Source organism: Paenibacillus flagellatus, assembly GCF_003217775.1.
Lineage (GTDB): Bacteria > Bacillota > Bacilli > Paenibacillales > NBRC-103111 > Paenibacillus_AB > Paenibacillus_AB flagellatus.
The window spans coordinates 173015-230685 of the sequence record NZ_QJVJ01000012.1 but is presented as its reverse complement, the minus strand read 5'-3'; the positions used below and the strand labels follow the sequence as shown (position 1 = coordinate 230685).

Sequence of the window (57671 nt, the reverse complement as noted above, 5' to 3'; positions counted from 1 at the left end):
CATCGACGCGAGCGTCCGGTGAGCGTCCGGATCGTGCTTCATGAATCGGGCCGCCGCCTTCCGCGAGAAAGGCTGCGGATACCGCCACGTCCGGGCTGCATAGTCGTAGCGGACGATATCCCTCACCTTCACCTCCCCGTCGTCGTACGCGTACTCGCCGATCCGCAGCAGCTTCCGCCGCCCGTCGACGATCCCCATCTCGAAGCCGATTTGCGTCACGTATTCGGTAATCCGCTTCGCCAATCGGGCCGGATTCATCCCCCGACCGTCCAGCATGCACATGTCGGCGATCGCGTCGGGCGCATCCTCCAGCTCGTTGACGTGCACCGACGTCACGCTTCCTTCATGTCCCCTCGTACAAGCGCGGACGTAAATGTTCGCGTCGTCGTCGCGAATTTCGGCGTGGCATATCCGCTTGGGCGATTGCCGAAGCGCCAGCTTGAACGCCTGGTTGCCGGAATGGTGCGGATCGTCGTCGCTCACCTCGTATTCGATCACATTTTTGTTCGGAAAATCGCGCTTCAGCATCAGCTCGAACCGGGTCTCGATCGTCACGATCCGCTCGTGGTCCGGCAGCTCGGCGATGAGCGCCTTGATCAGGTTCGTCTTGCCCGAGTTGGTCGGTCCGATGACGATCATATTGAAGCAGGCGCGTAATATCGCCTGCACGATCGTCTTGATCGTATCGTTCATCGTGCCGTAGTCGGGATGGCAGAGCGTATGCAGGCCGAAGTACCGCATCGTGTAAAACCGGATTGTCATCGTCGGCTCGGCCGTAAAGCCGAACCCGGTCAGCGTCACCCGCGACCCGTCCATGAGCGACACTTCGGCCCAGCGCTTGCGCGGGTTGATGACTTCGTTGTTGAACAGGACGAGATTTTGCTGGATGCGCTCCACATCCTTGACGTGCTGGAACTTGTACGGCGACGGAGCGGCCCGGCCTCCCCGCACCTCGTAAATATCCCTCCCGACGACCTGGATTTCTTCAAGACCTTCGCGGTCCCGGAGCAGCAGCTCCAGGACGTTCATGCCGATGACTTCGGCGAACACCGCCTCGGCGAGCGTCGCGTACCGATGATTCGGCGGCGCGATATGGTTCAGCCTTCGCTTCGCCAGCTGATCGCCGATAATCGCGACGAAGCGCGACCGCTCCTCCTCGAAGCCGAGCACCGCCCGGTTCAGCGACTCGCTGTACTGCCGGCGCTCCTCCTCCGTCCTTCCGCGGGAAGCGACCAAGTACGTGCGGATTTCCTCGACGCATCGCCGAAACGCCGGATTATCCTCCTCCTTCGTCCCCAAGCCGCCCTCCGCAGCCGCGGAGGACGTTTCTTCCCCTTGCGCGCCCCGCCGCACCATGGAGTAGGCCAGCAGCGAAAACTTCCGTTCCGTCAGTTGTCCCATAGCGCCCTCCCCGCTTTGCCCGGCTTCGCCGCGAACAGGCGGCCGAACCGCCTCCTCCAGACGGAGCCAGGGATCTCGAGCGCGGATTCGATGCCGCATACGGCGGAAAGAAGCCGGACGACGCCTTCCAAATCCCGGCTCAGCGGATGCGAGCCGAGCAGAAAATCGAGCAGCTTCCCTTGGTTGACCGCATCCGTCAAATCCGGATACTTGCCGACCCGGCCGATCAGCGGCAGGCCGGTCTCCTTCCGAATATCCCGCTGGCGGATGCCCGCCGACGTCCCGGCGCGGTCCGCCTGCGTCAGCACGAGATCGAACGAGTCGGCGTCGAGGCCGATGACCGGACATAACCCGCGGAGCCAGCGGTCCGCATCCTCTTGAAAGTGCGTCAGCTCCGGCGTCGTGACGAGCACGCGCGAGTCGGCCGCCAGCAGCGCGCCGATTGTCGCCGCGTTGTCCCAATAGGCGTTCACTTCGACGATGCAGACGTCGAACGTGGCTTTCGCCGTTTGCAGCAAATGCTCGATATCGTCCAGCGTAAAAAACTCCGCCTGCTCGCGCAGTTGGTTGCCGAACAGGACGCTCAAGTTCGGCCTCGCCTTAATCGGCTCGCAGTACGAGCGGAGCCGCTCCGGACGCAAGCTTTGCGAGCGGATTTCCGCGCGCAGATGGTCGAGACTCCCGTCGGGCTGGTCGATGCCCATATACCGGTGCAGCTTCGAGCTTTTCAGATTGAGGCACAAGTAGGCGACCGATCCGCTCGCGCGACCGGCCAAGCCGACGGCCGTCCCGAACGACACGAACGTCGTGCCGATGTTCGGCGTCGACCCGACGAAGACGATCAGCTTGCCTCCCGGTCCTGCCGAACGTGCTTCCCCGAAAAACCGCTTCGCCAAAGACGCGTTGATGGCCGCTCTCGTGCGATGCGGGGGAATGTAGTCAATCCCTTCGGATAAGCATCGTTTGATCCATTTGCCGTTCTCGACCGGATCGTGACGATCCGAGAGCAAGACGGCGACCGCGGCATCCGGACACCCTTCCTTCAATCGGCCGACGTACTCGCAAAACGTTTCCCAATCGAAGTAACGGTCGGATAGGACGATATGGTCGAACCGAAGCGACTCCGCCGCGCCCAGCAGCGCTTCCGGCTGCTGGAACAAATGGACGCGCACGTTCCCCTTCCCTTTCCCCGATATCCAATCTTGGGCGAGCGCCTCGTCCTGCGTGACGAATGCGATATTCATCCGGCGATTACCTCCTTTCCCCGGCTTCGTCCGGTTGTACCGCCAGCGACGCGGCGGACAGCGCGATGACGAGCTTCGTCTTCTTCGTCCGGCACGCCCGGTCGATCGCCAGCCATTCCTCTTCGGTCAAATTGAGGTTGATCTGGTCGATCGCCCCGTTCGCCTCCCGCCGGGACGCGTACATTTTCTCTGCGTCGCCGCTCACACGGGAGTAAAGGTTGGGCGATTTCGGATTGTCGACCTCGACGTTCGCGGACGACTTGACCGACGCGACCGTCACCTCGTGGTCGAACAGGCGTCCGGAGTCGCTTTCGGCCCCGGACAAGTACAGCTTCACCCGATCCCCGGCCCGGATGCCGTTCGATACCGACAAGATGTAATCCTTCGGTATTTGGAACGTCGATTCGAGCTGCGACGGCAGCAGGTGGAGCTTGTCCACCTTCCAGTGGAGCACCGGCTCGTTCGTCCCGAGCGGCACGACCGATTCGAGTCCGGTTACGAGCGAGACGTCCGTAAACATGTTGTCCTCGAACGAGCCGAGCAGTACCGGCTTGTAGGTCAGCATGTCCGCCTCGATCATCGTCCCCGCCCGGATAAAATCTTTCGGTACGACGACGTTGACCGTCTGCTGCAGCTCCACCTGCTTCAGCTGCAGCTTGTAGACGCCGTAGACGAGCAGTGCCGCCAATAGAGCCGCCGAGAGGCCGATCAGCAGATTTCGTTTTTTGTTCACCGCCCCATCCCCTTCGCGACAAACGAAAAGGACGCAGCACGGCCGGTTGCCCGATCGCCTGCGTCCTTCGCAAACGTAATATGGTAATAACTATATATTACTATAAATGTTTTATTTTGTAAACCAATGTCGAACAAATGGCGTTAACCGATCGATTATTGCCGTCGATGGACTTGAACCGCCTCGTTGGCGTTGCCGATAATCCGGACCGGCACTTCCTCCGTCTTCGTAACCCCGTTCGCGTACCGGATCGTGAACACGATCGGCAGAACGCCTTCCGGTATCCCTTCGGTCGCCGATAAAAACCGTTCGTCGAACAGCGTCCCCTCGAACCTTGCCCCGTCACCGGTCGGATCGAGCCCCGCTTCCGCCTCCAGCGGCCGGCCGTCGATGCCGGTCGTTTCGATGCGGGCAGTCGCCTCCGCTACCGGCGCGGGAGATGCGATCGTAGAGACGACGAACACCTCCCCGGAATAAAAATCTTTCGGTACGACCGTCGTATTGTGCCCCTTGTCCTCGTGGATCGCCAGCCATTGCGGCGTATGGTCGACCTCCGAGCGGATCGTAAGCGGGGCCGCCTCCAACGTCTTCGTCACACTCCGTTCGGCGAACCCGTCGGAAACGGTCAACGTCACCGTATACGTTCCGGGGATCGGGAAAATCCGATCGACCCCGGCCGTTTCGTGAACTAACCGTTGACCGTCCGGCGAACGGATGTCCCAGACCGAAGCAAGCGCGTCTCCGTCCGGATCGGTCGATAGGTTGACGATATGGACCGTGTCGCCTTCCCAAATCGGCTTCGGCGTCCAGTCGAAGTCCGGCATCGGCGGCCGGTTCGTCAACATCCATTTGTCGTCCGACCAGGCGGACCATCCGTAGCCGTCGTTCACGCGTACGCGGACTCTCAGCTTCTTCCCGGGGGGCAGCGAGGTCCGGACCGCGTGGCTGTACGTATTCGACGACGTATTCTGGAACGTTTCGCCGGAATCGTACACGATCGCATTCGCTTCGTCCGCCACTACGATCTGGTATTTCACGAAGACCGTGCCTGGGTCCGGATCGGCCTGATTCCAGACGAGCGTCGGCAGCGGCCCGTCGATCGTCGGATTCGCCTGCGTGCCGGACGGATGCGTCACGACGGCCGTCGGCGACATGTTGATCTTCATCCAGCCGACGTTGGACCAGTTGGACCAAGCCGCACCGTCGCTGACGCGGACGATTGCCTTCAGCGGTATGCCCGTCGGCAAATCGGCGGTGACGGTCATGCTCTGGCTCGCCGCCTGCGTCCACTGCGCCGCGACTGTGTCGTAAACCACGGTCCCGGACTCGTTCCGGATTTGCACGTGATACCCTTGGAATACCGCGCCGTAGGCGAGCTCGATATCGTATTGGTTCCACGAAATCGTCGGTCGCCGATTATCCTGAATCAGATTCGGCGAATAGGCGTCCGCCCCGTTCGGGAACGTCAGCACCGCCGACGGCGGGCTGTTGACGATCATCCACCCGACGTTCGACCAGGCGGACCATTCCTCCCCGTCGCTGACGCGGACTTGCACCTGCAGCTTCGTCCCGATCGGCAAATCGACCGGCACGTTCCACGATGCGCCGTTCACCGTCGTCCATTGCGGCCTCTCGCCGCTCTCCGCTACGATTTGGCCGCTTTCCAAGGAAATTTTGACGTGATAGCCTTGGAATATCGTTCCCGGCGTATCGTGCTGGTCCCACGCGATCGTCGGCTTCGTCGCGTACGTCAACGTCGGGTTCGGCTGCGTACCGGCCGGATAGGTGAGCGTCGCCGTCGGCCGCGTATTCGGCGCCGGAATGACGCCGACCGTCACCGTTTGCGAGACCGGGTAGCTCCACGCGCCGTATTCGTCGCGGACGATCAGGCCGACTTCGTACGCGCCGAGCTGCGTCGGCCGGGTCAGCTTGCTCTCGACATACTCGCCCTTCGGCGTCACGTAATAGTACCGCCGCTCCATCACGCCGCGAGTCGCTCCGTAATCGATGCCGGTCGTATCCGGCGGCGAGTAATGCGAAGCGCTCGCCCAGCGGTCCGGGTCGTAGCTGGCGTCCGTCCACGCCACCGTCCCGTCCGGATTCATCGCGGCCGTAAACGCGGCCACCGGACGCCGGTGCACGATCAGCCGCTGCGCGTAGGCGTTCGACTGTTTCCGGTACGCGTCGAACGTCATGCTCGGCGTCAAATAGTTCGGGTTCGGATCGTCGCGCGCCTGCAGCGTCACCCCGTACTCCCCGACTTTGTCGAAGGCGAGCTGTTCGGACGTAAACGTCGCTCCGGCCAGGGCCGATACGCCCTGGTTGTTGATAAATTTCGGCGTATGCGTGTACGTCCATCGGTTCGTACCGGCGCGCGGGTCGTTTTCCGGATCGGCGAACGTGATGCTGTCGTATTTCACTTCGGCCATGGCCGTCCCTTCCTCCCAAATCGCATAGTTCGTCAGCCACTCGATCGATTGCGTCGGAACCGCCTTGATGATAACACCCGAGAAGTTGACGAACGCCTTGTCCGAGAACGGCCCGATTTTGCCGCTCGCGAACGTGCCGTCCGTTACGTCGAAATACGGAACGCCGTTTACCGTCAGCTCCAGCTTGTTCCCGGTCGCCTTGAGTTTGAACGTATACTCCGTTCCGCCCTGTGCCGGGAAGTTGATGTTCGCCAGCACCGCTCGGTTCCCGTCGATGTATCGTGAGAGGAACAAGCCGGCGCCGTCCGTCTCTACGGCGTACCGGTTTTTGGCGTCCTGCATCCGGAACGAAAACCCGGCCAGCTCCGGATCGACGTGCGGTTGATCCATCGACAGCGTAAACGTCAGCTCCAGGTTGTCGTGGGACGTATCGGAGACGAACTGTCCGAGCTGGAATCCTTTCCGGATGTCCGGATTCGTCGTAGGCGGACCTTTGTCCAGCCACAGGTAACGGTGAGGACGGGTGCCGCCGTCGGAGAGCCCTCCGCCGCCCCACGCCCATTTGACATCGTAAATGGACACGTAAATCCCGTCGCCCAAATACGCGCCGTACTGCTTGGCGTTCAGCTTCTCCTCGTTGGAGTGCATCACGCCGCCATCCCGGAATATGTACTGGTCATATCCGTAGTTCAAGCTTGCGCAGCTTCCGTCCGTGACCGGCGTACACGATCCGTAGGCGTAGCTGCCGTCCGGCTCGATATGAAACGGCGAATTGTACACCTTGTACTCCGGTGCGGTCCATGCCCGGATCGCTCCGGAATCCATATCGATCGCGTTTTGCACGACGACGTAATGGTCCCAATAATAATTTTGCGGCCTCCAATTAATAATCGCCCGGGTCAGCACTTCGCGGCTGTACGGGTTGATCGCCATCGTCGGCTTCGTATCGATGAAATCCATCCCGCCGGCCCCGTCGTACGAAAATCCTTTCGCATTCAAGTACGTTCGCCACGCCACCGTAAAGTCCGGGTTAAGCTTCTGCAAGTAAGCGCCGGGCTGCAGCTCCGGATGCGCTTCGTACATGGACACCTTGTAATCCGGATCGGCGGGGGACGAGCAATATTTCATGACGTATTGGTACATGCTGTTGTCGTACGGGTTTTGGTAAATCTCGTAATAATCCGATGCGTAGTAGTAGCAAGCAAGCTGCTTGTACTTGGCCGGTTCGGATTCTTTGTACGATTGCGTATACCAATCCAAATATTTGGCACGGACGGTATGATATTCGTACGCACTCTGACCCGTTACCGGGTAGGCGCCGATGAGGTTCGCCTGCGCATCGTACTCGGCCGCGAAGCTGATCACTCCCCCGTATCCATCCGTGTATTGCAGGACAATATGGTCGCCGCGCGCGATTTTCATGCTTTTCACTTTGTTGTACGGATCGACGATCGTTCCGACTTTGCGCGTGATGTCTTTGCATGTGATCAGGCTGCCGTCCTCGGCCTTGAACGTGCACAAGTTATAGGCCATTTCGTAATGGTAGTAGGAGTCGCCGTCGTACGGGCTGTAGTACGCTTTCGGGACATTTTTGGACGCGAACATGTAGATCGTCTTCCCGGCGAAGCCGTACATGACGTTGCCGGTCGCAACCGCCGATTGGGACGTGCCGATCTGCCCCCAATCGCCGCTGTCGTTTTGATAGAAATTCGGGATCGGGACGGTTTGTCCGTACCACGGCAGCTGCTTGGGGGTGAGGATATAATCGTACGGGCTCGCGTCCTTCCAACGATGCTTGTAGACGAAGCCGTTCCACGTGCCCCAATCGTTTCGCCCCAAATCCACATTCACCAGCTCGTATCGCGGGATACGCGATTTGTTCAGCGCGTAGAGCGAATTGCCGTTTTCATCGACGTCGAAATAAATGCGCGCTTTATCCGAAACGAGAAGTGATTTGTACTGGACCGGCTTCAAGTTGTCCTTCGCGGGGTCTCCGATCAGGATCGGCTGCGAGTAGCCGGCCGTGCGGCTTTGCATCGGCTTGTACGGGGAAATGCCGTTCGCGCCGAAGCCGTTGTCGCTGAAATCCCGGAACAGCGCCGTCTGCGTCGAATACTGTCCGTTAAACGTCGAATAGTAGTTGATTTCCGGGTACCGTGTCTCCGTCCCTTTCCCTAGACCGGCGGTCAATATGCCGTTTTTTGCGCTCCACTTGAAAGGGGCATTCTTCGCGAGCTTCGTCGTATTCGTTTCATACAACGACCATGCCATCATCGTCTGGGCGCTAATCGGGATCGGCGGATTCAAGTCCGGCTGCGGGTTTTTCCCGGACATTTGAAATTCGACCCAAGGAGCCAAGTTCACGACGTTCATCGTAAGCGTGTTCAGAGGTTGTGTGTCGCTCGCCGTTCCGCAACGGCCGTAGTCTTCGCAGACCGTCACGTCGAATAAATAGCTGCCGACGATCGTCGGGGAGAACGACGTTTTGACGAGCGTGCCGGTCAACGGCTGCCAAGCGTCATCGCCGAAGCCGTTATTGTTCGCGTCGTACTTGTAGCGATAGGCGGCGCTGACGATGTGATCGCCGTCCGGGCTGTACGATTTGTTGAAAAAGTCATAGCTTTGCCCGCGGATCGCGAGCGGCGGCACGTCGAGCTTGCCGATCGGCGGCTTGTCCGGCTGCACCGTTATCGTACACGTATCCGCGTACAGCGACTTGAGCGGCGGGCTTCCGTTATCCCATACCCATAACTGTACCTGGACCGAAATATCGTCGTTCGTACCGTTGACGTACGACGTCTTCCGGTTGATCCACTCGTCCCGGCTGTGGTCGATGCTGCGGCCGGACGGGCTGTAGCTTTTGCTCGCGTCGAATTTCGCTTGGTCGACCGCCCGGTTTTCTTTTATCGTGGGCGGGCAGCTCGCCTGCGGAACCGGGTTCGGCGGCACGATGGTGATCGAAGCGCCGGCCGTATAAGAGGCGCCGAACGGGTCGACCATCGTGGCGTAAATCGTATGGGAGTTCGATTGATCCGCTTGGATGCCCCGCAAGTAATCGGCGTCCGGCGCCCATCCGTACTTGTCCGGCAGCTTGGCTACCCAGTCGTTGCTGCGGGTAAAATCCCATCCGGAAATCCAAAAGCTGTCCCCGTTCGGATCGCTCGGCGTCGGGGGCGTCGCCTTCGGGTCTTTTACGACGCGAACCATAAGTCGGGCTCCCTCTACCGCTTGCGTCAGCGGCACGGTGCTGGAGAAATCTCCGTCGTAAAACCAGCCGAGCTTGAAGTACGGCGGATCGTTCGTACTGGGTCCGTTGACGGTCAACGTCTTGTCGATCCATGGCGTAGATACGGCGGTAGTGCCGCATAATCCGCTTATCCGCATACTGACTTGCACCGATCCGACCGCGATCGGCGAAGGGTAGTGGGAAGGGTGGCTGAAAGCCAGCTCTTTCGTTTTATCCGTTTGCTTGGGCGACGTCCACGAAAGGCCGTTGCGCAGACGGAAGACGTGGTCCGTATACGTACAGCCCGGTGCCGTCGTGATGGCTTTCGGCACGAGCTTGAACGGATCGCGGTAGTGGATCGTCGACGGTACGATATCGAAGTCTCCGGCGATGCCGCCGCTTACGGGAAAGACGAACGATTTTTTATTGTTCGTTTCGTCGCTCTCGTCGATTTTTCGTTGCGAATCGGCAAACAGGGTGAGCGTTTTGCTGCCGATGGACGTGAACGTATGTGTAAAGACGCCCGTTTGTTCGCCCCCGCCTCCCAGCGGGGGATAACTGTCCGTATGGACAATTTTTTTGCTGCCCGTTTCGTCCGCGATCTCGATCGAGTAGCCGCTCGGATGCGTGGACGTTCCGTTGTTTTTGATTTTGTAGAAGAAGGAGACCGGGGTGTTGATCATCAACGGAGACGTCGCCACGATCTCGATCGCCTCGAGATCGGGCTGCTGCGAGTAGACGAGGACGTAGCCGTCGTAGTAGTAGGTTTTGGCTTTCCAGAAAGCTTCAACTTCCATATAATAGTTCCTACCCTGCGTGTAACCCGACATTCCACTCCCAGTTATATCAATATAATCTCCATCGGGACCGGACTCATTGGCGGTGCTATCAAGTTTTTTTGCTACTTTTAGGTATCCGAAAAATGGTACAGCGTCGCCGGGGGAAGCATCATGAGATATTACAAACACTCCTGCTGTTCTATCCTCGGCTTTATAAATATCTATTGATGTACCGACTATTTGCTCTTTGGCCAAATTAATTCTATGGGGCGGAGATCCAATGTTATCTTCTTCATCGAACCAACTGGTAGGTGGTGGAACCTCGTAAGCTGTAGTTGCAGCCTGCCCGTCAGCATAGATAAGATCTGTATGCACAACAGCTTCATTGACTCCATCCGTCATATCATAGGCTGTGTACGGCAAGGCACCGGGGCATGCGGAAGGCGCAGAGTCTGGACCATCACCTTCGCAATCCCCCCAAAACTGGTATTTATGAGTTTTCTCCCCTTGTGTTTGCCAGTGTGTTCCTGCCGTGTTACGCCAGATTATATGTCCTGGATTTGTAGTGGATGAACCATAGACCCACGTCTCTTGTCCACTAATTAGCGGGAAACTTAAGTATCCATTTGAATTATAAAATCCATAGTTACTACTTTTCTTGACGTATGTCCCGCTTTCTTTGATATAAATCTCGTATTTCGATACATTAGTTCCAATGTGGACCGCCCAGTTCGAAACTGAACTTAAATTATGATATTGGTTGACCCCAGTAAAAATCTCTTTTTTCTCTGCGTACGCAGAATTGTTGAATCTGAACAAGAAGACCAATACTGAAAGGACAACAATTAATAATATTGCTAGAATTCTCACATACTTTCGTGTCTGAATCGCTATCACCTGTCCTGCGGTTCATTTGATGCTTATTCTTCGGTTAAGCGCATTTCGCCACTTCGATTCACAGGAGCGAGAAGAACACCTAAAAAATCCCCCCTGTTTAACCTTGTCAGCACGTATTCTTTCTGAATAGCCATAAAAAACCACCCATCATAACTTATTAATTCAGATAAAGAAAACCCACCCGAAATTGGTTTATACGAATCACTACTCGTATAGACTCTTCTGTAGGGGGTAAATGGCCCGATACTTTGCCTAAGTACATAGAAACCCTCACTTTCAGAAGTTACTACTAGCTTCATATGCAGCCCCACAACATAATGATTTTCATCAATTTCAGGACCATTGTCTGTTTTCTTCAGTTGTGCAAAATCCCCCCTCCCCGGATACCCCTCATCGCTCTTATCCACGATCAAAATCTGGTCCACCACCGCCTTCACGTTGCCGTACCCCGTATCGATCTCCTGCGGCAAAGGCTTCGCCTTGATGCCCCACATCGTCTGGATGTTCGTGCCGCTCATCTCCATCTCCGCGTTCGACAAAGCGTATTTGTCGACGTCGAGCTTGCCGCCGGCGTTGACGGTCAAGATGCGCTCGATGACGGTGACGGACTGGGCCCGCGTCGTCGCGCCGTCCTTGGCGAGCTCGCCGCCGGCCAGCCCTTGGATGAGTCCGGCTTTCGCCGCCAAATACATCAGCTCGGCGTCGGACTTGTCGACGTCCGGCTGTTGCAGCTCCTTGTCGGTCGCGCGGACGACCATCCGAGCCATCTCCTGCCGCGTAATCGGGGTATTCCAGTCCCCGCTGCCGAAATCGCTCCAGCGATGGATGCCGGCATTGACCGCCGCGTTCGCGTAAGGCACGTACCATTCCGCGCCGTCCGTCTTCCCGCTTACCTGGAGGCCGAGCGCGGTTACGGCCATCTTCACGAATTCCCCACGGGTGACGGACGCCTCCGGGCGAAACGAGCGATCCTCGTACCCGTCCACGTAGCCTCGGGATACAGCCTTTTCGATCGATTCCTTCGCCCAATGACCGGATAGGTCCGTTAGCGAAGCGGCGGCACTCTCGAATACGGCCGGAACGGCCATCGCCGTCCTCCCCTCGCACGCCGCAGTCAGCGCCGCCACGCTAACGGTCAGCGCCAAAAGCTTGCAGGCTTTCCCCCTTTGGGTCCTTTTGCAAAAGGACGTAAACTCTTTCCCGAATAAGCGCTTCATGACGGCGATTCCCCTTTTTCTCCGAATTCGAATGCGGTTCAGCAGTAGTATGGCACAGAAGATGTACGACGGTCCACAATTTTCCATATGCGCATACAAAAAAACGCCACCACCTGCGTTCGTCTCCGACGCAGCGTAATGGCGGTGCTTCCGCATTTCGTATATTCGTGTTCGTGTTCGCTGTACTTCATAAATACCATATGTTGGAACGACAGTCAAGACGTTTCATGCCGCCAACGGTTTACATCGTTAACGCTTAACATGGAAAATGACTTCGCTCGCCGAAATCCGTCCGGTCCACCTTCTCACCGGTCGAACCGGAAGCCCTGCTCCTCCAAGTAGTCGCGCAAGTAATCGCGGACCGGACGGGCGAATTTATCGGCCATTTCCTTCGACCACGTCGTGTCGCGCTTCCCGCCCGTCCGCTCGATATAATAGTCGCGCATCGTCCGGTCGTACTCGTCGATCGCCTCCGCCTGACCGTCGTCCGCGTACGTCTCGCGATGAAGGACCGCGCGTACGGGCAGTCTCGGTCGGACGGACGAGTCGCGGTCCGGAAACCCGAGACACATGCCGAACACCGGAAATACCAGCTCCGGCACCTTCAGCAGCCGGGTCACCTCCCGCAAATCGTTGCGGATGCCGCCGATGTAGACGATGCCGAGGCCGAGCGACTCCGCCGCAACGGCGGCGTTCTGGGCGGCAAGCGCGACGTCCACGGTCGCGACGACGAAGTTTTCCATCGTATCGGACACCATGTCCGTCCCTTCCTTCGCGCAGGCGAGCCGATCGCGGCGCAAATCGGCGCACCAGACGAGCAGCACCGGACACTGCTCGACGTGCCGCTGCCCGCCCGTCACGGCGGCCAGCGCCCGCTTCGTATCCGGGTTCATCACGGCGATGACGCTGTACGCCTGCACGTTGCTCGAGGTGGACGCCATTTGCGCGGAGCGAACGATCGCCTCCAGCATGTCGTCCGTCACCGGCTCGGACGTGTACGAACGAATCGACCGGTGCCGCCGGAGCAGCTCGATAACCGGGTTCATAAATAATCCTCCGCCTTTCCCGGGACGTCCAGTCCCCTCAAAATATACACGGCCGCGTCCCGGTACATGTCTTCGAACGTTTGGCTGCCTTCGGTTAGCAGCGGTTGAAAATAATCCGTATTTTTATGAAACAGCAGCGTGCCCATCACGAAAAACATCGTATTGTCGAGCGAGCGGAACCGGAACACGCCCCGCTGCCTGCCCAGCTCCAGCAGCTCGCGCAGCTTTTGCCAGACGGGCAGGACGTTGGCCTGGATCACCCGCACCCGGGCCGAATGCTTGAATATTTCCTGCTGGATAATCATGACGAGCTCCGGATCCCCGAGCCGGAAGCGGGTCACTTCCTCGACCAGCTTCTTGATGCCGACGATCGGGTCGTCGAAGTACGCCTCGTAGTCCTCCAGGCGCCCCCCCGGAAAAAAGTTGGCGAACAGCGCCGCGAACACGTTGTCCTTGCCTCCGAAATGATAAGAGACGAGCGCCACGTTGGCCCCCGCCTCCTCGCATATTTGCCTGACCGACGTGCCCTCGAACCCTTGCTTGGCGAACAGCTTTTTGGCCGCCTGCAATATTTTCATTTTGATATCGAGCTCCGAAGCGGACATGCGTATCTCCTCGTCGTCTTTCGTCTGGCGCGGTGAAGCGCTTCTTTCCGATACGACTCTATTATGGCGTTTTGCCGGTCAGCGCGCAAGCGTCGGCTCGGCGGCATGGACGGGGCCGGCGGCGGCGGGCGCCTTGTCCTGGCGTAGTGCCGTAATCGCGATGCCGGCGACGATCGACGCCGCCATGACGATCACGAGTCCAATGGCCGGACCCGATGCGCTCGGACCGCCGAACAGCAAGTTCATGTTGCCCTCGACCGCATAGGTCGCCGGAAGCGCGCTGCCGAGACGGTGATAAAAGTCGGACAGCAGCTCGCGCGGGACCAGCGCCCCCGAAGAGACGAGCTGGGCCGACAGCGCGATGATGTTGAACAGCATCCCCGCATTGCCGAACAGAAGCAGGAACGTCTGCGAAAAGAACATGAAGCTGAGCAGGCACAGCGTCTGGAAGCCCCATAACGCCATAAATCCGTGCACCGACTGTCCTCCGAGCATCAGGACGAATGACGAGCCGATCAAGGACGTGACGACCGCCCCGAACACGTTAAGAATCGCCCTCGCCCCGAACTTGCGCCAACGGGATAACTGGGAGCCGATCATGAGCGAAGACTGGTGCAGGTTCATCCCCATGATCATCGAGCCGACGTAAGAGGCGAGCACGAGCATCATCGGCACCATCTGGTTGTTCATGCCGGACACCGGGTTGGTCGACTGGACGTTCGACGTCACCTTCTCGGCAAGCTGTTGCGCCATAGACTGCGCTTGCGCCGCCGGCGCGTTCATCTGCGTCAGCACCGTCTGCGCGCCCGCCGCGACCGCCTGCTTGTTGACGGCGGCCGTAACGCTGCCGGCCACGCCCGTCATGATGCTTTTGATCAAGGCCGGGTTGGACTCGTTGATCCAATACTGCAGCTCGGCCTTTTGGCCCGGGGTTTGCAGCTGCTTCGAGAAATCGGCGGGGATGCGGACCACCATCTGGACGTCCCGCTCGTTCAGCCGCTTCTGCGCTTCCTCCAAGCCGTTCTCCCTGGATACTTGGAACGGCAGGCTGCTTTGCAGCTGCTCCGCGATCGGTCCGCCGAGTCCCGCGTCTTCGTTGACGATCGCAATTTTCAGCCGGGACGTATGGTCCGTCACGCCGTTGTATCCCGTCATCCAGACGACGCTGAAAATGAGCTGGAACAAGATGGCGGTGGCGATGCCGAGCTTCGTCGGCGTTTTTTGCAGGAACGTTTGCAATGCCTTTAACATGGTGAGACCCTCCGTTCGAAAGCTTGTGTTAAACACTTGTTTAAATTAAACGTTTGTTTAATACAATACCAACTTTCTCCACCACCGTCAATAAAAAAATCGCCGCCCTCGGGGCGACGAAGTCGAACGTGCCGGCGGCACGCGAACGGCGGCGACGCGAACGGCGGCGACGCGATGCTTCCGGTCACGCTTTTCCGGCTCGGATGCCGGTGTCCTTCTTCTGGTCGACGGACGCCGGGGCAAATGGGCGACCGCCCAACCGCACTCTCACGGACGTCCCTCCTTGTTTTGGTACCGACCAATCAGCTAGCTGATTATAAGCCGAAAAAGAGCGGGACCGCAACGAAAACGTCCCGTCATAACGGGGGATTCCGCAGCAGTCCCGCTCCATTCGTCCCAGCCCGCATCCCTTCGGACTTCGAGCCGCGTTCCTCATCAAGCCGTCGGCGCATTCGCCGAAGCGCTCCGCACGATCGTCCACTCGGCCGGACCGCCCGGCTGCCGCCATTCCACGCGGCCGTTCATGAACCCTCGCCCTGCAAAAAGGTGAGCCAAAAAATCGCGGTGATACCCCGGCACCATCCCGTTGCTCCCGATCCCGTCGAGCGCAACCCAATGCGCCGTCTGCTTGTCCGGCTCCGTCGTCGCCAGCGTCCCGCTAACCTGATGCGCGAGCAGCAGGAAGCAGACGGCGTGGTAGTCGTATTCTTCGTTCAAAAACGTAATCGCCCCGACGGTTTCCAAATCCGCTACGTCAAGCCCCGTCTCTTCGCGCATTTCGCGCGCGCACGCCTGCTCGATCGTCTCGAAGCGCTCCACGTGCCCGCCGGGCGGGATGTAGAGGCCGTACGTTTTGTAAGCCGGATTCAGCTTCTTGATCATCGCGATCTGCCCGTCGCGTACGGCGATGCACGATACTTGCACCCGAATCGATGACATGCGGTTCCCTCCGTTCGCCGTCCGAAATCAAGCCCTGTTCCCGACGTTACCATTCCACGCCGGCGTCCCCGATTCCTCCGTCCCGCAGCGAAAAAGCCGCACCGCTCTTCCAGTTAGGCCGGAACCTCGACGATCTTCATCAGGTTCGTCGCCCCGCTCCGGCCGACCGGCACGCCCGCGGATACGATGACCGTGTCGCCCGGCTGCAGCAGACCGGCGTCGACGCCGCTCCGCAGCGACGACGCGAGCACCTCGTCCGTCGTCGGCTCCGGCTTGCCTTGAACCGGGACGACGCCCCAGACGAGCGCGAGTCCGCCGAGCACCTCGGCGTTCGTCGTGACGGCGATGATCGGCGCCTCCGGGCGATATTTCGAAATCATGCGCGCGGTGAAGCCGGTTTCCGTCGGCGCCACGATCGCCTTCGGCGTCAAATCGAGCGACGCCCCTACGACCGATTGGCTGATCACCTCGGTGACGTTGGTCGGGTGAAGCGCGATTTTCCGCTCGAACGATTCGCGGTACGGCAAGATCGATTCCGTCTTGCACACGATGGCGGCCATCGTCGCGACCGACTCGACCGGGTATTTGCCGGCGGCCGTCTCGCCGGACAGCATGACGGCGTCCGTCCCGTCCAGCACCGCGTTGGAGACGTCGCTCGCCTCCGCGCGCGTCGGACGCGGGTTCGCCTGCATCGACTCGAGCATGTGCGTCGCCGTAATGACCGGCTTGCCGGCGGCGTTGCAGGCGCGGATCATTTGCTTCTGCACGATCGGCACGTCCTCGACCGGAATTTCCACGCCCAAGTCGCCGCGGGCGACCATAATGCCGTCCGATACGGCCAATATTTCGCTCAAGTTCTCGACGCCTTCCTCGTTCTCGATCTTCGAGACGATCTTCACGTGCCCGGCTCCGTGCCCTTCGAGCAGCTCGCGGATTTGGACGATGTCCGCCGCCTTGCGGACGAACGACGCCGCGATAATGTCCACCTTCTGTTCGACGCCGAATGCGATATGCTGAACGTCCCGCTCGGTGACGCCCGGCAGCGACGTACGGATGCCCGGCAGGTTGACGCCCTTGCGCGGCTTCAGCCGGCCTCCGTTGACGATGCGGCAGACGACCTCGGTTCCTTCGGCCTGCTCGACCTCGAGCCCGATCAGCCCGTCGTCGATCAAAATGCGCGAGCCCGGCTTCACGTCCCGCGGCAAATCCGGATAGTTGACCGATACGCGGCGTCCGTCGCCCGCGACCTGCTCCGTCGTCAAAATAAGCGTGCCGCCCTCCGCCAAATCGTAAAACGGCTCGGCCAGCGTGCCGATGCGCACCTCCGGCCCTTTGATATCCATCAAGACGGCCACGTAGACGCCCGTCTCCTCCGACGCCCGGCGCACCCGCTCGATGCGGGCCGCGTGATCCTCCAAGCTGCCGTGCGCCATATTCATCCGGGCCACGTTCATCCCGGCGCGAATCATGTCCTTCAAGACGTCCACCGAATCGCAGGACGGACCCATCGTGCAGACGATTTTCGTTTTGCGCATGTCCGTTGTAATCTCCTTTGGTTCCTCGTCGTGTGAGATGATGAGGGATTGGTTTCCTTTCATTGTACGCCTGCCGGGGAGACATCCGCCATGAAACATGGTACGCTATATGCATCATAGTACGGTGGTTTTTCGATGGAAGGAGGAACGCCATGCTCGAAATCGCCGACGTGCGCCGGGACAAGGGGACGCGCTGGTTCGCGGAGTCGGACGCGACGTCTCCGGTCCGTTCCTTCGTGCTCGTCACGTACGGCTCCTGCGTCTATTGGATCGAGGGGCGGAAAGTCGTGGCGGAGAAAGGAGACGCGCTGCTGCTGTCGGACCGGGCGTCGTTTTACGGCAAAAGCATCCCGACGCTGCTGCAGGAAAAATACGTCGTCGCCTTCCGGGCGGCGCCCGGCTCCCTGAAACCGACGCCGCTTTCCGTTCTGGACGCGCACCCGTACGTGAAATGGAAAACCGGTCTGTACGACCTGCTCGCCGACCGGATGAAGACGATCTACGACCAATGGACCGAGCGGCTCCCTTACCGGGAAACGATGGCCCAGGCGCTCCTGCTGGAGACGCTCGTCCACGCGAGCCGTGAGCTCGACCGAGGGTGCCCGGGCGGCGAGACGATGCGGCTCGCGGAGACGATGCGCGGCTACATCCAGCTCCATCACCGCGAGCCGGTGACGAAGGAGCGCCTCGCCGAGGCGATCGGCAAAAGCCCGAACTACGCCGCCACCTTGTTCCGCCGCGTAACGGGGCAGACGATCGGCGAGAGCGTCCATGCCGCCCGCATCAAGACGGCGCAGTACATGCTGCGTCATTCGCGGCTGACGGTGGCGGAAATTGCGGAGTATGTCGGGTACGCCGACCCGTCGTACTTTTACCGCATGTTCAAAAAGCTGACCGGACGAACGCCGTCGGAGCTAATCGCCGAACGGGACTTTTCCGCGGATTGAGCGAAGGCGGCGCCGGCCGGCGGTAACTGCGGTCGCCAAGTCCGACTAACGCACTAAAGCGGCCCGAAGGATCATTGTGGTATGATGAGACGGAGATGCGGGTTAATTTGATCACACAAGGAGCGGTTTGGGATGAGTTTCTTTAAAAAGCTGTTCGGCGGTAAAAACAACGGAGAAACGGCAAAGGACGGCACGGTGATTTACAGCTATGACGGGAATGAAGATAACGGCTATACGGCTCCGGCTCCCATGGAGTATACGGAAGAAATCGTCGATCATTTCATGCGCGCGTTTCCGAACAGAACATGCGGTGTTTTTCACGAAATCATATCCGATCTCGTACATATCGATGTGAATGTGATGGAGCCGACGGAGCGGGAGCCGTTTTGGATTTTGTACACGACGGGGATGAGCGACCTGCCGATGACTCTGCCCGAGGAGATACTGGAAGAGCTGGGAGACGGCATCGACCGGGCGGAGCTGATGATCTTCCTTCCGACCTCATGGGAAATGAGCGAACAGGCGTTTAAAGACGACAACAATTACTGGCCGATTCGGTTGATGAAGCAGCTCGCGCGTTTTCCGCATCAATACAACACGTGGCTGAGCTACGGACATACGATTCCGAACTACCGGGAGTACGAGCCGTATGCCGAAGGCACCGGATTAAACGGCGTAGTCCTTTATAAGCTTGACGACGATCTGAGCGTCATTCCGACCAAGGACGGAAATAAGGTTCATGCCTACTTCCTCGTTCCGCTATATAGAGAAGAGATGGAGTACAAGCTGGAGTACGGCATGGAAGCGTTGATGGAGAAGCTGTTCGAGCTGGGCAACGACGCGCTGGTCTTAAACCCGAAACGGAAAAATACTTGTGCGTAACGATTAAAAAAGCTTTGCATCGCCCGGTCGGGGCGTGCAAAGCTTTTTGCCGTGCGGAGCGGCCCTTGCCGTCCGCGCCTCAAACGTACGGGTTGTTTTGCTTCTCGTAGCCGATCGTCGTCGCCGGGCCGTGGCCCGGGTACACCTTCACGTCGTCCGGCAGGTCGAACAGCGTGCCGTGAATCGATTCCAGCAGCTCGCGCTGGCTGCCGCCGGGCAGGTCGGTCCGGCCGACCGACAGCCGGAACAGCACGTCGCCGGCGAACAGCTTGTCGCCGTACAGCAGGCTGACGCTTCCCGGCGAATGGCCCGGCGTGTGAAAGACGCGGAACGTTTCCCCGAGCAGCGTAAGCGTCTGCCCTTCGTCCAGCGCGTATTCGGCGGGATCGGTTTCGATCAGGGCGCCGAGCTCGGGCCAGCGGGCGGAGCCGTTCTTCTTCGGGTCGGTCAGCCAGTCGGCTTCCGCGTCGTGTACGTAAACCGGGCATTTTTTCCATTTGCGCAGCTCGTCCACGCCGCCGATATGGTCGAAATGCGCGTGCGTCAGGACGATCGCCTCGATGTCCATCGTCTCGATCCGTTTGAACAGCGGCTTCGGATTCATGCCGGGATCGATGACGAACCCTTTGGTCCGGTCGGCGTTCGACAGCAAGTACGCGTTCGTCTGCAGCGGTCCGAGCGAGAATGTTTCGATGTGCAGCATCGGTTCCCTCTCGTCAAAACGTCGACAGCAAAGCGCGAAGCTCCGCCGTGATCGTCTTCTGGTAGTCGGTGCCTTCGCCGTAACGGGCCAAAATCTCGGCGCGGGTCGCCTTGAGATTGTCCTCGTAATCCGGCGCGTTGCGGTCCGGGTTATTTTGCTTGAACGCGATCATCGCTTCCTGCACGTGCTTCGGCCGCGGTCCCCATGTACCGAGCACGAAGCCGCCCGTATCGGCGAAAATGACGACCGGGATCGAACGGCCGCCCATCGTCAGAAACTGGTCCATCGTATCGAGATGCTCTTCCATGATCAGCACTTCGACGGGCATGCCGGCGTTTTCCAAGGCGCGGAACACGACGGGCACGTTGCGGACGACGTCGCCGCACCAATCCGCCGCGAGAATGAGGCAGCGCAAATCGTCGCGGTTCGAAAGCGATTCGAAAAACTCGCGCTCGTCGTCGGAGCTCCATTCGAACCGGTTGTACCAATCGAGGAACTTGTCCTGGTTTTTCGTCATGGCATCGATAAACTGCTGCGGCGTCAAGCCTTTGCCCAGCTTGTCGGCCAAATTTTTGCTCATCGCGTTTCCCTCCTTCGGTATGGTGCCTCCCTCATTTTAGCAAAAAAGCGGAGGATTCACCATGCGGCGGCGAAGCTGCCGGGGAATCCCCCGTGAGCGGATCCGGCCGACATAAACGGACGCCAAAAAGGACGGCTCCGATCGCAGAGCCGTCCTTCGCCGCGCTTCCTCGTCTTCCCGTTTCCGCCTACCGGGCCGCGCCCGTCGGCGTCCCGCTCTCCTCGATCAGCTTCGCGATCGCGTCCACCTGGCCGCCGGCAAGCGGATGCTTCGCCCGGTGCGACCGGATGGCGTCGACGAGCCGCTCCGGGGTCAGCGCGGCGAAAGCCGGGCTTTTGCCGGACAGCCGGGCGTCGGGATGCGTGAAGCAGAGAATGCCGACGACGTCCGCGGCGATGCCGTGGCGCCGGAGCAAATCTTTCAGCACGAATTCGTGACGGTACGCCCGGGCCGTCGGCTCCTCCTTCGGCCGCCCCGAATCCCCCTGCGCGGCCCCGGCTTCTCCGAGCCGGACGTCTCCCGCTTCCTCGCGGGCATCGATGTGGAACACGCCGTTCGGGCCGACGACGATATGGCCGATCGCCTGCACCGTCTCGCCGGAACGAACCGTCCGCCCGTTCAGCACGCGGTACTCGCCACCCGCCGCCTGAAGCGCCCACGCCACCGCGTCGTCCGCGGCCCCCCCGGCAGCCGCGTCATTCGCGGCGCCCGCATCCGTGCCTGCGGCTTCCGCGCTTGCCGCCGGTCCGACGGCGGCGTTCGTTCCCGCGCGCGCCGCCGACTCCGCCGCTTTGCGCTTGGACCGTTTGTACAGCAAATAGACGGCGTACAGGACGGTCAGCGCGACCGCTCCCCACATCAGCTCGTTCACGTACTCGGAAGCCTTCTCGTCGATGTTTTTCCAATTTTCCCCGAGCGTCATGCCCAAGTAGACGAACAGCATCGACCACGGGATCACCGCGAGCGTCGTCAGAAGCGTGAACTTGGACAGCGGCATTCGCGCCATGCCCGCCGGCACCGATATCGCGTGGCGGACGACGGGAATGAACCGGGCCGTGAAGATGACGCCCGTCCCGTATTTGTTGAACCAATTTTCCGACACCTCGATATGGTGCCGGTTAATGAAAATATATTTGCCGAACCGCTCCAGCACCGGCCTGCCGCCGTATCGTCCGATCCAGTAGACGAATATTTGCGCGATCACCCCGCCTACGGTACCGAAGACGACGGCGAGCCAATAGTTGATTTCGCCCATATACACCAAGTAGCCGCCGAACGCGAGCACGATCTCGCTCGGAATAATTTCGATCATCAACCCGAACATGATGCCCCAGTACCCCAGGTCGGTCAGCCAAGCCAACACCGTATCGACAATGCCATGAATCCACGCGCTCATCCGTTCCCAACTTTCCTCCCGATAATAGGCCGCGGACGTACGATCCTTCCGCCGGACTTCCTGTGCAAGCTCCTGTTGTCCAGCCTATTCTACCATAAAGGCAAACATTCCCGCACCCCGCCGAAAGTCCGGTGCCCCTTTCCCGATTCAACCCGCTTGACCTTACGTATGGGACCGGAGGATACCCCGCCCGGTGCGGGCTTGTACCATGTCGCCCCGTCACGAGGCGCCGGACTCGAACGAAAAAACGGAGCCCGCCGACCGCAGTGCTCCGATTGTACGGCCGCATGACCCGACCCGTTATCCGGGTCCGGCGTCGATCAGCCGCAGCCTTGCAATATTTTCCTCCGTAAATCCCGCCCACGATTTGGCGTACTCCAACGGCAGGGTAATAACCTTGCGATACATGTCAAGATCGTTCAGGTAGTAAGGGATCGTATGCTGATGGCAGCTGTTGATTTCCAGGAGCCATACTTTCAAGTTCTCGTCTACCGAAACGTCGAGTCCCACATCGCCGAAAGGCCCGTACTTCTGTTCGATGAATTGACAGGCCGTCGTGCAAATCGAGATCATTTCCGCTTCTTTCCTTATCACTTCCTCCTCGGTTAATCGAAACACCGTACGCAAGGCGTCCCTGCCCGGGCTGATCGAGCTGATGTCGTTGGTATAAAATCTGCCGTCCAAGCCGTACCGCGCGATGATTCCCGAACAGATCCATTGCCCGCCGCCGTTTTTTTGCAGGATGACTCTGAAGTCGACATGCTTATTCTGATACGTCATCGCTACGGATTGTTGAATCAAATACTTCTTGCCCTTTCGGATGCGCCTGATCCATGCCCATGCTTTGTTCTCACTGCTTGCGAACGTCTTCGCCTTGTGCCGGTTCCAAAACAAATAGCCGTCGGAGCTCTTGTCCAGCTTGACGATTCCTTTCCCCATCGAACCGGTGGCCGGTTTTAAATAGACGGACCCGTACGATGCCAGCATTTCCTTCAAGCTTCTGGGGTGATCCAGCAGTCGGGTATGCGGCAAATGTCCGCCGATCGGAGGATGGGACCGGATGGAGTCCCACAGCTCCCACTTGTTCAAATAGTAAGCGTTGAAAATTTTCCCGCCGGTATGCGCAAGCAAATCGTCATACCGTTTGCTTCGGCTGACCCTTATTCTCCTGTAGACGACGTCCGGGTAGGGAAATATGCCTTTGCGCCACGGAGCTCCCTCCCCGCCGGCCTTCGGGTTGTAGCAGTACCCTTCTATCGTTTTTTGCCCGGGGTTTATCCCGTTCAAGGAACAAAGATAAATAAGCCCCTTGATCGCCTCGTAATCCGCCAAGTATCCGCGGTACTCGTGTAAGGTTTTGGGAGTGAGCCCTTGCTCGGCGACCAGGAGGGCGATGACCGGTCCAAGATGCAGATTCGTCCCGTCGGCGTACATCTCGTAAGGCAGCGAATCGGGAATCGTCACGTCCTTTTTCAATTGAGCGGATAGTCCGATCGTCCCCTGCGGCAGACGGTCGCACCGGGTTACGCGCATTTGTCGTCTCCATTGTCCGAAACGAAGCAAAGTCGCGGAGACGATAGAAGCGTCACAGTGACCGGGAAGCCGAATTTGATCGGGCTTCATCTCGGGAATCCATTGGATATACAACCCGAATCACCCTCTTTTCCGATGAAAATGCAGGAGCGGGCCCCCTGAAGGTCTCATCCGTCAGGAACGCCCCCCAGGTATGGCCGAAACGGCGACAACACCTCCCGAAGATCGATGGGATGCGGGTTCTTGTAAGCCACAAAGCCTAAACAAAGCGGAATGTCTTCGCCCGGATACCGGTAGTTGAACACGACGCGGCTCTTGAAACCGGCCGCTTCCAGCAAGCTGTCGACGTAACGTTTGTCAAAAAGCGATTTGTGAAGCTGCTGCAGCCACCAATCCGGCGTTTGTTCCGGATCGCCGTGCGTATACCGGTAGACGTGATACAGGTCGAATCGTTCCCCAGTGATACCCGGCAATTGTCGCAAGTAGGCGTCCGCTACGATTTCAAAGTCCGGAATGCCGAGATAGACGAGGGGCGCATCGTCCCGCAGCACCCTGCGGCAGTTTTTCAAATGATCGAGCTGCTGAAACACGAACAGGTGCTCGAAAAAAGCGTTGGAAAAGATCAAATCCGCACTGTCATCGCGAAAGGGCGTAAGCGTCGCGCAGTCCGTGACCAGGTCCGTCGCCGAGGTGCGTCGGCAATCGCAGTTGACCATGCCCTCCATCCGATGCTCCCCGCAGCCCAAGTGCAGCCTCAGTCCGGCCGGATTGCCCGATCGGGCGTCCGAGGTCCGCGCAGACTCGGCGGCGTTCGAAAGCTTGCGGCGGGAGAGCACCTCCGGCAGCGTGCCGGTAAAGGGGACGGCCCTTTTCCATACCCGCGGATGGGTGGGATGCAGATCTTCGACCTCCTCCGACCAACTCAGCCATTTCGACCGATACCAGGCCTCGCGGTCAAAGTCGAGCGCATGTCCCCAAGTATGGATTTTGCGGTAAACTTCCTCATCGGTGAGCACGTAGCTGCCGTGAAAACATAAAGCGTCCAGCCGCATCACGTCGGTTGCCTCTGGACTCAGCAGCCTCAGATGATGAAACTTGACGTCGCGCCTGCAGTTGACGGCCACATTCGGATAGCCGTGGACGATCGAGCCGGTCTCATTTTCCAAAATGTAGTCCCACGTTTTCCAAAACGTGCACCACGGCGCGACATAGTAATCGTAATCCGGGTGCTCGCCGATTTGCCGGATCATTCGATCGTAGTCGGCGTACGTGTAATATTCGTCGGCATCCTGTACGATGAGGAAATCGATGCCGTCCTCCTTCGCTTTTTGCAGGCATGCGTTCCTTTGCTCGTGCTCCCAGTCCCAGATGCCGGTGATCAGCTCGATTTTGCCCGCATACGCCGACCGCTTCAATCGTTCCGGATCGGCCGTATTTCGAAAGCCAGCTCTCGCTTGCGGGTTGTACCGCCAAGGGACTTCGCTGTAAGCGACGTAGATTTTCTCGACGAACGGACCGCAGTTCTCGATCATCGTCAAGAGGCTGTCCTGGCAGTCGAACAGCAGCACATGTACCGCAAACCGTTTGCCCGCCGATTCGGTTTTCATGCCGCGTTCCTCCTCTTAGGCCAACGTCGGGTCCACAGCCGTCTGCGCCCCCAGCCGTTCCCGGCACAGCTTCATATGGCCGCGGATATGTTCGTCGTTCGGACGGAAGTCGAGCGCAAGCTGATTGTGCCGGTATGCCTGGTCGTAATCGCCAGCTCGGAAATAACAATGGGCAAGCTGCATATGAGGCAGCCACGTCCGGCTCGGCACGTTGTCGATCGCCCAGCGGTTTGCCGGTGGCGGAGCCTCGACCGCCAGCTTATACCAGAAGATGGCTTGCTGAAGTTCGTCTTTGTTCAGGAAATGATACCCGATGCGGCAGCAAATCGGCGGACGCGGCATCCCGTATCGAAACGAACGGAACGCCCAATCCAGCTCCCGGTCGCAATCGCCCAGGTGGTGGTAACAATCCGCCAACGTGCCGCATACGAAGATGCGGTCCTCCGGGGAAATCCCTTCGCAATCCAGAAATTGCAGGTACGCCCGAACCGCTTGATCGTAACGCCGATTCGTATGCAGCTCCCTGGCGTAATGGAAAAGGTCGCGCTTCGTCAACGGTGCGCCCCGTTCCGCCAGCTTCTCGAATATACGCAAATTCCGGTCCGTTCTTCCATGTTCCTGCCGATGCGTAATGACAATGTCGCTGTCCAGCACCGTTCCGCAGACCGTCAAATCCTCGTGCACGGCTCCGTGCCAGCGATAGTTCTTCGACCGTCTCACCAGCCGGATACGGCGTACATTCAGGATCCCTCGGCCCGCCTCGTCAACGGCGCAGCTGTATGCCATCGAGACCGCGTCCACCGTCGGATCGAACGATCGCTTGAGGCCGATCAGCTTGGCGCATTCCTGCGGCAGCAGCACGTCGTCCGCATCCAGCCACAGGATATAGTCCATCGCGGCCTGGTCGAAAGCGAAATTGCGGGCGGCCGCGAAATCGTCGATCCACTCGAAATCGACGACCCGATGCGTAAATCGGCTGGCGATCTCTTTGGTCCGATCGGTAGACCCCGTATCCACGATCACGATTTCGTCGACGGCTTCGCGGACCGACTCCAGGCACCTCGCCAACGTCCGCTCTTCGTTTTTTACGATCATGCAAAGGCTGATCGTAATGGACTTCCGTCCGTTTTCTTCGGCGAGGAGCAGCTCATGAATATCGCCGCCCCATTTCTCGGCCGCTTTCCGCTTGTTTTCCCGGATTAATCCCATCATATCGATGCCGGCTTCCCGGAAAGCGGCATGCCCGACATGATGCACGAACGAATCGAGGGCGACGAGCAGCGCATATCCTTGTCGGACGGCACGAAGACACAGATCGTCGTCCTCGCACGTTCCGATCCCGTATCGTTCGTCGAACGGACCGATATCGTCAAGCACGCTTCGCTTGACAAGCAGACAAAAGCCGACCAGCCGGTTCAAGCGCCGCGAAAGACCCGCATGATGCTTGGCGCGTTCCCTCGCGAAGCGTTCGAGGCCGTCAAGATCGGTATAAGCGGCCGGTACTTGCTGCGGACCGCTGCAAAAATTGCTGACGGGTCCGACCATGCCGATCCCCTCGTCGCTGTAGAGCGTGCGCAGCATATTGCCCAGCCAATTTTCGGTCACCACGGTATCGTTGTTTAAAAAGAGGATGTTGTCCCCGGTGGAGTGGCCGATCCCCGCATTGCACCCTTTCGCGAAACCGAGATTGTCGGAGTGAAAAACGGCCGTTACGTCCGGCAGCGTACGGATGTATGCTGTCGTCCCGTCGGTAGAGGCGTTGTCGACCAGAATGATCTCGTGTTCTTCCGGCGTATGGGCACGAATGCTTTCGAGGCATCGCTTGGTCAAATCCAGTCCGTTGTGGGTCACGATGATGATGCTTGTTTTCATGCCATCCCCCCGTATCAGTTTATGCGAGGAAGAAGGGTGCCGACACTTGCCGGCCCGCCTGCCTGATAAAGTCCGCAGACGAAAGAAGGCTGCCGGAACGGTGTCCGGGAGCCTGTTTCCGACGATCGCGGCCTTGCTTCGATTCCGGCTGCCGCTAAGGGATGACGGTTATATAGCTCGGGGAGAGACCGACGGTTATCGTCGCTATAATCGCGTTATTCGTTCCGTCGATAACCGATACGGTGGAATCGTTCTGATTCGGAACATAAATTCGGTTTGTCACCGGGTTTACCGCCAAACCGCGCGGATCGTCGCCGACGGGGATGGTGGCGATCACCTGATTGGTCGTTCCGTCGATAACCGATACGCTGTCGCCGGTCGCTTGATTGGCCGCATAGATGCGGTTGGTAACCGGATTGACGGCGACGCCGAACGGGTCGGGGCCGACGGTTACCGTCGCCACAATGACGTTGGTCGCGCCGTCGATGACCGATACCGTATCCGGCAAGGGGGAGGCTACCGCAAAAGCATTGGCGACATAGATTCGATTGGTCGCCGGATTGATGTCGATCGAAACCGGATTGACGCCGACGGGAATCGTAGCCAAGAAAATATTGGTGGTTCCGTCGACGACCGAAACGGTGTCCGCATTGTTATTGACGACGTAAATCCGGTTGGTGGCCGGATTGACGGCGATGGGGGCCGGAACGGAAGCAAGCGGAAGCGTCAGCGTAGCCGCAATCAGGTTGCTGCCGCCGTCAATGATAGAGACGGTGTCGAAATTTTGATCGGTCACATAGATCCGATTCGTTGCCGGATTGGAAGCCGCGCCGCTCGGATTGGAGAATTCGGCGAAGGCGACCGTAGCCACGACGGTATTCGCGACGCCGTCGATCACGGATACGTTGCCGCTGTCGACATTCGGTACATAAACGCGGTTGGTCGCCGTATTGGCGGTCATGCCGAATGGAGCAGGGCCGTCGCCGACCGGGACCGTCGCTATAACGATGTTGCTTGCCCCGTCAATGACGGAAACCGTATCGCTGTCCAGGTTGGCTACAAAGATTCGATTAAACGACGGCGGCGGTGGCGGCGGTGGTGGCGGCGGCGGCGTGCTCGGTTGCGTTTCGGACGTGATTGGCGGTGTAGGCGGCGGTGGTGACGGTGGTGGTGGCGGTGGTGGTGGCGGCGATGGCGATGAAGACGGTGGTGATGATGGTGCCGGTGGCGGCGGCGGTGATGACGGGGTTGGCCTTGGCCTTATGCCCATTACAAATGCCTCCTTTGTGGGTGAGCTTCAATATCTATATTCAATTCGACGGAACCTGAAATGGACTTCTCTCACGGTTATCGCGAATCCGAGAACCCGCCCAACTCCTGTCATGCCGGAACAAGCCTTCACATACGTTAATAGGGAAGAAGGACAGACAAGCAGGCGGGAACAAAGGAGGAGAATCGTTTGGCGAACGGACCATCGCAGCGGGATCCGAAGCGGCCGGCTTCGATCAACGTCTTCGTGTTGAAGAAAAAGCATCTGCTGCTCGCGGTCGGCCTCGTCATCCTGGCCGCGGCATACGTGCTGTACGCCCGGCAGGAGGAAGCGAAGTCGGTCTCGGGGACGGCCGTTACGGAACGTACCGTTCATCTCGTAACGGGGGAGTTCAAGTCGACGACGGAGGACGGCAAAGAAATCGAGGCGTACCGGTGGGACCCAGGCACCGTCTACGTGAACAAGGGAGAGAAGGTGAAGCTGAGCATCCTCGGCGTCAACGGCGCCAGTCACCCGTTCATCATCGAAGGGCTCGGCATCAAGGGCGAGGTGAAGAAAGGCCGGGAAACCGTCGTGTCGTTCAAGGCCGACAAAGAAGGCATATACCGGATCATTTGCCTGACTCATCCGGACATGGCCCAGAACGGGCCGATGATCGGCTATATCGTCGTCGATTGACCGCAAGTGGCACCGCCCCGCCGCAGTAGCCCATTCGCCGTCCCCTGCATACTGTGGTAGCAGAGAGGAGCGGATGATGCGGCATGACGTATCCTGCAGGCGAGAAGCATAGCGAGAAGCACAGCCAAGCGCTGCCGACGTTGCGCAAAATACGCCGGGCTTGCAACCGGGAGCTGTACCGGACGGCGAAACGGCTGAAGCTGTGGGTTCCTCCGGATCGAATGGCCGAGGCGGAGGAGCTGTATTTGAAAAAAGTGGTGCAGCATTTGACCTATATCGCGGAAAACGGCAGCAACCGGAAACTGTTGTCCGATTGGTGGGACGAACACGTCCGCGACGACATCGCGAAGCTGTGGAACGTGGACGCCGACGACTTGTCCCGGGCGTTCCGCGACGCGTTCGGCGGCTGATCGGCGCCTATCCGCATGCGGCCGCAGCCCGAAGAGCCGAACCCCGCCGCGGGGGTTCGGCTCTTCGGCGCGTTCGCGCCCGTCTCAACGGTTATGCGTCTTCGCGGACGCGGCGATGGCCGCGATTTCGCCGTTCTCGACGACGCGCCTGCCGGGGGAGCCCGTCCGCGCCGTCGCGATCATGGCGGCCGCCACCGCCGCCGCTTCGATCGGCTTGTAGTTGGCGAGCGGACCGGTGAACACGAACGACAGCGGCTTCGCCAGCGCCGCGGCCGCCCGCTCGCCGAATCGGAACTCGTCGCGTTCGCCGAGCAGAAGCGACGGCCGGAACGCGTAAAAGGCGCTCGGCCCGAGCGCGGCCAGCCTCTCCTCCGTCTCGCCCTTAACCCGGTTGTAGAAGACGCCGGACTTCGCGTTCGCTCCCATCGCGGAGACGAGCGAATACGAGCGGGCGCCCGCGCGGGCGCCGATCTCGCCGAGCCGCAGCGGATAGTCGAGGTCGACCTTGCGGAACTGCGCCTGCGAGCCCGCCTTCTTGATCGTCGTGCCGAGCGCGCAAAACAGGTCGGCCCCGCCGAAGCCTTCGTCGTCCCCCGGCCCGCTCCCGAGGCGCTCATAATCCGTCGGGCGCTCCTCCAGCTTCGGATGCGCGCTTCCCGTCGGACGCCGGACGAGAGCGATGACGCGGTCGCAGCCGTCGTCCTCGAGAAGCTGCCGGACAAGCTCCCTCCCGATCAAGCCGGTCGCGCCGGCCACAATCGCCGTACGGTTCCCCGTCCCCGGTCCCGCCTCTCCCGCCCGGTTCGTCATGGCGCGCTCCTCCTAGTCCCGCATGAATGTTAATCGATACGATCATTGTACCGTATGCCGCGGCGTTCGCCAAACGAGAGCGGCCCTTGCCCGTATGGATGTGCGCGGCAATGTGCGCATCGCATCGAGGCTTAGCGGCTCCATGCGCCGCCGCAAAACGGACGGCGGCTCCCCCGTTCGGCACGCTTGCCCCTCCAACCGTTCCGCTTATCTACTCCCTTCCAGCAGCACGTCCAGAACGGCCTTCATATCGTCGTCCGTGCCGATGCTGATGCGCAGCTTGTCGCGCAGGCGCGGAGCGTCGAAATAGCGGACGTAGATGCGGTTGTCGAGCAGCCTCCGGTACATGTCGGGCGCGGACGCGCCTCCCGGAGGCGGCGAGACGAGCACGAAGTTGGCCGTCGAAGGCCAGACGCCCCATCCGGCGTCCGCCAAGGCGGCGCAAAACGCGTCCCGCGTCCGCCCGATGCGCGCGACCGACCGCCGCATCCAGTCCGGGTCGCCCAGCGCGGCTTCCGCGGCGAGCTGGCCGACCGCGTTGACGCTGAACGTCTCGCGCGCCTTCTCCATCGCGCGGACGAGCCGCTCGCTCCCGACGGCGTAGCCGACCCGGGCGCCGGGCAGCGCGTACGCCTTGGAAAACGTCCGCAGCACGAGCAGATGCTCGTACGTGCCGGTCAAGTCGACGACGGACGTCCCTTCCGGGGCGAAGTCGACGTACGCTTCGTCGACGACGACGAGCCCGTCGAACGTCCGGAGCAGCTTCTCGATGGCGTCCCGCCCGGCGCAGGTGCCCGTCGGCGCGTTCGGATTGGCGAACACGACCAAGCGGGGCGTGTCGTCCCCGGACGCCGCGAGCTCGGCCGGCTCGAAGCGGAACCGGTCGTCCGTCGGCACGCGCCGGACGCGGACGCCCGCCAAGTCCGCCACGGTCCCGTACAGCGCGAACGTCGGATCGGGCATCGCCGCCGTGTCGCCCTCTTGGGCGAACGTCCGGTACATTAGCGTGATGAGCTCGCTCGAGCCGTTGCCGCACAAAATGCGCGACGCGGGAACGCCGAGCGTCGCGGACAGCGACTCGCGCAGCCGGTCGCTAAGCGCCTCGGGGTACGCGGCTACCAGCTCCGGGGCGAGCCGGCGAAGCGCCTCCGCCACTTTGGGCGAGGCGGGGTACGGGTTTTCGTTCTGGTTCAGCTTGATCGCCGGCACGCCGGGCTCCGGGCGGATGCCCGCGGAATACGGCTCCAGCTTTTCGACAAGCGGGTGAATCGCAATCATGGTTCGTCGCTCCTTTCGCTTGGACGGCAAGTGTGTTACTGTTACGATAGCGAAAATGTGGCATTTCACATATAGCCAGATTCGGCATTTTGAAGATGACAGATGGAGAACAGGAGCGAATCGCCATGGAGCTTATTCCCCACTTGGACCCCGCTTCCCCGGAAGCGCTCTATATTCAGCTGTACCGGCATCTTCGCCGGGAAATCGAGGACGGCCGCCTGCCCGCGGAGGCGCGCCTTCCGTCCGTCCGGAAGCTTGCCGCCCATCTCGGCGTCAGCCGGACGCCGGTGGAGAGCGCGTACCAGCAGCTGCTTGCGGAAGGCTACGTGGAGAGCCGGCCGCGCAGCGGCTTGACCGTCAAGCCTTACGAGCCGGACTTCGAGAGGGGGGCGGACGGCGCCCCACCCCCCTCTCCGCCTCGGCCGGACAAACGAACGACGCCGCTGTCGCCATCGGCGCCTCCCGTTCCGGCCGGCAAACCGGAATCGATCGATTTCGCCTACGGCGACGTCGACTTGACCTATTTTCCGTTCGCGCTATGGAAAAGACTTCTCGGCGAATGCTTCCTGCCCGAGCACCGCGACCTGTTCCGCTACGGGGACCCGCTCGGGGAAGCCGGGTTTCGCAAGGCGCTGTCCGCGTACGCGTACCGGGCGCGGGCGGTCGTCTGTCCGCCGGAGCGGATCGTCGTCGGCGCGGGTACCCACCATTCGATGGAGCAAATTTGCCGCCTGCTCCGGCAGACGCGCTACGCGCCGGGGGAAACCGCGTTCGCCGTCGAGGAATCGATGAGCGACGGCATCGCCGCGATTTTGCGGCATCACGGCTACCGGCTGGCGCCGATTCCGCTCGAGCCGGACGGCCTCGACATCGGGGCGCTGTACGAGTCCGGCGCCCGCCTCGTCTACGTGACGCCGTCGCACCAATTTCCGTTCGGCACCGTCATGTCGATCGGCAACCGGCGCAAGCTGTTGAAGTGGGCGGCCGAGACGGGCGGGCTCATCGTGGAAGACGATTACGACGGCGAATTCCGCTATGCCGGCCTCCCGATCCCGTCCCTGCAAGGCTTGGATGCCGACGGCTCGGTCGCTTACGTCGGCACGTTCTCCCGGGCGCTCGCGCCCGCCTTCCGGCTCAGCTACGCGGCTCTGCCTCCCGCTCTGGCGCAAATCGCATCGGCCGCGCTCCATCCGTTCGACCGGCTCGCCTCGCCGCTCCATCAAAAAACGCTGGAGCAGTTCATGACCGGCGGCCATATGCAGCGGCACGTGCGCAAAATGCGCAGCGTCTACCAGCGCAAGCTCGCCGCCCTGCTCGGCGCCGTCCGGCACCGCCTCGAGCCGCGCTTCCGCGCAAGCGGCGGCGGCGCCGGCCTGCACGTGCTGCTCCAGGCCGAAGGCGGCGCCGGTCCCGGCGAAGCCGAGCTGATCCGGCTCGCGGCCGAGGCCGCGGTGCGCGTCTATCCGACGTCGGTATACCGGGTCGATCCGCGCCGGCCCGCGGCCGAAGCCGTCCTGCTCGGCTTCGGCGCGCTGAGCGAAGCGCAAATCGCCGAAGGCGTCCGGCGTCTGGCCGAGGCGTGGCGGTAGCCGATCAGGAACCGGCGCAGCCGCAATACAAAAAAGGCAGACCGTCGGGAGTGCCGACAACCTGCCGTTATTCGATAGACGACGCGGCGCGCGGAGGACGCATTACGGGGAAAACGATCGGCCCTCTGCGGGGCCCCCCCGACGCGCGCGCGCGCCGCCCAAGGCGAAAAGCCGCTTCCCGATCCGGGAAAGCGGCTCTTCGATTCGTTCACTCCGCCCGCCTCGGCTCCGGATCGTCGCATTCGACGCGGTTCCGCCCGCGGTTCTTGGCACGGTACAGCGCCTTGTCGGCGCGCTCGATCATGTCCTCGAGCCTGTTCGTGCCGTACGTCCGCTCCGGCCGCGATTGGGCGACGCCGATGCTGACGGTGATCGCGATTTCCCGCTCCTCGTCGCGGTACGGCGAGCTGATGAACCACGTACGGATCCGTTCCGCCAGCTCGCAGCCCCGCTCCAGCTCGCAGTTCGTCGCCAGCACGACGAATTCCTCGCCGCCGTACCGCGAGACGACGTCGGAATGGCGCACGCAGGCGACAAGCAGCGAGGCCGCGTGCTTCAATACCCGATCGCCGACGAGATGGCCGTACGTATCGTTGATTTGCTTGAAATAATCGACGTCGATGAGCAGGATCGAGGACGGGTTTCCCGCCCGGGCCGCCGCTTCCTCGATTTTCGTCCCTTCGTTCATCAGAAACCGCCGGTTGTACACTTCCGTCAAATGGTCGATGACGGCCGACTCCTCGAGCAGCTGCATCGTCGTCGCCAGCTTCGCCGACATGATGTTGAAGTTGTCGGACAGCTCCTTCAGCTCCGCCGGCGCGGTACGAATGATCGACGGATCGATCTGGTAGCCGAACCGTCCTTCCCGAATACGCTTCGTCCCGTTCAGCAAATGTCTCAGCAGGGCGATCATTTTGCGGGTGAGCAGCATGGCGGCGATGTAGCTCGCGATCAGGATGAGGGCGGTTATAAGCGCCATGACGCCGAACAGATTGAAGTACGGCTTGTAGACGTCGGCCGTTCGCGTCTCGCCCACGAGCAGCCATTGGCGGTCGCTCGTCCAGGCGTACGCCCCGTACACCCGCTCCCCGGCCTGGTTCAAATACGACTTCGGCGCATCCAAACCGGCGACGGCGCGCTGGTAAATGTCCGTCTGGTACTGGACCGTAATCCGGGGAGCGTCGAACCGGTCCCGCGGCTTCGTAATGCGGAAGCCGTCCCGGTCGAGCAGAAACGTCTCCCCGTTCGCGCCGAACCGGAATTGGTTCATGATGCTGTCGAGCGTCGTCAGCTCGACCGCCCCGATGATCGCGCCGGCAAACTTGCCGTCTCCGCCGATGACCGGAGCGACGAAGCCGACGATATATTTCCCGGTGACCCGCCCGATCATGACATCGGTCACATACGGCTTGCGAAGGTCGCGGACGGCCCGGAAATAATCGCGGTCGGAGACGTTCGTATCGAACGGCCCATCCAGATTGAGGCTCGTGTTGCCCGCCGCGTTGATGAAGCTGATCGTATCGAATTCGGTATGCGTCAGCTTGAACATCCGGAATTGGCTGCGCATCTCCTCCAAGTTCAAGGCGCGCGCCCCCGGCATCGCGGCCAAATATTCGATGTCGGCGAGCCGCTCCGATTTCCATTTGTCGATGAACATCCGCTGCAGCTCGATCGCTTCCCGCAGCGCCGAATGCGTCTCCCGTTCCTTGATGACTTTGCCGAGAAGCGACATGAATAGGACGATGAGGACGCACATCGTGACGATCAGCACGCCGACCCATAGCCGAAGACGCCCTTTTAACGTGGAAACCCGCAATATCCGGTATAGGTTCTGCATCCGGTCATCCCACCCATCGCATCTTCAGTCGAGCACGACTTCCTTCCCGGGATTCCGCAGCCATTCGAACATGAGCCGGACTTGCGATTCCGTGTTCCGGTTCTCCGACAGCTCGGGCAGTTCGTCCTCGCCGAAATAGCCGACGCCGGACGTTTCCAGACCCGCCTTCGGCTCCCCGCCTAGGCGCTCGCACAAGATGAACATTTTGTATATATAATACGGCTCCGGCGGATGCGGGTGACATTTTTTATCCAGCACGGCGAGCAGCTTGACGGCCCGGACGTCGAGTCCGGCCTCCTCGCGGATTTCCTTCACCGCGACCTCCTTCGGCGTGTAGCCGATATCGGCCCAGCCGCCGGGCAGCGTCCACTTCCCGTCCGACTTTTCCCGTACCATCAACAGCTTGCCGTTCTCGAACACGACTCCGCGAACGTCCACCTTCGGCGTCGGGTAGCCCGTCTCGGAGGCGAACAGCTCCTTCACTTTGGCGTACGGCTCGCCGGTCTGCTCCCGCATCATCTCGATGCTGATCTCGCGAAGCTCTTCGTATCGTTCGATATCGTAGCCGTCCTTGGCATAGGTGAGCCCGGTTTGGGCGATCGCCTGAATGCGCTGCGCCCAATGCAGCCATCGATTGGCGTCGGTCATGGTCGTTTCCTCCGTTACCCTGGGTATAGACCGGCCGGCTCGAGCGCCGCCGCGTAATGCCGCGCCCCCGCTCCGTCCGGGTCGTACACGACGACAAGCAGCGTGGAACGGCCGCGATCGATCGTGCCGTCGGCCTCGAACCGGTTCAGATCGAACGGCAGCGTCTCGACGACCGCATGCTTGTGCAGCTCCTTCTCGGTCCAGCCGAGCGCCGCGAACTCGGGCGATACCCGTTCCGGACGGTCCGCCAGCGACTGCATCCAGGCCGACACCGATTTTTTATCGTGCATGAAGTCCCACCATATTTTACGCGGCTTGTAGCGGTGGTTCAAGAAGTAGTCGAGCTTCATGAGCCCTTCCGCCGTCCTCGCGTCCTCGTCCGGCGTTCCCCGATCCTTCAGAAAGTCGCGCAGCCGCACGAACAGGTCCTCGAGCTGATGCCCGATCTTTTGCCAGCCGCGCTCCTCCCAGTAGTCGCCGAACTGCTGGAAGAAATCGAATGCCGACGGGAACTGCTCGGCGATCAAATACTTGACCGTCCGGTTTATCCGGTGCGCGTTCCAATATTTCTCAAGCACGTCCTCGACCCGCTTGATCCGCATCAGATCGGAGAACGGCATGATCGCGTTGCCGAGTATTTCGTACGGGGCGTTGTCCATGTAGACGTACCCGTACTTGTCGGCGTCGTGGCGCAGTCCGGTGCCGCGGAGCATTTTCAGAAAGCCGAGCTGCAGCTCCTCGGGTCCGAGCGCGAACACGTCGTTGAACGTCTGGCGGAACGATGCGTAATCTTCCTCCGGCAGGCCGGCGATCAGATCGAGATGCTGGTCGATTTTGCCGCTTTCCTTCACCTTCGTGACGGTCCGGGTCAGCTTGGCGAAGTTTTGGCGGCGCTTGACGAGCTCGTTCGTCCGGTCGTTCGTCGACTGCACCCCGATTTCGAAACGGAAAACGCCCGCGGGCGCATGCTCGGACAAAAAGTCCAGCACCTCGGGACGCATGATGTCGGCCGTTATTTCGAACTGGAACACGCAGCCTTTATGGTTGTCGATCAGAAATTGGAAAATGTCCATCGCGTATTCGCGCTTGATGTTGAACGTCCGGTCGACGAACTTGATCAGCTTCGCGCCGGAGTCGATCAAGTAGAGCAAATCCGCCTTCGTCCGCTCGATATCGAAATAGCGGACCCCGACCTCGATGCTCGAGAGGCAGAATTGACAGCTGAACGGGCAGCCCCGGCTCGTTTCGAAGTAGACGACGCGGTTGCCGAGCGCGGGAACGTCCTCGGGGAACCGGTGCGGCGACGGGATATCGTCCAGATTCAGCTTCGGGCGGCCAGGGTTGATGCAGACGGCCCCCTCCCGGTTCCGGTAGGCGAGGCCGAAGACGAAGTGAAACTTCCGCTCGCCGGCCAGCTCCCGGAGCAGATGGAGAAACGTCTCTTCGCCTTCGCCCATGACGATGAAATCGACCTCGGGCACCCGTTCCATCCAATACGCCGTATCGTAGGAAACCTCCGGACCGCCGAGGACGATCGTCATGTCGGGCTTGATTTTCTTGAGCATGCGGACGACCCGGATCGTCTCCTCGATATTCCAGATGTAGCATGAAAAGCCGAGCACGTCCGGGCCGCGCCGGAACAAGTCGGACACGATATTCATCGCCGGGTCTTTGATCGTATATTCGGCCATCTCCACTTCGAATTCGTCGCGGCAGTACGACTTCAAATACCGAAGCGCGAGACAGGTATGGATATATTTGGCGTTCAAGCTGGATACGACGACATTCATCGGGTGTACGAACCTTTCCTGCGTTGTTGGTTTCTTTCCCTTCATTCTACATGAAACGGCCCGCAACACAAAATGGTTTTCCCGCGCCGATTTTTTTGAATATGGTTTCGGATCGTGCTATATTGCATATGATACGGCAAGGTTTCCTTGTCGGGATCCCGGTTACATAGAAGAAACGATCCATACGGGAGGAATGCTGCACATGCCAACGGAACGCGATTTGGAGAAATACGCGGAGCTGGCCGTACGCGTCGGCATCAACGTCCAGCAAGGACAGACGCTCGTCGTCACCGCGCCGCTCACGGCCGCGGAGCTCGTCCGGGCGATCGCGCGCAAGGCGTACGAAGCGGGCGCCAAAAACGTGCACGTGGAATGGAACGACGAGACACTCACGCAAATCAAATACAAGATGGCGCCGGACGAGGCGTTCGCCGAATACCCGATGTTCCGGGCGAAAGGCTGGGAGGAATTCGCCGAGAACGGCGCCGGCTTCCTGAGCATCTATTCCCCGAACCCGGATTTGCTGAACGGAGTCGATCCGCAGCGCATCGCCACAGCGAGCAAGACGGCCGCGACCGCGCTGCAAGGCTGGCGCAGCTATACGATGGCGCATCGCGTCTCCTGGTCGCTGATCTCGACCCCGACGGTCGAGTGGGCGTCGAAGGTGTTCCCGGACGTGCCGGCGGACGAAGCGGTCGAGAAGCTGTGGGACGTCATCCTGAAGGCGGTCCGCGTCGACAAGGACGATCCGGTCGCCGCCTGGAAAGCGCACAACGCGCAAATCGCCAAAATGGTCGACTACTTGAACGCGAAGCAGTACAAGCAGCTCGTCTACCGCGGCGAAGGGACCGACTTGACCGTCGACATGCCGGAAAACCACGTCTGGTGCGGCGGCTCGAGACCGAACGCCAAGGGCGTCGAATTCAACCCGAACATGCCGACGGAGGAAGTGTTCACGATGCCGCACAAGGACGGCGTGAACGGCGTCGTCCGCAGCACGAAGCCGCTGAACCACGGCGGCACGCTGATCGACAATTTCACGCTGCGGTTCGAGAACGGCCGGGTCGTCGACTTCACCGCGGAAAAAGGCTACGACGCGCTCAAGCTGCTGCTCGACACCGACGAAGGCGCCCGCCGTCTCGGGGAGATGGCGCTCGTCCCGTTCCGCTCGCCGATTTCGGACACGAACCTGATTTTCTACAACACGCTGTACGACGAGAATGCGTCGTGCCACTTCGCTCTCGGCCGCGCTTACCCGACCACGATCGAGGGCGGCGAGGAGATGACGAAGGAGCAGCTCGCCGAGCGAGGAGCCAACGACAGCCTCGTCCACGTCGATTTCATGATGGGGTCGGCGGACTTGAGCATCGACGGCGTCACCGCCGACGGCCGGCGGGAGCCGATTTTCCGCGACGGCAACTGGGCGTTCGAATTGGCATAATCGAAAGCCGTTCCCCGGATGGGGAACGGCTTTTTGCATGCGCAGCTTAGGAGATGGATCGTCTCTCGGCCACTCCGGTCAGCCGGCCGTTTGCGCAACCCGCTTCCTGCCGAGCGAGAAGCTTACGATCGCCGCCGCCAGCCCGAGCGCCACGATCGCGCCCGCCAGCCACGGGTTGTAATAGACGGTGGAAGCCGCGCCGGCCAATACCCCCCCCGCCCCCGCTCCGGCGGCCAATCCGACATGGACGATCGACGTGTTCAGGCTGAGCACGAGACTGGAGGATTCCGGCGCTTGTTGAATAAAGTACGTCTGCACGGCGGGCCCGCTGACGAACATGGACAAGATCATAAGCGCGATCAACGCCAATCCCGCGGCCGGCGTTCCGGCGAACAGCGGCAGCAGCGCCAGCGTCGCCACATGAAGGACGATGCTCGACGCGATGACGCGGGAGGCGCCCCATCTGTCGACGCCGTAACCGCCTAGCCGCGAGCCGAAGGCGCCGAAGAGGCCGAAGACGAGCATCGCGACGCCGATGCCGGCAGGATCCATCCGGAGGATGTCCTGCATGAACGTCGTCAAATACGTGAACAGAACCGAATTCCCCGATTCCCGGAACAGCGTCAGGAAGAGCCCGCTAACGATAACGGCGCTGCCGAGCGCTTGGAACTGCCGTTTGAACGGCACCCGCGCGTCTCCTTCGATCCCCGGCAGAAGCCGGTACATAACCGCCGTCATCAGCAAGCTCAGCATGCCGAGCACGGCGAAAATGGCCCGCCAATCCAACCATTGCGTAATCGCGATCCCGATCGGGACGCCCAAAATCATCGCCATGCTGAAGCCGAGGACGATCGTCCCGATGGCGCTGCCGATCCGCTGCGGGGGGACGAGCTTGGCCGCCGCGCCGAACGCGCCGACCAGGTAGACGCCCGAGCTGACGCCCAGCACGACTCGTGAAGCCATGAGCAGGGAAATATCCGTGCTGGCGTACGATAAGCCGCTGCCGAGCACGAACGCGGCGAGCGAGCCGAGCAGCGTTTTTTTGCGGTCGATGCGAGACGTCAGCGAGACGACGACGGGCGTGCCGATCGCGAAGGCGAGCGAATAGACGGTGACGAGCTGTCCGGCCAGCGCGACGGTAATGTTCAAATCGTCCGCCAGGACGGGGAGAATGCCGGAGACGACAAGCTCGGAGGTGGCCGTCAGGAAGACGCCGAGCGCAAGCACGTAAATGGTCCATCGATTGTTCATAAGATCCGATCCTTTCTTGGCTCATTCGTACGGATGAGGGATTGATTGCATTTTAACTCCGTTACGAACATTACGTAAGAAGGCAAAGCATTTGGATATTATCCAAATAAATGGACCAACTATATTTTTGTAAGTGATTGCGTGCGCAAGCGGCGGCATAATAAAAACCCCCAGGCGAACTGGGGGCGGAAAAGCGGTTATCGGGTTTGAACGGTTAAGCGCTCGACGTTGCAGCCTAGAATCGTGCCTCCTCGATCAGCCGGACGGCGCGCTCCGCCTCCCGCTCCGTCGGCCCGGGCACCTATAGCCGCAATACGTTAATTTGCTCGTCGTTGACGACTTCGCCGTTGTCTCGGAAGCCGAAGCGCTCATAAAGCTTTTTGGCGGGGACGTTATCGGCCTTATACGGAATCCAGCAGTATTGGGCGGGTCCCGCCGGAAAGGTGCGGATAAAGGCCAATATTTCGTTCATCGCTTCCCGGCCGTAGCCCTTGTTCTGGTATTGCTTGCCCATCATGAGACGCAGGATGCAGTATCCGTCGTCCGCGATGGCCGGGAGGTCGTACCCGGTAATTTTATACGTGATCATAACGAAACCGACCGGCCGTTCATCCGCATAAATGGCGAACGGAAACGGATGTCCCCCCGTTGGTGGCTAGGACATAACACGATGCGACGCTGGACAGATTGGACGCGACGAAGCGGCGCTGATCTTCGGAAACTTCCAGATTAAAGATGTCGCGCCGGTTTTCCAGCGTGATTTTTTTGAGCGTGATCATGCGAGGCTGCTCCCTTCGTTACCTTCGATTTGCGCCGCGGTCGCTCACTAAACATACAATTTTTCCAAAAAAAGATATAGACTTATGTTCCATTTTTTTATAGACTATTATTTATCCATGGCATTTTTAAGGTTCTCCTTTAGGGCAGGATTAGGTAACCGGCACATCGTTGTGCCGGTTTATTTGCGTCGTTAACGGTAAACGTCCTGACATAACGCCGCGAGGCCGCCGAATCGTTTCGGCGGCCTCCTCCAGAAGAAGTTCGAGTTATCGAACGCGCGGCAGTTTATTCGGTTAAATAAATGTCAATTCGTTCTTTGCCTCTGCCTATATTGTTGCGCTTCAGCTTGATGAAACCGACTTCGCCCGTTTTTTTCAAGTGCGTTCCGCCGCAGGCGACTTTGGAAAAACCTTCGATCTCCCAATACCTTCTCTCCTTTTCCTCATCGCTGAAAGCACTACTGATATCGAGGTCCGCCCCGACGATTTCCCGGAATTGTTTCTCGATCACAGGGAATGAGCTGGAAATCGGTTCATTCCATGCAAAATCGATGCGCGCTTTCTCTTGAGCGATATGGGCGCCGATCTTTTCGATGCCGTTAAGATGCTTATAGACTAATTCCAATACGATCTCCGCCGCAAAATGCAGACGCATCAGTCTGTATCGACGATCCCAATCGATGGTCATCGTTACTTCGTCACCGACCTTCAAGCCATGCCCTTCTTCAACCGTATAAACGATTTCGTGACCGTCTTTTTGGGCTTGAAGGACGGAATACCCGCCGATTGTTCCGTGATCGCTTTCTTGTCCGCCGGAGAACGCGTAGAAGATGGTTTGTTCGACTGTAATTTGCTGGCCGGACACACCGGATATTCGAGTATCCAGCCTCGTCAAGTACGGGTTTGTCCAAAACATTTTTTCAACCATGTCGGCACCTCCTCCTTCCTTTGGTATACTTGAACCTAATTGTACCACCCCTTTATTCCAGCAATTCGGAATTTTTCCGTTTATTGAAATTCCCCTCTTAGCGTGGGCGCGGAATGAGCGCCCGTCCAAGCCGGGCGTACACAACAAAGCGCATGCCGACATCGGCATGCGCTGTATTCCATTCTATTATGCTTTTCCGGCATTTTCCGCATAGGCTTTGAAATTGTTTAAAATGGCCTGCCAGCCCGCTTGCTGCATCTCGATGGGGTTCGACTCCTCCGCATCGAACGATTCGACGATTTTCGTGGCAGCGTCTTGGCGAATAAAATCGATCTTCACTTTCCGACCGTCGCCCATCGTATAGGCGATGCGTTCGTTAAGGCTCACCTCGTCGTATACGCCGCCGAAGTCGAAGCCGAAGCTCCCGTCTTTCGCTTCCATTCTCGAGACGAACGCGCCGCCGACTCTCAGATCGTTCTCGGCGCGCGGCGTGTGCCATTCGTCGGAAGCGGCATTCCATTTCATGATATGCTTCGGGTCCGTCCAATACGTCCACACGCTTTCGACGGGAGATTGAACGATCGCTTCTACCGTTATCGTTGCCGGATTACTTGTTCCCACTATACAGCCTCCTTGTAGGATTCTAGCATTCTTCTTCAGAATACCACGGGCCCTTTCCCCATTCTAGTATAGTATGGCGGGAGCGGCCGCATTTCTTCTCGATTGCTATCGTAGAGGCGAATCGTCAATGAGGCCGGGCAAGACTCCATTAAAAAAGTGCGAACCGACGGCTCGCACTTTCTGCGCTATTCACGACATTCGGCTACGGCTGCGCCTGAACCGATTGTTCCCCGACGAGCGGCATATGCAGAAGCTCCTCCGGCACGAGGTCCTCGGCGGCGATCGGGGCGTCTGCGCGGGCGGCGAGCCGTCCTCGGACTTCCGCGGCTAGGGCCGAGCGGCGCATGTCCGCGAGCACGTCCGCGACGGACAGCCGGTCGGACTCGGTCAAGCCCGGAACCGGCTCGACGCCCAACTCGTCGGGGGACGACAGGACGAAAGCCGGCTCCGCCGCAAGCTTGCCCGGCTCGAGCCATTGATACGCTTCGCGCATCATTTGCCGCTCCACGTCCGCTTTTTGTTGTATGTAAAGGCCGGAATTCCCGTCGGACTCGGCGATCAGTCGTTTCAGCCGCTTGCGCTCTTCCATCCACTTGGCGAGGCGGTACAAAATCATCGTTCACAGCTCCTTTCCGTTCTGTTCCCATTGTATAAGCCGTACATTAAGGGAACATTAGCGGATCATTAGCGGTTCATTAACTTTTTGTGACAGCGGCGTGACAACATGCGGCCTCAGCCGAATGCCGCCGCAGGAAACCATTTCCCTTAACCAGTGTGCCACAAAAACGATGATCTTATGAATCTATTGCCCCGCTACTCCCACTTGAACGTAAAGCTGGATACGGCGAACGCCGCGACGATCCATCCTCCGAGCAGCGCGGCCTGCGGCCATAGCACGGCAAACCCTTCCCCGACGTTCATGACCTGCCGCATCGCCGTCGTCAGATGGGAGATCGGCAGCAGCTTGACGATCGGCTGCAAAAATTCGGGCATCTGCTTGATCGGGAAAAAGACGCCGCCCAAAAACAGCATCGGAAACGAGACGAAGCCGGCGATCGGCCCCGCGCTTTCCGGCGACTTCGCGAGGCTCGCGATGATGAAGCCGATCGACATGAACGTCAGCGTACCGAGCACGACGAACAGGAACAGCAGCCCCCACGAGCCGTTCACCTGCGTGCCGAAGACGGTCGAGCCGACCAGCACGACGATGAGCGCCTGCATGCCGTTCATGACGAGCCTTGCCGTAATTTGCGCGGCGATGAACGTGGACGCGTTCAGCGTCGTGCTCTGCATCCGCCTCAGGATGCCGCGCTCGCGCCAAGAGGCGATTTGGCCGGCGACCCCGTTCAAATTGTTCGACATGATCATCATGGCGAGAATGCCCGGCACGAGAAAATCGATATATTTCAAATGCAGCGACTGGACGGCCATCGCGTCGACGGTGACGACCGGCGAGTAATTGGCGAGCTGCTTGCTGACGCCGTCGACGACCTGCGACAAAATCGTCAGGGCGATTTGCGACGTCGTCATGTTCGTCTCGTCGTAGTACGCCTTGACGGTGGCCACTTCCGGAAGCATGCCGGGCACCGCCTCGGCCTCCGTCTGCTGACCGTGCGCGGCGAGCAGCTCTTGATAGCCTCGCGGCACGATGACGACGATATGCCGGTCGCCCTGCTTCAGCTGCTTGAGCGCCTCCTCCTTGTCGTACACCTCCTCGAGCTCGATGACGGCATCCATCTGCCCGAGCGAGCGGAGCAGCTCGCGGGAAGCCGGACTATGGTCTTCGTCGATAATGGCGCCCGTGATCGAAATGCCGCTGCCGTTGCCGAGAAACGAGCCCAGCATCGCCATGAAGAAAACGGGAAACAGCAGCGACCAGAACAGCACTTGACGGTTTCTCGCGAACAGGCGGAGCTGGGCGAGCGTAAGTTGCAAGTACGCTTTCATGACTCCCTCAGACTCCTTCCCGTCATATGGATGAACACGTCCTCGAGCGTCGCCGAACGGGTGCGCAGGTCGGCGAACCGGAGACCGTTCTTCTCCGCGAGCGCGATCCAATCGGTCAGCGTCGATTGGAGCTGGTCCGTATACAGCACGTACACTTCCTCACGCGCCTCGACCCGCTTCACCCCGCATACACCGCGCAGCAGCCCGAGCACGCGGTCGCGCTCGCCGCCTTCCGGAGGCGCCGCTTCCAGCTGCGGCAGCCGGAACTCGACGGCGCTGTCCGAATGCAGGCTTCGCACGAGCCGCTCGGGCGTATCGAGCGCGATCACCTTGCCGCGGTCCATCAGGCATATCCGGTCGCACAGCACGTGCGCCTCGTCCATATAGTGCGTCGACAGCACGATCGTCTTGCCGCGCGCCTTCAGCTTCAGAATAATGTCCCACAGCGTCCGGCGCGCCTGCGGATCGAGCCCGGTCGTCGGCTCGTCGAGGAAGATGACCTGCGGGTCGTTGACGAGCGCCAGCGCGATGGCGAGCCGCTGCTTTTGCCCGCCGGACAAATGCTTGACGCGGTCGTTTTTCTTCTCCTCCAAAATCATGTCCTGCAAAAGCGGCTGGATCGGCACCGAGCTCGGATAAAAGCTCGCGTACATCCGCACGATCTCCTTCACCTTGAGCAGATCGAACAGCGACGTCGACTGGAGCTGGACGCCGATCACCTGCTTGACCTTTTTCAATTCCTTTTGCGTATCGTAGCCGGCCACGAAGGCGCTTCCTCCGTCAGGACGGCGCAGCCCTTCCATCATTTCCATCGTCGTCGTCTTCCCCGCCCCGTTCGGGCCGAGCAAGCCGAACACTTCGCCCTTGCGGACGTCAAAGGTGACACGGTCCACCGCGGTAAACGAACCGTACCGCTTCTCGAGCCCGACGGCCCGAATGACCGGCTCGCCGCCTTCGTGCCGGGCCGCCGCAGCGTTGACCGACTCGCTCATGATTTCCCTCCTGTCGAACGATCGTTCCATCCATTATATCACGCCGGGCGAAGAAACCCCCAATCGAAGACGGACGTGTGCTTTTTCGCTCCGGATGCGATATAGTAACTCGTAGATCATCGATAAAAGGAGAACGGCATGACAAATAACGAACGTACCTCTACGAAATCGACGCGGGGCAAACGGCCGGCTCGGAAGGAGCCGGCGGGCGGAGCCGCCGCCGGGAAGCGGGACGGCCGGACGGGACCGGAGGCGGAGCGCCGGGGAGGCGGAGCGCGGGACAATCGGGACAGCCGCGGAACGCGGAACGACCGGGACAATCGGGACGGCCGCGGAACGCGGAACGACCGGGACAATCGCGGCGGACGCCCGGCTCGCCGCGGAGAAGCCGGCGGCTGGGAAAGCGGCCGGAATACCCGGGCGAAGGCGAACGCCGCCCGCCCGGTTCCCGAGGCGCGCGACAACCGGCCGGCCCGCGCGTCCGTCACCGAGCTGACGGCGGAGCGTCCCGCGGAGCTGCTCGCCTTCCTGCTCGACGCCTTCGCCGGCAAAGGCCGGAACGCGGTAAAGTCGATCCTCGCCCGCGGACAAGTATCGGTGAACGGCGTCACCGTCACCCGCCACGACCATCCGCTGCTCCCCGGCCACCGGGTCGCGGTCAGCTGGACGAAGGTCGCCGACGAGTCCCGCTTCTTCGGCTTGTCCATCCTGCATGAGGACGACGACGTGATCGTCGTGAACAAGGAAGCCGGCCTGCTGTCGGTCGCGACCGACAAGGAGAAGGAGGTCACCGCGTACCGGCAGCTGATGGAGCACGTGCGCCGAACCGACCCGCGCAGCCGCATCTTCGTCGTGCACCGGCTGGACCGCGATACGTCCGGCGTCATGATGTTCGCCAAGAGCGAGCGGGTGCAGCAGCAGCTGCAAAACGATTGGCAGGACGCCGTGGAGGAGCGGACGTACGTCGCGCTCGTGGAAGGGCAAGTGCGCGACGCGGAAGGAACGATCCGGTCGTGGCTCAAGGAGAACAAGGCGATGCGCGTCTACTCCAGCCCGAAGCCGGACGACGGCCAGCTCGCCGTTACGCATTACAAGACGGTGAAGTCGTCCAAAGATTTCACCCTGCTCGAGGTCAGCCTGGAAACCGGCCGCAAAAACCAAATCCGCGTCCATATGCAGGACATCGGCCATCCCGTCGTCGGCGACAAGAAGTACGGCGCGCGGACGAACGCGATCGGACGGCTCGGCCTGCACGCCCGCGTGCTCTCGTTCCGCCACCCGACGAGCGGCAGGACGGTCCGCTTCGAAAGCAAGGTGCCGCCCGCGTTTTTGCGCGTGTTTAAGGAGTAGCGGCACGTTCAAGACGCATTCGCGCGAAACGCGCTCGACAAGAAACCCCGGAGGACGTTCCTCCGGGGTTTCGGACGTGGCGGGCCGGTTCCGATACGCGGCACGGCCGTCGCAGGCGGTTACCAGCCGTACTCGAACGGCCACTTCAGCTCGACGCCGGCTTTCGTCAGCACCGACTGGAACTGCTCCAGCTTATCCGGCGTATTCCGCACCTCGCGAGGCGAGAACCCGCGATCCAGGCAAAAGGCGGCCAGCGCCCCCGCCGCTTCCCCGATGTTCCATTCCACGGGGTGCAGCCGGTAGCAGCCGTTCGTAATGTGCGTCGTGCCGATGTTTTTGCATGCCGGCAGCAGGTTGTTCATCCGCACCGGGATGAGGCTGCCGAGCGGTATTTGGAACGGCAGGCTGGCGACGTCGATATACGTGCGCAGCCCCGTGCTCGGATGAAGGTCGATCCGGTAGCAGCCGACGCCGACCGAGTCGGCGTACGCCTCCGCGCCCTTCCCGGGGCGCAGCTCCGGGCTCAGGTGCTGCTCCACGATCGTAAGCTCCGCCCGGATGCGCCGCGCCTCGCGAATGTACGGGCTCTTCGCCAGCCCGTCCTCCGTGCCGACGAGATCGGCCCGCAGCCGCAAGCCGGGATACCCCGCTTTGCCGTCCGGACGGGGCGCCTCGGTCTGCATCCAGTAAAGCAGCGACAAGCTGAGCTGCCGGGCGCCTTCCAGATGCTTCGCCCGCTCCTCCGCGCTGACGTCGATGATCGGTCCGAGCCAGTAATCGTTTTGCGGCCAGTTGACGACCGTCACGTCGCTGTCGAACGTCCCTTCCGCGAAGTTCGATTTGTCGATGAGCCGGCGGTAATTCCACAGCGAGAACGATTTGCCGTCCGGGAAAAAGCTGTATTTCGCATGCTCCAGCGTATGCGGCACGAGCCCGCTCCAGCTGAGCTGCATATCCGGCCAAAAATCGGCCCGGTACGAGCGCCAGAAATCGTACTGCTCCGGCTTCGCGATCGTAAAGTTCTCCCCTTCGATATGATCGACCGCAAAACACCAGGTGAACGCCTGCATGTCCGTCGGATCCGCCTTGCCCGGCAGGGCGTGCGGCTCGCCCGTCTCGGCGACCGACTCCGAGCCGGTAACGTATTCCGCCCCGGCGAGCGGCAGCAAGTCCCCCTCCTCCGTGGCGTCGAGCACATACGGTCCCGTCAGCACCGCGACGTCCCCGGATTCCAGGCTGCGCACGCGGACGGACCGGACCGAATCGCCGGACGTCTCGGCGCTCTCCGCCCGATGCTTGAGCAGCAGGCGCAGCTTGCCGCTGTGCACGTAAGGCGCCAGCATCTCGTGCAGGACGGCCAGCGCCGCCCGCGGCTCGTGGGCGATCCGGCTGACGTTGGCGTTGCCGGGATTGAAATACAACTGGGCCCGCGCTTCCGGCGTCACCGGGAAGTTGCGCATATAGTAGTCGCGCACCCGGCTGCGGAAAGAACGGTACGAGGCGGTGCCGCCGAACCGCTCGATCCACGGGTGCTCGTCCGGCGGGACGGCTTGGCTCGTCAGCTGACCGCCGATCCAGTCCGTCTCCTCGGTCATGATGACCGTCCGTCCCATCCGGGCGGCGGCGAGAGCGGCGGCACAGCCGCCCATCCCCCCGCCGATGATGATGATGTCCGCATGAAGCTCGTTTATCGTCGCCATCGTCTTATCCATCCTTCCTTTCGTCGGCCTGCTCGCGGCCGAGAAGTCGTTCCGCCGCCGCTTCCTGCAAGGCCGGAGCCCGGTCGTACAGCAGCAGCGCGGGAACGTGCGGGACGTGCTCCATGTCATAGTGCGATCCGAAATGGACCAGCACGACCGGGACGTCCGGACGCGCTTCCGCCCGCTTGTCGAGCGCCCGCAGCGTCTCGGCGTCCATCCGCTTGTTGTGCGTAACCGACACGAGCAGCGGTTCGTCGGGCGCCACCCGCTCCAGCGCCGTCGGCAGCCCCTCGTAGCTTTCGAGCGTATGCTCCCGCTTCACGATTCCGGCGGAACGAACGAGCTCCGCGAACCGGTCGAGCTGCCTCTCGCCGATGAACGTCCAGCCGCCGTCGGCGGCCGCCGGCTTCCATTCGGCCAACGGCCGAAAGCCGTTGACGGGCGAGGCGGCGGCGCGGGCGAGGCGAAGCGCAATAGCCGCATGCTCCGGCCGGTCGAACGCTTCGGGGTCGTAGGGGAGCGGACGATACGTCTCCGGAAGCAGCCCGTATTTCGCCTTCATCCGCAGGATGCGGCCGACGGATGCGTCGAGACGCTCCATCGGGATTTCCCCGGAGCGGACCGCCCGCAGCACCGCCTCCGCCATCGGCCCCGCTTCCTCGATCGTACGGGCGTGCGCCAGCAAAATGTCCGCGCCGGCCTTCACCGCCATGACGCACGCTTCCGCCTGCGTAAATCGGGCCGTCACGCCCTTCATCGACAGCCCGTCGGTGACGATCAAGCCTTGGAAGCCGAGACGCTCCCGCAAAATCCCCGTCGTCATCGCATACGACAACGAGGCGGGCAGCAGAGACGGATCGAGCGACGGAACGGCGATATGGCCGACCATGACGGCGTCGACGCCGGCCTCGATCGCCCGGCGGAACGGCTCGAACCGGTCGAGCCGCTCCGCATCGAACGGAAGAACCGGCAGATCGAAATGCGAATCGACGCTCGTATCGCCGTGACCGGGGAAATGCTTCGCCGTCGCGATCATGCCGTGGTCCTGGTAGCCGCGAATGACCGCCGTCCCCATCTCCGACACCCGGTCGCGATCCTCCCCGAAGGAATGCGTCCCGATGACCGGATTGAGCGGATTGTTGTTAATGTCGACGACCGGGCTGTAGTTGAAATTGACGCCCATCGCCAACGATTCGATCGCCGTGACGCGTCCGGATTCGTAAGCGAGCGATACGTCTCCCGCCGCGCCGACCGCCTTGTTTTTCGGAAAATGGACGGCCCCTCCCCGCTTCAGCTTGCAGCCCGTCCCCGCCACGAAATCGGCGGAGACGAACAGCGGAATGCCGCTGCCCGATCGCAGCGAAACGTCCTGCATCGCCGACGTCAGCCGGTGCACCTGCTCCGGATCGCTCAAGCTGCCCATGTCGAGAAACATACCGCCCGCCTTCAGCTCGCCGATCATCGTCGCGGCGAATTCGGACATGGCCGTCCCGGTGTTGTAGAACGTGAACAGCTGCCCCACTTTCTCCTCCAGCGTCAGCCGGTTTAACGCGTTCGTCCAGTCGTTCATCGGGTCGTCTCCTTATTCGAATATCGATTCGTTCATGAGGCCGAGCAGCAGGCCGGCCGAGGCGATCGCGTTCGTCCAGCCGCTTTCCATGCAGTAGGGCCCCCAGCCGGTATCGCCGTTGTTGCCGTAATATTCCCCGCGCCGCAAATCGTACGCGCGCATCCATCCGCCGTTGAACCGGGGCTCCGCGCTGCGGATCCGGATCCGGCTCATATAGGCGGACAAGCCGCGGTACAGCTCCCCGAGCTCCTCCGAGCCCGTCGCCTTGTACGCTTCCCAGCTGTTCATCAGCAGGAAATTGTTCGTATACAGCTGGTCGGCGATGCCCTCGCCGTTATGGATATAGACGCCGGCATCTTCCTTGCCGAACCGTTCCGGGTCCGGATTGTCCGCCTCCTGGATGGCGCCCGAGGCGTCCCGCCACGTCATCAGGTAGCTTGCGATCCGTTCCATCCCCCGCGCGACTTCGCCCGTTGCGTCCCGCTTGGACAAGTAGCCGAGCGGCAGCAGCAGACGGGTTAAGCCCGACGTCCGGCTGTACATGAACCGCAGCTCGTCCTCGTGCCGCAGCAGATGAAGCGTTCCTTTCAGGGCGGCGTCGACATATTCGTTCCGTCCGGTGACCAGATACGCCTGGATGAAGGCGGCGTGGGCGATGCTCTCAAAATGCGGATTCAGGCTCGCTTCCAGTTCGAAAGCCGAGCCGCGCCCCGCTTCGCGCAGCCGGGATCCGAACAGGACGTTCGGCCGAAGCCCTTGCGCGTTCTGCGTCTCCAGCAGCGCCTCCGCCGTCATCAGACCGCGCTCGCGATATTGCTCCAGCCCGGTTTTGCGGTAAAGGTAAAGCAGAACGAAGCATACCCAAGCGTTGTCGTCGGTAAATATTTGTTCGGGCTTCCGTCCCGGGAAGTCGTACCACTTGAAAAATCCGCGCGTAGGCGACGACTCCTCCGTATCCTGAAACCCGTTGTCGAACAAATAGGCGAGCAGCCGCCGGGAGCGCGACTCCCACTCCTCCGATCCGGTATACCGGCCGTATAGATGGAAAAATAACGCGGCGTGCGCATGACAGTCCGGCCGGCGGTCCGCCGATACGGCCGCGGTGACGGAATGGATGTTTTCGTACACCCCGGCGGACCCGTCCGCTTCGGGCAGCATGCCCGAGCGCAAAAACCACGAGGCGTTGTCCCGCACCGCGCGGTCCGCGGATTCGTCCCCGCTCGTCGCGATCGGCTGCGCCCAAATCCGGAACGGGATGCCCGTTCTCGCGGCGAATGCGTCCAGCAGCGCACTCCAGCTTCCGTACGGACGCAGCGCCCATTTCCGGCGGCACGAGAACAACGAAAAGGCGGCATACGCGACGATCCCTTCCCCGAGCGTCCGGACGAACAACCCGGGATGGCTTCCCGGCGTATCGGACGGCGATGCATGCGTCTCGCGGTACGGGCCGAAGGTCAGCCAGCTTTCCGTCTCGATCGGGAAGCCGTACGCCATCGCCCCCTCCCATTCGAGCAGCCCGCCGCGCGGCAGCGCCTCCGATTCGGCCTCCATCCGCAGCTTCTCGAGCGTACGCCGCGTTCGCGGGAAATCCTGCTTCCAGCCGAACAGCCGCGACGACGGGAAGTCGTAGGCGTCGATCATCTCCGCATACAGCCGTCCTCCGGCTTCCGCGTAACGCCATAGCTTGTCCGCGGCGCCTTTCGGCAGTGGCGTCCCCTCGTCCAGCGAGCTCGAGCCGATGACGAGCACGGCCTCGTAGCCGGACAGCTCCACCCGGCTCTGCTCCACCCCTTCCTTCTCCTCCGCAAGCGTATCCAGCGGAAACCAATCGCACTCCGCCGACACGGTCACCTCCGTCGGCTCAACCGTAAACACGGCCACTTTCATCGTCTTGTTCCCCCTTGTCGTAACTGCGCGTCCTTCGCGCCCTACCGTACAGCTCTTGATACTCCGTCGGCGAAAGACCGGCTATTTTCTTGAACGATTTGCTGAACGAGTGGACGGATTGGTAGTGCAGCCGATCCGCGATGGCGGTAATGCTCGCTTCTCCCGCCTGCAGCAGCTCCATCGCCCGCATGATGCGCCTGCGGTTCCAGTACGTCTGCAGCGGCACGCCCATCTCCGAGCGAAATACGTGAGAGAGCCTCGAATAGCTGTAGCCGAGCGCCTCGGCGATTTCCCCCAGCTCGCGGATATCGGTCAGACGCCGGTCGATATAGCGGACCGCCTCGTAGACGAGATCCGTCTTGCCGGGCGGGCGTTCCTCCGTCTTCCGGCTTCCCGACATCGAGCGGCAGACGAGTCCGAGCATCCGGTACAGGCTGCTCTCCGTCATCGTGCGGGCGAACGGATCGCGGCGCTCCAGCTCCTCGAGCAGCTCCAGCGCCGACCGCGCGAGCGCGGCTCCCCCGTCGCGAATCGTCCTCGACCCCGAAAACGCTTCCGAATCGTTCAACACGACGAACGGATTGCCCCGCGCCTCCGACGAGAGCCGGAACGTCAGCGAGACGAGACGAGCCGGCTCTCCCGTGCCGGCGGCATGGAACGTCCACGCCTCTCCCGGCATCGTCAGCGCGCAGCGCCCGTCCGTCGTCCCGTCCTCGTCCGGCACGGCACCGACCGCGATCCGGCCTTCGCCGGACAAAAGAACGTGAAGGCCGAAGCGGCCGGGCGTCGGCGCGCCGTCCAGCCTGCGGGCGAAGCAGCAATCCCGAACTTGCTCCAGCGTGCACCATGCGAAGGCGAGCGGCCGCTCCAGCAGCCATTTGTCGAACATGCGAGTCGCCTCCGCGCCGAATGGGCGGACCGTGCTCATCCATCGACTCCTCCGTTCCGTATCTATCGTACTCCTTCCCATTGTGAAGCCGCCGGACGGGAAACAGAAGACTACGATCGTACGATTACGGGGAATTTCTTTCGATTTTTCTCCCCCGGAGCGAGGAAAGGAGCGGCTTCCCGGACCCGCGGCCGCAAAGCAAAGAGAGCCGGCATACGCTCCGGCTCTCCCCGCTTTACTTTTTCGACTTGGCGTACCAGTCGGACAGCGCCTGCAGCACCTCGGTGCCGCCCTGGCCGTTCCACTGCTTGACGAAGTTGTCGTATCCGTCCAGCTTCTCCGCGCCGGCGATCGCCTTGACGATGTAGTCGTTCTCCAGCTTGTTCAGCTTCTGCATGTTGTTGCCCACAACCGGCAGCGGCGGGGCGAGCAGCGTCGGGTCCTTGACCGAGATGGACGCCTGCTTTTGAATTTCCTCGAACGTGTTGTACAGCACGTTGTCCTTGCGCACGCGCAGCAGCCACAGCTCCTCGTACGCCTTGGCGTCGGTGCTCGTAATGAACCAGTCGGCGTTGCCGCGGCTCTCGTTGAACCTCGGCAATATCGGGAACATTTTGCCGTTCTCGGTTTTGTATTCGACGTTTTCCTCCCCGACGGCGAGCGCCTTGAACGTATCCGGCTGCACCTTCAGATCGAGGTATTTCATCGCATCCTCTTTATGCTTGGACGACTTCGGGATGGCGATATACCAGCTGACCCCGCCGCCCTGCAGCCAGTTGGACGCTTGGCCGTCCTTGCCCTTCAAGGAAGGGATGATGGCGATTTTCGAGTTCGGGAAGTTTTTCTCGAGCGCCGTCGTGACCGCCGGAGCGACGCCCCAGCCGTACGTAATGACGCCGGCCTTGCCCGAGGTGAACTTCTGCTGCACGGTCGCCGACTTGTTCACCGGCCATTCCTGGTCGAGCAGCCCTTCCGTGTACAGCTTGTTCATGAAAGCCAGATATTCCTTCATGCCCGGATCTTCCAGCCGGTGAATCAGCTTGCCGTTCCGGTCCTCGAAGCTCGTCACGATGCCGAACGCCCCGGAAATTTCCGGCACGATGCTCTCGAAGCCGCTGAACGGAATGATGCCCTTCTTCGCCTTGATCGCCTTCAGCAGCTCGTAAAATTCGTCGAGCGTCGTCGGCACCTTCATGCCGAGCTCGTCGAGCAAATCTTGGCGGACGGCCAGCGAGCTGCCGACGAACGCGCGAGGGTGCTTTTCCGGGATGCCGTAAATTTTACCGTCGACCTTGGCGTTCTCGAACGTTTCCGGATCGTTGACCGCAAGCAGCGTCTTCCCGTATTTGGCAAGCAGCTCGTCGAGCGGCTCCAAGGCGCCTTGGGCGGCCAGACGGTTATATTGCGAGCCCGACAGCTTCAAGATGTCGTACGGCTCCTTGTTGGCCATCAGCAGGTTGAGCTTGTCGTCGGTATTCTCGAGCGGAAGCGCCTCGTACTTGACCTTATAGCCCGTCTTGTCCTCGAGAAACTTGGCGACCGGGTCCTGATTCGGGTCGAAATTCCGGGCGAAGCCCAATTGGCGAAGCTCCGGCTTGGGCACATTCGCCTCCGTTCCGGTTTGACCGCCGCTCGCGCCCGTGGCGTCGTCCTTGCCCGCGCCGCATGCCGCAAGCACGGAGAACGCCAGCGCCAAGCTGGCGATGCCGGCAATTGCCTTCTTCATGTCGTCTCCCCCATACGCGTAATGTCGAATACGCTTTCACTATATCATGATGCCGGGAAACGGTATTTGTTCGCAGTCGCTCGGTTTGTTGTCCAAAACGGCTGGCGGCCGGCGAAGCTCGAGTCGCATCGCCGTCTCTTGTCCGAAACCGCAAGCCGGCCGTCAGCCCGCGGCGGCGGCGCGCCCGGGAAGCATGAGGCGCGATAGCCGGATCACGCCCGAAAGGGGGCCAGACTCACGAACGTTCGTCTCCGGCTTCTGCGCCCGAACGGGCGACGGCGGGAATCCGGATCGTCACTCGGGTTCCCCGTCCCGGCTCGCTCTCGTACGCGATCCCGTACCGGTCGCCGTAGTAGAGCCGGATCTTTTCCGCGACGTTGTGCACGCCGTAGCCGGTGCCCGGGTCTCGCCGGCGGATCCGTTCGAGCGTCTCCCGGTCCATGCCGACTCCGTCGTCCTCGACGACGAGCTCGATATCGCCCCCGTCCCTGCGGCCGGCGATCCGGATCGTCCCCCGCTTGTCCTCGCGCTCCTGAATGCCGTGCAAAATCGCGTTTTCGACGATCGGCTGCAGCATGATTTTGACCGTCGCGCACGTCTCGATCCCCGGTTCGATCTCGTACACTTGCCCGATCGAGTCGCCGAACCGTCTGTTCTGGATGTCCAAGTACGTCCGGACGTGCTCCAGCTCTTCCCCGAGCGTAATGATATCCCGCCCCCGGCTCAGGCTGAGCCGGAAAAATTTCGCCAGCCGGCCGACGACGTCGCTGATGTCCGGTGCGCGCTGCTTGAGCGCCATCCAATGGATCAGATCGAGCGTATTGTACAGAAAGTGGGGGTTGATCTGCGCCTGCAGCGCCCGCAGCTCGGCCGTCTTTTTGGACACCTCGACCTGGTATTTCTCCTGGATCAGCTTCTGCATCGTCTGGCTCATCCGGTACAAATGGTCGTGCAGCACGCCGACCTCGTCCCCGTCCCCGGCCGGCGGCCGGACGTCCCACCGCTCGTCCTCGATTTTGCGGATTTGGCGCAGCAGCATGACGATTCGCCGCGTAATCCCTTCGGATATCCAGAACGCCGTGCCGACCGCAAGCAGCAGGACGACGAGAAGCACCCCCAGCAAATCCCGGGCCAGCAGACGGCTCTGCTCGGCGATTTCCTTCTCCGGGATGACGGCGACAAGCCGCCAATTCGTCCCCTCGATCTTCCGGTGGATGACGATGGACGGGTTCCCGGATACGGTCGAATCGATCGTGCCGCCGGCGTCGTCCGTCAGACCGGCGAGCGTCCGCACGGAAGCGAGGCTGCGCCCGTACTGGGCCGCATCCGGGCCGGATATGATGTTGCCGGCGCCGTCCAGCAAGTACACCTGGCCGTTGCGGGTAATGCCCGTCTGCAAAATAATGTCGCGAATCGTCTCCTCCAGCAGGTCGACCGACACGACGCCCAGCAGGCGCCCTTCGAAGCCGCCCAGCTGCAGCGTCCGGACGCACGAGATCAGGTTGCGCGTTCCGCGGGCGTCCTTGAAATCGTACGCGTACGTAGGCCGGCAGTAGATGCCGTCCGGGTTGCTCATCATGTCGGCGAACCACGGCTCGCCCCGGATATCGGCCATATCGAAGAAGGTCATGTTCTCGCGGGCGTAGATGGCCGCATTGTTGACGTACAGCCGGATGCTGAATACGTCCCGGCTGTTCTGCGCGGTACGGACGATGCTTTGCAGCTCCCCGTAGTCGTCCAGCTGGTCGTTCAAGGCGTAGCCGGCCCCGCCCTTGCCCAAAATGCGGTTGAGCGACTCGTCCATAAACAGCATGCCGGACAAGTCTTTCGCGTTGTTCAGCTTGTAGGCGATGAATTGATTCGCCTGCTCGAAGGCGCTTTTCGTCGCCTGCACCACGTTGTGCTCGATCATCGACGACGTTTTATGATACGAGACGTACGAGATCGTCCCGACCGCGATCGACAGAAGCAGGCCGAACGACAGCAGCAGCTTGTATTTGATGCGCAAATTATGGAATCCGCGGCGTATTTTGGGAAACGCTTTCATATCGACTCCTGCAAAACGGATTCCCGGAATTCCGACGGATTCATGCCCGCCGCCTTGCGGAATACTTTGGCGAAATAATTGGCGTCCTGATAGCCGACCCTCTGCGCGACCTCGTACAGCTTCAGCTTCCGGTCCGCCAGCAGCCGCTTCGCCTTCTCGATGCGCAGCCTCGTGATGTAATCGTGGATGGAGACGCCCTGCTCCTTCTTGAACAAAATGCACAAATACGTCGGCGTCAAATAAACGTGCTCGGCGATCGCCGAGATCGATATCGTATGGGCGTACTCCTTATGGATGTACTGAAGCGCCTCGCGGATAACGGCCTTGTCCGACGACGGTCCGGAGCCGGCCGTCTCGCGGGCTTCGCGTATGGCGTTCATACGGCCGATCATGAAGCCGCGGATCGTGTACAGCTCGCCGGAGACGAATACCGACGCCCACAGCTCGTCCTTCTCGAATTCCCACATCGATTCCGGATACGCTTTGGCCAACGCGACGTACCAGCGGAACAGCTTCCGGCGCACTGCCCCGACGTCCGATTGCGGATACAGCAGCAGCTCGTTCACCGTCTCGTCCAGCAGCCCGGCCGCGGCGCCGATGTCCTGCTGACGCAGCGCCTCCTCGAACCGGATGAAGCTTCGCTTGTCGAACAGCCGCAGCTCGGCTCTCCCCGTCGTCTGCGGAAATTCGCGAAAGGCGAGCACCGTGTTCCAGCCCCGGTAAAACGTCAGCAGCAGCGCCCGCTCCGCCTGCTCGAAGGAGCCTCGGACCGCGGCGGGATGGTGGCGCTCCTCGCCGACTCCGACGGCGCAGCCGCCTCTCTCCTCCGCCTTCGCGCGGTCGGTCATCCGGTTGAGCCACAGCGACAGCTTCTCCTGCTCGCGCTTCGGGTGCGCCGCCAGCACCGCGACGCCGCGGCCGTCCAGCACCGCCGCGAGCATCGGCAGCTTCGCCTCCTCGGCCAGACGGTGCGCCGTCTCCCGCCAGTCCGGCCACATGCCCGGCTCGCGGGTCGTAAAGACGCAGCAGACGAAGCTGCCCTCGACCGGGAAGCCGCCGGGGAGCCGCTCCAGCTCCTCGCGTACGGCCGGCCAATCGGGATCGGCCGGCGAGGACAGGGCGAGCAGACGGCGGACGATGCCTTCCGTCCGTTCGGGCAAGCTGCGGCTCAGCTGCCGCACCAGCTCGAGCTCGTGCAGGCGCCTCTCCCGGTCCTGCCGGATCCGTTCGGCGATCCGGGCGAGCAGCTGCTCGAGCTCGCCGATCTGCACCGGTTTTTCGATATAGTCGACGGCGTTCAGCTTGATCGCCTTTTTCAAGTACGGCGTATCCGAATATCCGCTCATAAAGACGATTTGGCAGTCGGGATGCGCTTCCCTCAGCCGCGCGGCCATCTCCAGCCCGTCCAGCC

Annotated in this window: 41 protein-coding genes and 3 pseudogenes (2 of these 44 running past the window's edge); 7 read left to right on the top strand and 37 right to left on the bottom strand. The window is 60.9% G+C overall.

The annotated features are described in order from the left end of the window. The 10 genes from DLM86_RS24730 to pyk form a co-directional block, all read right to left on the bottom strand. Positions 1–1401, bottom strand: partial view of an ATPase, T2SS/T4P/T4SS family gene (locus DLM86_RS24730; protein ID WP_245954881.1) — the 5' portion only. Its footprint begins 21 nt before the window's first position; 1401 of the gene's 1422 nt are visible here — the first part of the coding sequence; its start codon is at positions 1399–1401; its stop codon lies beyond the left edge, outside the window. Next, positions 1389–2645, bottom strand: a complete 1257-nt coding sequence (locus tag DLM86_RS24725) for a CpaE/TadZ family protein (protein ID WP_110842738.1) — start codon at positions 2643–2645, stop codon at positions 1389–1391. Before DLM86_RS24725 ends, DLM86_RS24730 begins: the two co-directional genes overlap by 13 nt. A 7-nt stretch (positions 2646–2652) precedes the next feature. Next, complete coding sequence (locus DLM86_RS24720) at positions 2653–3378, bottom strand: CpaB family protein (RefSeq protein ID WP_110842737.1); 726 nt, start codon at positions 3376–3378, stop codon at positions 2653–2655. 155 nt (positions 3379–3533) lie between these two features. Then, positions 3534–9830 (bottom strand): glycoside hydrolase family 78 protein, encoded by a 6297-nt coding sequence (locus tag DLM86_RS24715; protein ID WP_158289653.1) that lies wholly within the window; start codon positions 9828–9830, stop codon positions 3534–3536. Between the two features lie 902 nt (positions 9831–10732). After that, positions 10733–11797, bottom strand: coding sequence for an S-layer homology domain-containing protein (locus DLM86_RS24710; protein WP_158289652.1), 1065 nt, complete (start codon positions 11795–11797; stop codon positions 10733–10735). A gap of 434 nt (positions 11798–12231) precedes the next feature. Beyond that, the gene (nfsA, locus tag DLM86_RS24705; protein WP_110842734.1) at positions 12232–12972 is read right to left on the bottom strand and encodes an oxygen-insensitive NADPH nitroreductase; all 741 of its coding nucleotides are present in this window, start codon (positions 12970–12972) and stop codon (positions 12232–12234) included. Continuing rightward, on the bottom strand, positions 12969–13577 hold the full coding sequence (locus DLM86_RS24700) for a TetR family transcriptional regulator (protein ID WP_110842733.1): 609 nt from the start codon (positions 13575–13577) through the stop codon (positions 12969–12971). The genes nfsA and DLM86_RS24700 overlap by 4 nt, the downstream gene beginning before the upstream one ends. A gap of 78 nt (positions 13578–13655) precedes the next feature. Further along, positions 13656–14828, bottom strand: a complete 1173-nt coding sequence (locus tag DLM86_RS24695) for a YhgE/Pip domain-containing protein (protein ID WP_110842732.1) — start codon at positions 14826–14828, stop codon at positions 13656–13658. Between the two features lie 435 nt (positions 14829–15263). Further along, entirely contained in the window at positions 15264–15767 is a 504-nt protein-coding gene (locus DLM86_RS24690; protein ID WP_110842731.1) for an NUDIX domain-containing protein, read from the bottom strand. Positions 15768–15880: 113 nt separating this feature from the next. Continuing rightward, positions 15881–17302, bottom strand: a complete 1422-nt coding sequence (gene pyk / locus DLM86_RS24685; protein WP_110842730.1) for a pyruvate kinase — start codon at positions 17300–17302, stop codon at positions 15881–15883. Positions 17303–17454: 152 nt separating this feature from the next. Between pyk and DLM86_RS24680 the strand changes: the two genes are divergently transcribed. Both DLM86_RS24680 and DLM86_RS24675 read left to right on the top strand, forming a co-directional pair. Further along, positions 17455–18249 (top strand): helix-turn-helix transcriptional regulator, encoded by a 795-nt coding sequence (locus DLM86_RS24680; protein ID WP_110842729.1) that lies wholly within the window; start codon positions 17455–17457, stop codon positions 18247–18249. Positions 18250–18381: 132 nt separating this feature from the next. Beyond that, a complete protein-coding gene (locus DLM86_RS24675; protein ID WP_110842728.1) occupies positions 18382–19131 on the top strand; it encodes a suppressor of fused domain protein in 750 nt (249 codons plus the stop codon). Between the two features lie 79 nt (positions 19132–19210). Here DLM86_RS24675 and DLM86_RS24670 read toward each other — a convergent pair whose 3' ends face one another. From DLM86_RS24670 to DLM86_RS24640, 8 genes and pseudogenes are all read right to left on the bottom strand, one after another. After that, the gene (locus tag DLM86_RS24670) at positions 19211–19834 is read right to left on the bottom strand and encodes an MBL fold metallo-hydrolase (RefSeq protein ID WP_110842727.1); all 624 of its coding nucleotides are present in this window, start codon (positions 19832–19834) and stop codon (positions 19211–19213) included. A 13-nt stretch (positions 19835–19847) separates the two neighbouring features. Beyond that, positions 19848–20414, bottom strand: a complete 567-nt coding sequence (locus tag DLM86_RS24665; RefSeq protein WP_110842726.1) for a thioredoxin family protein — start codon at positions 20412–20414, stop codon at positions 19848–19850. A gap of 187 nt (positions 20415–20601) precedes the next feature. Next, positions 20602–21081 (bottom strand): annotated as a pseudogene (locus tag DLM86_RS32850) (nuclease-related domain-containing protein); the annotation flags it as partial. Positions 21082–21198: 117 nt separating this feature from the next. Beyond that, positions 21199–21810: pseudogene (gene uptA / locus DLM86_RS32845) on the bottom strand (undecaprenyl phosphate transporter UptA); the annotation flags it as partial. Between the two features lie 300 nt (positions 21811–22110). After that, complete coding sequence (locus DLM86_RS24655) at positions 22111–23343, bottom strand: YheC/YheD family endospore coat-associated protein (protein ID WP_158289650.1); 1233 nt, start codon at positions 23341–23343, stop codon at positions 22111–22113. Positions 23344–23510: 167 nt separating this feature from the next. After that, positions 23511–24950, bottom strand: coding sequence for a class I SAM-dependent methyltransferase (locus DLM86_RS24650; protein WP_110842724.1), 1440 nt, complete (start codon positions 24948–24950; stop codon positions 23511–23513). Between the two features lie 15 nt (positions 24951–24965). Next, the gene (locus DLM86_RS32520) at positions 24966–26822 is read right to left on the bottom strand and encodes a glycosyltransferase (RefSeq protein WP_110842723.1); all 1857 of its coding nucleotides are present in this window, start codon (positions 26820–26822) and stop codon (positions 24966–24968) included. A gap of 154 nt (positions 26823–26976) precedes the next feature. Beyond that, a complete protein-coding gene (locus DLM86_RS24640; protein ID WP_110842722.1) occupies positions 26977–28092 on the bottom strand; it encodes a YncE family protein in 1116 nt (371 codons plus the stop codon). Between the two features lie 189 nt (positions 28093–28281). Between DLM86_RS24640 and DLM86_RS24635 the strand changes: the two genes are divergently transcribed. Next, on the top strand, positions 28282–28770 hold the full coding sequence (locus tag DLM86_RS24635) for a cupredoxin domain-containing protein (protein ID WP_245954880.1): 489 nt from the start codon (positions 28282–28284) through the stop codon (positions 28768–28770). Positions 28771–28853: 83 nt separating this feature from the next. Next, on the top strand, positions 28854–29180 hold the full coding sequence (locus DLM86_RS24630; protein WP_110842721.1) for a dehydrogenase: 327 nt from the start codon (positions 28854–28856) through the stop codon (positions 29178–29180). Positions 29181–29264: 84 nt separating this feature from the next. Here DLM86_RS24630 and DLM86_RS24625 read toward each other — a convergent pair whose 3' ends face one another. Next, positions 29265–29990: an NAD-dependent epimerase/dehydratase family protein gene (locus tag DLM86_RS24625; RefSeq protein WP_110842720.1), complete on the bottom strand. Its 726-nt coding sequence runs from the start codon at positions 29988–29990 to the stop codon at positions 29265–29267. A gap of 207 nt (positions 29991–30197) precedes the next feature. Continuing rightward, positions 30198–31268, bottom strand: a complete 1071-nt coding sequence (hisC, locus tag DLM86_RS24620; protein WP_110842719.1) for a histidinol-phosphate transaminase — start codon at positions 31266–31268, stop codon at positions 30198–30200. A 125-nt stretch (positions 31269–31393) separates the two neighbouring features. On the opposite strand from hisC, the gene pdxR reads away from it, so the two are divergent. Beyond that, positions 31394–32857: a MocR-like pyridoxine biosynthesis transcription factor PdxR gene (gene pdxR / locus DLM86_RS24615; RefSeq protein ID WP_110842718.1), complete on the top strand. Its 1464-nt coding sequence runs from the start codon at positions 31394–31396 to the stop codon at positions 32855–32857. 208 nt (positions 32858–33065) lie between these two features. On the opposite strand, the gene DLM86_RS24610 is transcribed toward pdxR, so the two are convergent. Genes DLM86_RS24610 through DLM86_RS24600 form a run of 3 tightly spaced genes read right to left on the bottom strand, consistent with a single transcriptional unit; the run spans position 33066 to position 37132 of the window. Further along, positions 33066–34694, bottom strand: a complete 1629-nt coding sequence (locus DLM86_RS24610; RefSeq protein WP_110842717.1) for a diguanylate cyclase — start codon at positions 34692–34694, stop codon at positions 33066–33068. A gap of 24 nt (positions 34695–34718) precedes the next feature. Further along, positions 34719–35342 carry an NUDIX hydrolase gene (locus tag DLM86_RS24605; protein ID WP_110842716.1) on the bottom strand — a complete coding sequence of 208 codons (624 nt, stop codon included), beginning with the start codon at positions 35340–35342 and terminating at the stop codon, positions 34719–34721. 14 nt (positions 35343–35356) lie between these two features. Continuing rightward, complete coding sequence (locus DLM86_RS24600; protein WP_110842715.1) at positions 35357–37132, bottom strand: B12-binding domain-containing radical SAM protein; 1776 nt, start codon at positions 37130–37132, stop codon at positions 35357–35359. A 202-nt stretch (positions 37133–37334) separates the two neighbouring features. On the opposite strand from DLM86_RS24600, the gene DLM86_RS24595 reads away from it, so the two are divergent. Beyond that, a complete protein-coding gene (locus DLM86_RS24595; RefSeq protein ID WP_110842714.1) occupies positions 37335–38573 on the top strand; it encodes an aminopeptidase in 1239 nt (412 codons plus the stop codon). Positions 38574–38651: 78 nt separating this feature from the next. Here DLM86_RS24595 and DLM86_RS24590 read toward each other — a convergent pair whose 3' ends face one another. From DLM86_RS24590 to DLM86_RS24560, 7 genes and pseudogenes are all read right to left on the bottom strand, one after another. Further along, positions 38652–39824, bottom strand: a complete 1173-nt coding sequence (locus DLM86_RS24590; protein WP_110842713.1) for an MFS transporter — start codon at positions 39822–39824, stop codon at positions 38652–38654. A 301-nt stretch (positions 39825–40125) separates the two neighbouring features. Further along, positions 40126–40603 (bottom strand): annotated as a pseudogene (locus tag DLM86_RS24585) (GNAT family N-acetyltransferase). A 286-nt stretch (positions 40604–40889) separates the two neighbouring features. Beyond that, positions 40890–41531 carry an alanine--tRNA ligase-related protein gene (locus tag DLM86_RS24580; RefSeq protein WP_110842712.1) on the bottom strand — a complete coding sequence of 214 codons (642 nt, stop codon included), beginning with the start codon at positions 41529–41531 and terminating at the stop codon, positions 40890–40892. A gap of 186 nt (positions 41532–41717) precedes the next feature. Next, on the bottom strand, positions 41718–42152 hold the full coding sequence (locus DLM86_RS24575; RefSeq protein ID WP_110842711.1) for an SRPBCC family protein: 435 nt from the start codon (positions 42150–42152) through the stop codon (positions 41718–41720). A gap of 202 nt (positions 42153–42354) precedes the next feature. Continuing rightward, entirely contained in the window at positions 42355–42768 is a 414-nt protein-coding gene (locus tag DLM86_RS24570; RefSeq protein WP_110842710.1) for a hypothetical protein, read from the bottom strand. Positions 42769–42965: 197 nt separating this feature from the next. Then, positions 42966–44099: an ABC transporter permease gene (locus DLM86_RS24565; RefSeq protein ID WP_110842709.1), complete on the bottom strand. Its 1134-nt coding sequence runs from the start codon at positions 44097–44099 to the stop codon at positions 42966–42968. Further along, positions 44096–45091 (bottom strand): ABC transporter ATP-binding protein, encoded by a 996-nt coding sequence (locus tag DLM86_RS24560; RefSeq protein WP_110842708.1) that lies wholly within the window; start codon positions 45089–45091, stop codon positions 44096–44098. Before DLM86_RS24560 ends, DLM86_RS24565 begins: the two co-directional genes overlap by 4 nt. A 492-nt stretch (positions 45092–45583) precedes the next feature. Between DLM86_RS24560 and DLM86_RS24555 the strand changes: the two genes are divergently transcribed. Beyond that, the gene (locus tag DLM86_RS24555) at positions 45584–46441 is read left to right on the top strand and encodes an RluA family pseudouridine synthase (RefSeq protein ID WP_110842784.1); all 858 of its coding nucleotides are present in this window, start codon (positions 45584–45586) and stop codon (positions 46439–46441) included. Between the two features lie 119 nt (positions 46442–46560). Here the strand turns inward: DLM86_RS24555 and DLM86_RS24550 are convergent, their stop codons facing one another. The 7 genes from DLM86_RS24550 to DLM86_RS24520 all read right to left on the bottom strand — a co-directional run. After that, positions 46561–48141: an FAD-dependent oxidoreductase gene (locus DLM86_RS24550; protein ID WP_110842783.1), complete on the bottom strand. Its 1581-nt coding sequence runs from the start codon at positions 48139–48141 to the stop codon at positions 46561–46563. Between the two features lie 4 nt (positions 48142–48145). After that, a complete protein-coding gene (locus DLM86_RS24545; protein ID WP_110842707.1) occupies positions 48146–49711 on the bottom strand; it encodes a glycoside hydrolase family 3 protein in 1566 nt (521 codons plus the stop codon). Between the two features lie 12 nt (positions 49712–49723). After that, on the bottom strand, positions 49724–51598 hold the full coding sequence (locus DLM86_RS24540; RefSeq protein WP_110842706.1) for a hypothetical protein: 1875 nt from the start codon (positions 51596–51598) through the stop codon (positions 49724–49726). After that, a complete protein-coding gene (locus DLM86_RS24535) occupies positions 51573–52526 on the bottom strand; it encodes a helix-turn-helix domain-containing protein (protein ID WP_158289649.1) in 954 nt (317 codons plus the stop codon). The genes DLM86_RS24540 and DLM86_RS24535 overlap by 26 nt, the downstream gene beginning before the upstream one ends. Positions 52527–52722: 196 nt before the next feature. Further along, on the bottom strand, positions 52723–54213 hold the full coding sequence (locus DLM86_RS24530) for an extracellular solute-binding protein (RefSeq protein WP_110842704.1): 1491 nt from the start codon (positions 54211–54213) through the stop codon (positions 52723–52725). A gap of 235 nt (positions 54214–54448) precedes the next feature. After that, the gene (locus tag DLM86_RS24525) at positions 54449–56260 is read right to left on the bottom strand and encodes a cache domain-containing sensor histidine kinase (RefSeq protein ID WP_110842703.1); all 1812 of its coding nucleotides are present in this window, start codon (positions 56258–56260) and stop codon (positions 54449–54451) included. Next, positions 56257–57671: the 3' portion of a response regulator gene (locus DLM86_RS24520; RefSeq protein WP_110842702.1), read on the bottom strand. The gene runs 178 nt beyond the window's last position; 1415 of the gene's 1593 nt are visible here — the last part of the coding sequence; the start codon falls outside the window, past its right edge — the gene reads right to left on this strand; the stop codon is at positions 56257–56259. The genes DLM86_RS24525 and DLM86_RS24520 overlap by 4 nt, the downstream gene beginning before the upstream one ends.

Bases quoted from the DNA above. Each gene is read 5' to 3' on its own strand.
- nfsA (WP_110842734.1), bottom strand. From the start codon at position 12,972: ATGAACCCGGTTATCGAGCTGCTCCGGCGGCACCGGTCGATTCGTTCG.
- DLM86_RS24725 (WP_110842738.1), bottom strand. From the start codon at position 2,645: ATGAATATCGCATTCGTCACGCAGGACGAGGCGCTCGCCCAAGATTGG.
- DLM86_RS24610 (WP_110842717.1), bottom strand. From the start codon at position 34,694: ATGCAGAACCTATACCGGATATTGCGGGTTTCCACGTTAAAAGGGCGT.
- DLM86_RS24570 (WP_110842710.1), bottom strand. From the start codon at position 42,768: ATGATTTTGTACCGCCTCGCCAAGTGGATGGAAGAGCGCAAGCGGCTG.
- hisC (WP_110842719.1), bottom strand. From the start codon at position 31,268: ATGATTGCGATTCACCCGCTTGTCGAAAAGCTGGAGCCGTATTCCGCG.
- DLM86_RS24690 (WP_110842731.1), bottom strand. From the start codon at position 15,767: ATGTCATCGATTCGGGTGCAAGTATCGTGCATCGCCGTACGCGACGGG.
- pyk (WP_110842730.1), bottom strand. From the start codon at position 17,302: ATGCGCAAAACGAAAATCGTCTGCACGATGGGTCCGTCCTGCGATTCG.
- DLM86_RS24715 (WP_158289653.1), bottom strand. From the start codon at position 9,830: ATGGAAGTTGAAGCTTTCTGGAAAGCCAAAACCTACTACTACGACGGC.
- DLM86_RS24630 (WP_110842721.1), top strand. From the start codon at position 28,854: ATGACGTATCCTGCAGGCGAGAAGCATAGCGAGAAGCACAGCCAAGCG.
- DLM86_RS24605 (WP_110842716.1), bottom strand. From the start codon at position 35,342: ATGACCGACGCCAATCGATGGCTGCATTGGGCGCAGCGCATTCAGGCG.
- DLM86_RS24695 (WP_110842732.1), bottom strand. From the start codon at position 14,828: ATGTTAAAGGCATTGCAAACGTTCCTGCAAAAAACGCCGACGAAGCTC.
- DLM86_RS24680 (WP_110842729.1), top strand. From the start codon at position 17,455: ATGCTCGAAATCGCCGACGTGCGCCGGGACAAGGGGACGCGCTGGTTC.
- DLM86_RS24665 (WP_110842726.1), bottom strand. From the start codon at position 20,414: ATGAGCAAAAATTTGGCCGACAAGCTGGGCAAAGGCTTGACGCCGCAG.
- pdxR (WP_110842718.1), top strand. From the start codon at position 31,394: ATGGAGCTTATTCCCCACTTGGACCCCGCTTCCCCGGAAGCGCTCTAT.
- DLM86_RS24525 (WP_110842703.1), bottom strand. From the start codon at position 56,260: ATGAAAGCGTTTCCCAAAATACGCCGCGGATTCCATAATTTGCGCATC.
- DLM86_RS24530 (WP_110842704.1), bottom strand. From the start codon at position 54,213: ATGAAGAAGGCAATTGCCGGCATCGCCAGCTTGGCGCTGGCGTTCTCC.
- DLM86_RS24625 (WP_110842720.1), bottom strand. From the start codon at position 29,990: ATGACGAACCGGGCGGGAGAGGCGGGACCGGGGACGGGGAACCGTACG.
- DLM86_RS24540 (WP_110842706.1), bottom strand. From the start codon at position 51,598: ATGAAAGTGGCCGTGTTTACGGTTGAGCCGACGGAGGTGACCGTGTCG.
- DLM86_RS24595 (WP_110842714.1), top strand. From the start codon at position 37,335: ATGCCAACGGAACGCGATTTGGAGAAATACGCGGAGCTGGCCGTACGC.
- DLM86_RS32520 (WP_110842723.1), bottom strand. From the start codon at position 26,822: ATGAAAACAAGCATCATCATCGTGACCCACAACGGACTGGATTTGACC.
- DLM86_RS24590 (WP_110842713.1), bottom strand. From the start codon at position 39,824: ATGAACAATCGATGGACCATTTACGTGCTTGCGCTCGGCGTCTTCCTG.
- DLM86_RS24700 (WP_110842733.1), bottom strand. From the start codon at position 13,577: ATGTCCGCTTCGGAGCTCGATATCAAAATGAAAATATTGCAGGCGGCC.
- DLM86_RS24600 (WP_110842715.1), bottom strand. From the start codon at position 37,132: ATGAATGTCGTCGTATCCAGCTTGAACGCCAAATATATCCATACCTGT.
- DLM86_RS24655 (WP_158289650.1), bottom strand. From the start codon at position 23,343: ATGCGCGTAACCCGGTGCGACCGTCTGCCGCAGGGGACGATCGGACTA.
- DLM86_RS24560 (WP_110842708.1), bottom strand. From the start codon at position 45,091: ATGAGCGAGTCGGTCAACGCTGCGGCGGCCCGGCACGAAGGCGGCGAG.
- DLM86_RS24670 (WP_110842727.1), bottom strand. From the start codon at position 19,834: ATGCTGCACATCGAAACATTCTCGCTCGGACCGCTGCAGACGAACGCG.
- DLM86_RS24545 (WP_110842707.1), bottom strand. From the start codon at position 49,711: ATGAACGACTGGACGAACGCGTTAAACCGGCTGACGCTGGAGGAGAAA.
- DLM86_RS24650 (WP_110842724.1), bottom strand. From the start codon at position 24,950: ATGAAAACCGAATCGGCGGGCAAACGGTTTGCGGTACATGTGCTGCTG.
- DLM86_RS24710 (WP_158289652.1), bottom strand. From the start codon at position 11,797: ATGGCCGTTCCGGCCGTATTCGAGAGTGCCGCCGCTTCGCTAACGGAC.
- DLM86_RS24580 (WP_110842712.1), bottom strand. From the start codon at position 41,531: ATGGTTGAAAAAATGTTTTGGACAAACCCGTACTTGACGAGGCTGGAT.
- DLM86_RS24640 (WP_110842722.1), bottom strand. From the start codon at position 28,092: ATGGGCATAAGGCCAAGGCCAACCCCGTCATCACCGCCGCCGCCACCG.
- DLM86_RS24550 (WP_110842783.1), bottom strand. From the start codon at position 48,141: ATGGCGACGATAAACGAGCTTCATGCGGACATCATCATCATCGGCGGG.
- DLM86_RS24675 (WP_110842728.1), top strand. From the start codon at position 18,382: ATGAGTTTCTTTAAAAAGCTGTTCGGCGGTAAAAACAACGGAGAAACG.
- DLM86_RS24565 (WP_110842709.1), bottom strand. From the start codon at position 44,099: ATGAAAGCGTACTTGCAACTTACGCTCGCCCAGCTCCGCCTGTTCGCG.
- DLM86_RS24535 (WP_158289649.1), bottom strand. From the start codon at position 52,526: ATGAGCACGGTCCGCCCATTCGGCGCGGAGGCGACTCGCATGTTCGAC.